Raw genomic sequence first — 57,671 nt, 5'->3', positions numbered from 1 at the left:
TAACCGACCGATACGGCCCAAGATTGGTCTACTCTTCGCTACTCGCGGTCTGTTCAATCCCTTGTTTTATGTTTGCTATGGCAGACTCTTTTATTCAAGCGGCGATTGCTCGTTTCCTATTAGGCTTCATCGGTGCAGGCTTCGTTGTCGGTATTCGTCTAGTGTCTGAGTGGTTCCCACACAATGAACTGGGTACGGCAGAAGGTATTTACGGCGGCTGGGGTAACTTCGGTTCAGCAGCGGCAGCATTCACGCTTCCAACTCTGGCTTTAGCGTTTGGTGGTGAAGACGGCTGGCGTTATGCGGTCGGTATTACTGGCGTAATGAGTTTAGCGTTCTCGTTTGTGTTCTACAAAAACGTAACGGATACACCAAAAGGTTCTACTTACTTCAAACCGGCTCAAGTAACGGCAATGGAAGTGACATCAAAGGGTGACTTTTTCTTCCTACTTATTATGAAGATCCCGATGTATGCCGCTTTAGCGCTACTGACATGGAAGCTATCACCAAGCAACATCAACATGTTATCTGACATGGCGGTTTACTCTGTGTATGCCGGTTTAGCTGCGCTTTACATGTACGAAGTGTCGCAAGTTTGGAAAGTAAACAAGAACGTATTTAAAGAAGAAGTACCAGAGATTCACCAGTACAAATTCAAGCAAGTGGCGGTACTTAACGTATTGTACTTCGCGACATTTGGTTCTGAACTGGCTGTTGTTTCTATGCTGCCACTGTTCTTCTCTGACACCTTTGAATTAACACCGGTTCTTGCAGGTATGGTTGCATCGGCTTATGCCTTTATGAACCTAATGTCTCGCCCAGGTGGTGGTTGGATTTCAGATAAATTCGGTCGTAAACCAACACTGCTTATTCTAACGATTGGTCTTGCTGTGGGTTACTTCGCAATGGGTCAAGTCGACAGCACATGGCCTGTATGGCTAGCGGTTGTTGCGGCGATGGCGTGTTCTTTCTTCGTGCAAGCGGGTGAAGGTGCGGTATTCGCAACGGTTCCTCTAATCAAGCGTCGTATGACAGGTCAAATTGCAGGTATGACGGGCGCTTACGGTAACGTGGGTGCAGTAGTTTACCTAACTGTGTTGTCATTCGTGAGCTACCAAACCTTCTTCTTAGTGATTGCTGCAACAGCGGTACTTGGCTTTGTGACTCTACTGTTCATGGAAGAGCCTAACGGTCAAATCGCCGAAGTAAACGACGATGGCAGTGTCACGCTGATTAATGTTTCAAGCTAGGTCTGTACTATGAAGCATTGATATTATTGAATCGGGAGAAGCACCTTAGCGGATACATCAATGCTAGGCGCTTCGTTCAAAGGCTCTAAGTTCACTAGGGCTTTTGTTCTTCCTAGGATGTTCTGTCAAGGAAGCGGGAAGAAGATCAGTTAAGAAGAAGAGCAGTTAAGAAGAAGACCAGTTATGACAATTTCATTCAGCCAAGGGCAAGTCATCACGCCAGAATCCAACAACCAGTTAACGCTTAAGTTTGGTGGTTATTCGAATCAAGGCGTACGAGATGAAAACCAAGATGCCATCATTGTAAAACACCCAAAAACTCGCGCAGAGCAAGAGTTGAAAGGCAGTGTTGCCTGCATAGCAGACGGCGCAAGTTGCAGTGAACACGGCCAGAAAGCCAGTCACACCAGCGTGATGCAGTTTATCGACGACTATTACGCAACTCCCCAAAGCTGGAGCATCCAACGTTCGGCGCAAAAGGTCTTAACGTCCCTCAATTCTTGGCTCTTCAACACGTCTGTTTCTAATATTCATCCCGCACAACAAGTGAACCACAATGCCCTCGTTTCGACGTTCAGCAGCGTGATTTTAAAATCAAACACCGCGCATATCTTCCACGTGGGCGACAGCCGTATCTACTTACTAAGAGATGGAGAATTACGCCAACTGACCCGCGACCACACGCGTAAAAATATGGGACAGAAGCATTATCTAACACGCGCCTTAGGCATGGACAACCAACTCAACGTTGACTATCAAACCCTACCTATAAAGAAAAACGACTGCTTTATCCTGACATCTGATGGCGTGCACGAGTTTGTCTCTCCCAACACCTTCAAGGAACACATCGACAAACCCGGAGCGGATTTCGAATACGCGGCACAAACCATCTGTAACATGGCTTTAAGCCACAATAGCTCGGACAACGTGAGCTGCTTGATTGTGCAAGTCAGCCATCTGCCTAAACCTTCGCTGATTGAGTTCCATGAGAAGCTGGCTAAACGTGCTATCCCACCCGCTTTAAAGCTCGGGCAAAGTATCGACAACTTCATGGTACTTGAGGTGTTGTATGCAGGGTCAAGAAGCCATGTGTATCGTGTAATACAGAAAGATACACAAACCGAGTTCGTGCTGAAAGTCCCTTCCGTTCAATATCACGATAGCCCTTCGCAACTTCGAGCTTTCTTTAATGAACAATGGGCGGGGATCTTGCTGAAAAATAAGAGAGTAATGAAGGTTTACCCGACGCCAGAGAACTCGCAATTCTTATATCAAATCTGCGAATGGGTAGAAGGCATCACCCTAAGACAATGGATGTACGACAATCCAAAGCCGTCACTCAATGAAGTGCGCGACATACTAGAAAAAATCACACAAGGCATTCGAGTATTACAACGTGCAGACATGGTGCACCGAGACTTAAAACCGGAAAACATCATGATTCAACGTGATGGTGAGGTAAAAATCATCGACCTTGGTGCGGTGTTAGTGAGAGGCCTTGAAGAGGGAGAGCTCACCGACAAAGACGACACACCATTAGGCGCGGTCAATTACATAGCGCCAGAGACCATCAAGCACAACAGCGCGACCACCAGCTCAGATCTGTTCTCTATCGCTGTGATCGGCTATGAGATGCTAACCGGTGCATTGCCCTACTCTGAAATGACTGCCCAATCGCTTAAACAATCTCGCCACCATCAATGGGAATACCAACCCATAACTCAGAAACGAGCGGACTTACCAAGTTGGGTGGATTTAGTGTTACAAAAAGCCTGCGCGGAATCACCAAGCGAACGTCATCAAGTGTTGGGGGATTTTGTAGCAGACCTTTACACACCAAACCAAAGCTTGGTGAAAAGCAAAGCCAAGCAACCTTTGATAAACCGAAACCCAATCCAGTTTTGGAAAGTGTTGGCTTTGTTGCTCGGCATTGTTGCCATTGTAGAAATGGGCTTATTACTCAGTGCTAGTTAAAACCAAGTTCGAGTTAATTACAGGTTCGAGTTAATTCCAAGCTCGAGCTAAACGCGAGGCTTCTAGCTAAGCGTAAAATTCGAGCTAGCCACGCTTTACTAAGCTTCTTGGTACTAACTCAATACCCGCTTGGTAACGTTTAGCAGACGCGTTCAAAGCAAGTGCAAAGGCGCTGTCTGCAATCACTTCGAATTGCTGTGGCAATGAATGGACTTTAAAAGGTAAGAAATCCAATAAACGGTTATCACCAAAGGTTGCCAGCTTTACTTGGCTGATCAGCTCTGGCTTTTCGACCATCACATCCAACACACCTTCTAGTAAGGTATAAGACATAGTGACAATCGCATCAGGTACTGTGCCTTTAGCAATCCACTCTTCAAAAATCTCACGCCCTGATTCTCGGTCAAAGTGCTCGCCATAACCGACAACCATCGGCTTGTTTTCGGTTAACCCTGTTTGTTGAGTATGTGCTTTATTCGCCGCTTCAAAACCCAACTGACGTTCACGTGAAATGTTCAGATCAGGCAGTGCACCAATCAAACCAACACTATGAATACTGTCATCAAGAATCGAATGCGTCAGTTCAAATGCAGCTTCGAAATCTTCACTGATCACACAGGCAAAGTGCTCATCATCTAAAGGACGGTCAATCGCAATAACGGGTGTGCCTGAGTTTTGCAACTTCAAGTAGAACTCATTGGCGTCTGGCATTGAGCTCGCCACCAGCAAGGCATCAATACGACGGCTTACCAAGGCTTCAGCGACCTTTCGCTCGGTTTCAGCGTCATCATCTGAGCAACCAATCAAAATCTGATAGCCCACTTTACGTGAGTTCTGCTCTATCAATTTTGCTAAACGCGCGTAACTGCTGTTTTCCAGATCAGGAATAATCAAACCAAATGAACGGCTATTACCAGCGCGCAGCGAGGAAGCAGCATGGTCTGGTCGGTAGTTATACTCTTCCACCACTGCCATCACTTTCTGCTGTGTCTTTTCACTGATTCTGTATTTCTGCGCCTTGCCATTGATCACATAACTGGCTGTCGTTTTCGATACACCGGCTAGTTTGGCAATCTCATCTAGTGTCATATGGGTGACCTGTATTTTGTGCGTAGGATCATATAACCAATCTTCTGATCCTTGGATTAGTTGAATTATATGCTGAATCGATTCAGTATAAAAGCTGAAAGGATTCAGCAAAATCTGAAAAGTGACTTCAATCATCCTTTTGAATGGATTGAGCGTCATTTGTCGTGATTCAGCTTCTTGTTGTTAACGAAACTGGAATTACGACACGCAGCAAAACTATTTTGAAAACCAAAATCGGCTTTGCTGAATTTTTTTACACTGAATGCTGAACCGATTCAGCAAGCATAAAGCAGCGGGCAAATATTGCTCTAGACTGAATCGTAGCGATACACAAATTCTCAAGCGATACGCTAAAGAGGCACCATGCTTAAATTATCAAAATCTGACATCACTCTAGGCCAAACTGCCGAAGACAAATTCAAAGCAATCCAAAACATTGCTGGCGACCTGACAGCTAAAGGTTTAGTTGACTCTGGTTACGTTGAAGGAATGCTGAACCGTGAAAACCAGAACTCTACGTTCCTAGGTAACGGCATCGCGATTCCTCACGGAACGACGGATACTCGTGGCCTAGTAAAAGAGACAGGCGTTGCGGTACACCACTTCCCTGAAGGTATTGATTGGGCAGACGGCAACCGTGTTTACGTAGCAATTGGTATTGCAGCGAAATCTGACGAGCACTTAGGCATTCTTAAGCAACTAACAAAGGTTCTAGCGGCAGACGGTGTTGAAGAGAAATTAAAGCAAGCTAAATCAGAAGACGAAATCATCGCCCTACTTAACGGCGAAGTTCAGCTAGAAGCCGACCTAGACGCTTCTTTAGTTCAGCTACTGTTCCCTGCAAGCGACATGATTCAAATGTCTGCAGTTGCGGGCGGTCTACTTAAGAACACAGGTTGCACAGACAACGCATTCGTTGCTGACCTAGTAACGAAAACACCAACTCACCTAGGCCAAGGCCTGTGGTTGTTGGGCAGCGACAAAGGTGTAACTCGCACTGGCGTATCTTTCGTTTCAACAGCGAACCATTGTGAATACGAAGGCACACCAGTTAAAGCATTGGTAGCATTCGCAGCTTGTAACAGCGCGCACCAATCTATTCTGGCAAACCTAAGCAAGATGGTTTTCGAAGGTAAACAGCAACAACTGTTAACAGCTGACGCAGCGCAAGTGATTGGCCTTCTGAAAGGTGAAGCGGTTTCTACAGCGTCTCAAGACGATGACAACTGCGCAGTATTCAAAATCAAAAACGCACACGGCCTGCACGCTCGTCCGGGCGCAATGCTAGTCGCTGAAGCGAAGAAGTTTGAATCAACAATCCGCGTGTCAAACCTAGATGGCGACGGAAAAGAAGTGAACGCGAAGAGCTTGATGAAAGTGATCGCTCTTGGCGTTAAACACGGCCACCAGCTTCAGTTTGTTGCTGAAGGTGAAGACGCAGCACAAGCACTTGAATCGATTGGCAAAGCTATCGCTTCAGGCCTTGGCGAAGGTTAAGGAGTCGATATGTCTGATAAACAAATCAAAGCCGTTACTGTAACGCTTAACCCTGCTCTAGACCTGACAGGCGCTATCGACGCACTAAATGTAGGTTCAGTTAGCCTAGTAAACAAAGGCTCTCTGCATGCAGCGGGCAAAGGCGTAAACGTCGCAAAAGTTCTTTCAGAGCTTGGCGCGAAAGTGACCGTAACAGGTTTCCTTGGTCGCAATAACGAAGAAGCGTTCTGCCAACTGTTTGAAGAGATGGGTGCAACTGACCGCTTCATCCGTGTTGATGGCGCAACTCGCATTAACGTGAAATTGGTAGAGAACTCAGGCCAAGTAAGCGACATCAACTTCCCAGGTGTTCCTGTTGATGCTGACGCGATTAAAGCGTTCGAAGAAACCCTATTAGAACTTGCTGAAACGCACGATTATTTCGTCATTGCAGGCAGCTTGCCACAAGGTATCTCTCCTGAGCTTTGCGCTTCTTGGGTTCAACGCTTACACGATTTAGGTAAGAAGGTGCTATTTGATAGCAGCCGTGACGCACTTAAAGCCGGTATCAATGCACAACCATGGTTGATCAAACCAAACGATGAAGAGCTGTCTCAGCTGTTCAATGCAGAGCTGACAACTCGTGACCAATGCCAACACGCAGGCCAAGCCCTAAGTGAAAAAGGCATCGATAACATCGTGGTATCACTTGGCGCTGAAGGCGTGATGTGGCTAAACCAAGGTGAATGGTTACATGCTCAACCACCGCGCATGCAAGTAGTAAGCACGGTAGGCGCAGGTGACACATTGGTTGCTGGTCTATGTTGGGGTCACATGCAACAGATGCCAAAACCAGAACTTATTAAATTCGCAACCGCCCTATCTGCTCTAGCAGTTTCACAGGTAGGCGTGGGCATCACCAGCCAACAAGAGCTGGATTCAGTACTACAAAATATCCAATTACAGTCGCTTAGTGCTCCAACTAGCCAGTTAGACACAAGCAAATAGGACAAAAGGTTTATTATGAATATTACCATTATCACAGCTTGCCCTAGTGGCGTAGCAAACAGCATCATCGCAGCAGGCTTGCTAGAGCAAGCGGCAAAAGCACTGGGTTGGAACGCCGCTATTGAATGTCAATCAAGCGTGTTACCTGATTCAACTGTATCGCGAGACGCTATCGACAGCAGCGACGTTGTAGTTATCGCAGCTAACAAAAATGTTGATAAAGCACGTTTTGTTGGTAAGAAAGTGTACCAAGCGGCTATCTCTGAATGCACTGCAGATGCAAAAGCGTTTCTAGAGAAAGCGGTAGCAGAAGCAACGGTATTAGACGCTTCTCAAGTTGAGACTACAGTGGAAGTTACTGGCACTTCTCCAGCGACAGGCAGCAAGAAGATCGTAGCGATTACCGCTTGTCCAACGGGTGTTGCACACACCTTTATGGCAGCTGAAGCGCTTGAAGCAGAAGGCAAACGCCTAGGTCACCAAATCAAAGTGGAAACTCGCGGCTCTGTAGGTGCGAAAAACCAACTGACAGACCAAGAAATCGCAGACGCTGATCTTGTTATCATCGCAGCTGACATCGACGTTCCTCTGGATCGTTTTAACGGCAAAGCGCTATACAAAACGACAACGGGTCCTGCGCTTAAGAAAACAAAGCAAGAGATGGAAAAAGCATTCGCAGAAGCTAAACCATACCAACACACTGCTTCTTCAAATTCAGCGCCTGCTGACGAGAAGAAAGGCGTGTACAAGCACCTAATGACAGGTGTTTCTCACATGCTTCCTGTGGTGGTTGCGGGTGGTTTGATCATTGCACTCTCTTTCGTATTCGGTATCGAAGCGTTTAAAGAAGAAGGCACGCTAGCAGCAGCACTGATGACTATCGGTGGTGGTTCTGCATTCGCACTGATGATTCCTGTTCTTGCTGGTTTCATTGCATTCTCAATTGCTGACCGTCCGGGTCTGGCTCCAGGTCTAATCGGCGGTATGTTGGCTAGCTCAACGGGCGCAGGTTTCCTAGGTGGTATCGCAGCAGGTTTCATTGCCGGTTACGCAGCGAAATTCATTGCCGACAAGGTTCAACTTCCACAATCCATGGAAGCCCTCAAGCCTATCCTGATCATTCCGTTTATCGCGAGTTTGTTCACTGGTCTTGTGATGGTTTACATCGTAGGTGGTCCTGTTTCTGGCGTGATGAGCGCGATGACAACTTTCCTAAACAACATGGGTACGTCTAATGCGATTCTTCTAGGTGTGATTCTAGGCGCAATGATGTGTTTCGACCTTGGTGGTCCGGTAAACAAAGCCGCTTACACATTCGGTGTTGGTCTACTGGCTTCGCAAACTTACGCACCAATGGCGGCTATCATGGCAGCAGGTATGGTTCCAGCTCTAGGTATGGGCCTTGCGACTTTCCTAGTGAAAGACAAGTTTGAAGCAGGCGAGCGTGAAGCAGGTAAAGCATCATTCGTTCTTGGCCTATGTTTCATCTCTGAAGGTGCAATCCCATTCGCAGCGAAAGATCCAATGCGTGTTATCCCAGCTTGTATGGCAGGTGGTGCACTAACAGGTGCTCTATCAATGATGTTTGGTGCGCAGCTAATGGCTCCACACGGCGGTCTATTCGTACTACTGATTCCTGGCGCTATCTCTCCAGTACTTATGTACCTAGTAGCGATTGCAGCAGGTACGCTAGTAACAGGCTTTGGCTACGCAGCACTTAAAAAGATGAGCGGCTCTAAAGTAACGGCAGAGGCTTAATCCCCCTACTCTGGTTAACGGTTCAGCCCGATAACCAGAGGCTCTTGATAACCGGTTTCTTGGTAAAACGGCTCCTTAAAACAAAGGCTCCTCATTTGAGGAGCCTTTTTATTGTTCATGTATTTTCCGGTCGGAATGAGTTAAGTGCAATATTGGTATATTTGATTAGCTAGTAAGCGTTTCTTCAAAGACACCCAATTCACGACCAAGCCAGATCGCTCGTACTGTGTGATCCAAAGTTTCTTCACCGCCAGTTACAGGGTGAATAAGCACCGACATATCACCGCGTTCTTGCTCAAGCCATTCAACAATGCCCGACTCTTTGTTCGCAAAGTGAATCTCAAACATTGGCATCTTATGTGGACCAACCAAACGCTGTATTAATGGGAAAACCTCTAATACATCTTTACGTTCCGCTAAAATTTTCTGACGCAGTGTTTCTGCTTGCTCTGCAAATCGCAGAGGGAAATAGATATGACCGTGGTACATGGCACCATCCTTTAGAATTATGATGCGAACAGTTTAACCTGCTTTCTCTAGCAAGGACAGTCAACCAATGGCAGCCGAAGTATTAAACATCATGTAGAAGACTGATCTAGCTGAAATTTCTAGAGCATTCCAACAAAAACGCCACACGTAGTTTCAGTGTGGCGTTTGTTTTTAAGCTATAAAATGCTTTAGCAATAATTAGCGTTAGTAAATTGAATCAACATTCAAAGGACTGTTGTTTGGTTTCTCTAGTTTTAATTGTTCAACCGCACTAAGACCTTTAGAGCTAATTCCGCCACTATAAGACTTCGTGCCATCAGCATTAGTCATGGACGTTTCGCCCACGTTCCAAACTTCAAAGAAGTCACTTAAGTCATAGTTTGAAACATAAGAAGCGCACACCATCATTAGGTCTCCACCAGAAAGCCCAGTCTCGCTAGCACTACAATAGTTCGTATTCGAGTCGCCTTCTCTATCACCTCGAGCTTTACGGTGCATAAGTTTGAACATGTTCCAGCCTTCATCTTCACCATACACATCAGATTGGCTTGCGCCGCGTGTATACCAATCATCAATTGCAAAGTTCGATTTTGCCCAGATTTTTAGCTGACCAAACATAACTAATCGTAAACCTGCATCACCATGTGACCACGCATGTTCATTATTAAGCTCTAGCCATTTAGGTGCTTTCTTAATATCCGATTTAATACGATCCATTTCAGGGTTTGCATTGCGCCCCTCTAACTCCTGCATATACAACGCAAGAAGGTTATTGGTCACTTCTGTACTACCAGCCGCAAGGAAAGGAGCTGATGCTAAGTTGTGACCAACTTCATGCCACAACAACCAATCGTTCACAGGGTTGGTTGGAATGTATGTCCGATTTGCGTTAAAGCTTGAATTCATCACTGGGTAGCCAGAGTGAGCAGCGCCAATCGAAATCTGCACGTCATTCACAAAACGATGGCGGAACGCATTCAGTTCTGGATAAGTGAACCTACGGTGTAAACCAGTGCTTTGTTTCTCATCACGCCCGTAGAAGTCACTTGCCGCTTCAGCGAATCGATTCATATCTGTTGCGAATTGGTTCAAATCAGCGGATTCTAGATTCCTGATTGGTGTAGTGTAAATAAATGAACCCGTATCGATTTCTGCAATTGGTGCGTCTGCCGATTGAATAGTGTTAATCCACTGTCCCTCTTTCCACCAAGCCGCTTTTAACGCGCCATCAATGCTAAACGAGACTTCACCAAGCTCTTTTACTTTCGGTTGAATGTAAATAAGGCCACCATATGGAACCTTGAAAGTTAAGCTCGAACCATTGTAGTCAAAGCTGGTTTGCATACGTGGAGGGCGTTTCAAACTCGTTTCGTGATTCGGCTTACCTGTAAGATCATCCGCGATCATCACAGTAATCGTAGCTGCCACGCCATCTTGAATGGTTACTTCTTGTAATTGAGGTGCCCACAGACCTGTCGATTGATTGTTTCCTGCCGAATACGTCACCGCTTTACCGTTGGTCTGAACCATTACCGTACTTGACGAAGATGCCCCCGAAGTTCGACCCGGATACATTGTGGTATCAACAACGATTTCATGATCCCAGAATGAGCGCCCCAACATAATACGAGTCAGAGGTTTCTCCATGTAATTTAATGGATAGCTAGGATTCAACTGCCCAGATAACTCACCTTCGCCATGAATCATTCCATTAGCGACTAACGACGCTTTTAGGTCAACAGGACACTGTGCATCCATTGTGTCTGTTTGATGTAAGTCTTCTGTATAACAGTTAAGGAACTGAACAGCCTGCTTGAACCCCAACTCATCTTGTATTTCTGTTTCAAAATGGTATGCGTTGTCATTCCACATCCAAACAGACAGGTTATCAAACGCTTGATTCAATTCGCTGTTAGACAGACGCTTACCTTGAGTACCTTTTGTTCTATAGTAAATTTCATGCTCATAAAGCGCCGTAAAGTTAGTGCCCAAGTTCGCCGCTTTAACCATGCTACCAACAACAGCTTCACTTACTTCATAGCGATCAAAGTCTGCGCGATGATAAGCACCACGAACAGTAACACCGTCTCCAGAACGAGTCTCAATACAGTTAAATTCATATTCATAATCGTTTGTACAAAGATCAGTTCCAACAAATGCAGATTGCAGTTCTTTGATCGCCGCTTCACGCTCTTCTGCCGATTCAACAAAGATACGTGCGGATTTTTTCTCCATTACTGTTACACCAGACGCATCAAGCACTGGCTTCCCTTCAGCGTCTAACTTAGTAACCTCATAAGTCGGGATCTCAAACTTAATCTTGGACTCATCTTTGATCCACTCAACCGTACCATCTTGATTTACCGTGAATGGAGGCTCTCCTTGGTTATCTTGAAAACGCTCAAGAACCACCATTTCCTTTTGACTCTTCACGTGAAGATTAGGATAAGGTGCTTGGCAGTAATAAGAGCTACCGCAGAAAGCTTGGTTTGTCGGGGTAACGTTTTCACCACCAAGAGATACACCTACGGCATCTGCCAAGCGTCCAACAGGTTCAGGATTAGTCGTTTGAATCGCATCCATAAACAAGATATTGCCACCGTCATTAACATAGTTAATAAGAGCCGTAATATCGTCTTGGTTTAAGTTCGGGTTATCCAAGTCAGCAACAAACTGGTTAGTCATGCCATCTTGAACCAACTTAGGTGGGTATGCCTGAAGGATCAAAATCGGCGTATTACTCGCATCCAAATCATCAAAGTCACCTGAACCACGCTTTTCTACTGACGCAAAACCATACTGAGGACTAACAAAAAACGTGTACTGCTTACCCATTGTGGAGTGGTGATAAGCCGAATAGGCTTGGTCAATATTGGTCACTGCATTCATCCCAGCAATAGGCAAACCATTATTGAACCACTCAAACAAGTTCGAGAAAAACAACCTCATGCTGCCTTGGTCATCATGTAGTAGGTTTTCAAACTTCGAAACAGTGCACTGTTGTTTGTTGCTGTCGATATGTAATGTGCGATTAGCCCAATAATTCTCTGGGCATGACAGAATACTTGGATATAAGCCATTGCCCATGAACACGACCTTACCTTTGCCTATCTCGCCTGCAGTAACGAATGGGAAACCATAAGTCGCGTTGTCTTCAGAGACTAAAGGAATCGGAGGCATCGAGATGCTTGGGTGTTGTGCGATGTAAGGCTTACCTTCACGAGTCCAAGCCTGTTGCTCACCAAAGTAAAGCTCACGGTTTTTATCAGTTCTTGGCATCACCACAGGGAATGCTCTGTTCGATATGTTCAGAGCTCGCATACCACGGGTATACCCCGTCGCACCGTAAAAGCTACCATTGTCATTGAAGACATGGAATTTGGTGACGTTGTGGAAGATTTGCTGCAGAGACTCTGTTACATACTGACCAGAATTCATAGATAAAACGGCAGGTTGACGAACATAATCCATAAACTGAGGCGTTTGGCGCAGCTGCTCATCAATGACTGCCGTTAACCCTTGGCTAAACTGACCAACAAACTCATTAGGAAGTTCGAAGTCTGTACCCTCTATCAGCCCCCCATTTGGCAGAGTTAGGTTGATCAACTCATTTATAACGTTAGGGTAATTTGAAAAGGTATCTTGGACTTCTTCAGATATCTCATAATAACTTACATGATCAACCGCATAGCGCTCTAGTAATGACTGGATATTCGCTTTCTCAACCACATTATTGGTCACATCAGACAATTTATAAGCAACCTGATTACCCGTAATGGAGCCAAACTCAAACGTATCAATACCAAAAACGATTCTGTCGCCCCACAGGTACTCAAAGACTCCCTCTTCATCCGTCACGCCCGTCGCGTTAGCCGAAAAGAAACTGATCCCAGAAATCGGCGTACCATTAGCGTCTGTAAGCTTACTGCGAGTTAACACCTTACCTTCAACACTTGGCTTATAAGCATAGGTAGACTCCGCGTCTGCAGAAACAAAACCAGCGTTAAGGTTATTGTCCGCATTAGGGTCAACCGCAGGAACAACAGTTGTGTCTACGTGTGAACTAGGAGCCTTACCTACTTCATCTGTAGACTCCTCTTCTTTCGATGAAAAGTACGCATCGACAGCATCTTGATCATCAAGCTGCGAGAACACATCCTCAATATCAAAAGCATCCAGCTCTTTTAGACAGATAGCACTTTCAGTCTCACAAACATCAATTGATTCGAGTACCTTGGTAACGTTGTCTCCATGTAATTCTGTCAACTCAAATGCCGCATGAAGCGCATCATTTGAAATCGTGCTTTCTGTGACTTCGGGGAAAGGAGCCGTGAAATCACCTAAAGTAAGGTGACCCAAGGTACAACTAAAACTCACGCCTTGTTTTACACTGAACGTTCCGTTTTCAAGATGAATGCCGTCACAGTACACATCTCCAGAAACAAACGCCCCGCTCGACAACAGTGAACCGATGTAAGTTGTTGGGGGAATAATATCTGTTGGTGGAATAATGTCAGTCGGCGGAAGAATATCCGTTGGTGGAACAATATCTGTCGGAGGAAGAATGTCCGTTGGTGGTACAATATCTGTTGGAGGAGCCGTATCAGGGCCACCACTATAGCTTAGTGAGTCGTGATTACACCCTAAAAGAGCCGTGGATATGATAGCCAACGCAATTAAGTTTTTTTTCATTGAGCGAAGTTAGTCGTAATTTAAAGTGGACCGTTATCTTATAGATTTACTCCACCTCGATGACTATTGTTTTTTGTCTTAACCACAAAGACCATTACTCATAAGCGATTGAATAAGAAAAACAAAATGATAATTGAGACTCTCATTCCAATTACAAAACCTCTCCCTACCTTAAAACGGAAAAACGCCATATCTCGATTGAGATATGGCGTTTCAATTAGCCATTAACATTAAGACCGATAGGGTATATCTGCCAAAAACACGTTCAAAAAAGAACTAAGGCTTAAGCTTTAAAACTCGGTCAATGTCTTCTGCAGAGTGGCGCTCTGGTACTTGCTCCCACTCTTCGCCAAATGAACGGTTAACCACACGGCCGCGTTGGAAGCCTTCGCGCGCTTCTAGTTGCTTCGCCCAGCGCACAACGTTGGTGTATGACTCAACTTGTAGAAACTCGGCCGCATCGTAAATTTTGCCTAGCACAAGGTTGCCATACCAAGGCCAAATCGCGATATCAGCGATGCTTAACTCGTCACCCGCCACAAATGTGTTATTTGCGAGCTGTTTGTCTAACACATCTAGTTGACGCTTAGCTTCCATTGCGAAGCGGTTAATTGGGTACTCTTGCTTTTCATCCGCGTAAGCGTAGAAGTGGCCGAAACCACCGCCTAGGAATGGTGCCGAGCCTTGTGCCCAGAACAACCAGTTAATGGTTTGCGTTCTTGCTGCCCCTTCTTTTGGTAAGAAGTGACCAAATTTTTCTGCTAGATGCATCAAGATAGATGCCGATTCGAATACATTCACGTCTTCGTCACCAGACTTGTCGACAAGTGCTGGTATTTTGGAGTTTGGATTCACGCCAACAAAGCCAGAAGAGAACTGATCAGCCTCACCGATGTTGATCAAGTACGCATCATATTCAGCTTCTTTAACACCCGCCGCTAACAACTCTTCCAGCAAGATAGTGACTTTTTGACCGTTAGGTGTGCCAAGAGAATACAATTGAAAAGCATGGTCACCAACAGGAAGCTCTTTATCAAAGCGAGCTCCAGATTCAGGACTATTGATGTTTGCCCACTTGTTACCACCAGCAGTATCGTTAACCCAAACTTTTGGCGGAGTGTATTGTTCTGACATGATATTTCCTTATTAATATAGGGTCTCACAAACTGATATTAGGTCACATGCCTGCGGTTAAAACCCCTGAATACGATTTATTTTCAAACTGTTAAGCATGGCTTATTCCAGAAAGACATAACCCGCTTAAGCGTTAGTGTGTAGAAGGTAAGTCTGTATTCAAACTTCAATCTAATATCGATAAGTCCACTGCATCATTTAGCAATGATTTTACGAACGACATACCGACAGCTTCAAGAAAGCTGTGATAAAATCGGGATATTACAATTGATAAGGATTTGGCAATGTCTTCTGATTTCACAGGTTCGAGTGCAGCGTATGCTCGCCAAGAGAAAGGCTACCGCGAAAAAGCACTAAAACTGTACCCTTGGGTTTGTGGTAAATGTGCGCGCGAATTTGTTTACTCAAACCTCCGAGAGCTTACCGTTCACCACGTGGATCACGACCATACAAACAACCCTGAAGATGGCAGCAACTGGGAGCTACTGTGCCTGTACTGTCACGATCATGAGCATTCAAAATACACTGACCATGAGCGTTATGGTGTGGATGCAAAAGCGAGTTTAGATGATCATCAGTCAGCGACACACAACCCGTTCGCCGATCTCGCTAAGATGATGAAGAAATAACACACCTTCAGAGTAGTCTTTGGTAGATGGTAACTGCTAGATAATAGATACATAACAAGTAACCCCAGTATGTCACCATACTGGGGTTTCTTTTATCTGCCGTCATAACCAAATAATAGAGTTCAGGTAGGCAGGATCAAAAAAGCCTTCCGAAGAAGGCTTTTTAAGAATCAAATCGAATTATGCTGCCGCTTGCTTGCGAGACTCTTCTACCTTCTTAGCGCGTTGTTTTAGCGTCAATTTATCGCGGTATGCAAACCAAACGTAAGACACAACCACTAAGAAGAACAGGTATGACAATGAGAAAATGAACGGCGATTGAATGATATCGTTCGAGATACCCCAAGAAACACCGATAACAGTCACTGCAATTTTCGCAAAAAAGCCACACATCAATAGCACTAATGCCAACTGTGGGAAACGCGTACTGCGGAATGCAAGCCAGTAGCAACTACCAACTGCTAGAGCCGCAACATAGAAGCCGAATAGGAAAGAGTGAATATGGTCAGCTGCCGCTACACCACCAGAAATTGACATCAATAAAATTAAAAACAGTTTCATAATACTCGCCTCACCATAAGTTGGAAACGCATCCTTTCAAATTTGGAATCTCAGTTTGCATACTATTTTCCCACTTTTTACGGACAACACAACCCCTCCAATCGAACAAAATGTAAGCAAAAGTACTAACAAAAATCACCTTTAACAATTGCTTAACATTCTGTTTTTAATAAAACTCCGTTACTCCTTGTCTCATATGAACAAAGCGCTGTTACGATTTATTTTGTTACACAAATTTAACCTTGGAAATTAATTAAAATTATTTGTAACTCTGTGATATCCGCACGCAATACGCGTCTATTCAAAAACCATCACCTCAAAATCCCTGAAATAATAAGAAGACAGAGCGAAAAAGAACAAAATAGAGAGGTGTTAAAAACATTTCAAAAACCAATGAAAAACAACTTATTAACAAATTGAATTTAATTTACCAAAAATGGAAAAAGAGATTCCAATCACATTTTAATTGGTTATAATCCGCGCTCTTTTGCGCTATCTGTTGATAAACGCAAACTAATTTTGAAGAAACAATCACAATAACCCGTCTTTAGTTAAGTGGCTCTCCACTAACCGATGACAAAACTGAGAATAAAAATGAGCAAGATTGATAAAGCAACACGTATCCTGCTAGCAGGCTTCTGTATCAACCTTTGTCTTGGCATCCTGTATGCTTGGAGTGTATTTAACAAAGCGCTAGTAACTGAAGCTGGTTGGAGTGCTGCTGAAGCATCTTCACCTTACGCTATTGCAACTATCACATTCTCTGTTTGTCTTCTTGTTGCGGGCATCCTACAAGACCGTATGGGTCCACGTAAGATCCTTATCCTAGGTACAGCGCTTACAGGCCTAGGTATGATTGCTTCTGGTTTCGCTACAACGCCTATGATGCTGAACATCACGTTCGGTATTATAACAGGTGCAGGTATCGGCTTCGGTTACGCATGTCTGTCTCCATCAGCAATGAAGTGGTTCCACTCTTCTAAGAAAGGTATGGTTAACGGTCTTATCGCAGCAGGCTTCGGTCTTGCGGCTATTTACCTAGCACCAGTAACTTCTGCGCTAATCGACAGCATGGGTATCCAAACTAGCTTTATGATTCTTGGTGTTGGTGTACTTGCAATCGCAGTACCTCTAGCAGCAACAATCAACAACCCACCAGCGGATTACACGCCAGCTGAGCCTAAAGTAAAAGCAGGCCAAGCTCCTAAAGCGGTTAAGAAGACTGAAGACCTAACTTGGAAAGTAATGCTGAAGACTCCTCAGTTCTACTCTCTATGGATCATGTACGCATTCGCTGCATCTGTTGGTCTAATGATCATCGGTAACATCACTACAATTGCTAGCGTTCAAGCTAACCTGCCAAACGCAGTTTACCTAGCGTCTATCCTTGCAGTATTCAACTCAGGCGGCCGTGTTGCTGCGGGTATGCTTGCAGATAAAATCGGTGGCGTACGTACTCTACTTCTAGCGTTCATCCTTCAAGGCGCGAACATGGCTCTATTCGCTACGTTCAACTCTGAATTCACGCTAATCATTGGTACGGCTATCGCAGCGGTTGGTTACGGTACGCTTCTAGCAGTATTCCCAACACTAACTGCTGAGTTCTACGGCCTGAAAAACTACGGTACTAACTACGGCGTGCTTTACACGGCATGGGGTATCGGCGGCGCTATCGGTGCAGCAGTTGTTGGCTTCTCAATGTCAAACGGCGAAGGTTACGGCCTAGCTTACACAATCTCTGCAGTTATGATGGCAGTGTGTATTGTTCTAGCAATCATCACTAAACCAATCTCTGAAGCTAAAGTTGCTGAACTAAAAGCATCACAAGCTTAATCAACAGAAAAGATTGAATTTGTTACTGAAGAGCTTAACCTTAGGGTTAGGCTCTTTTTGTATCAAGCGACTTCTCCATTGACGACCGAAACCACTCTTCAGCTCTCCCCCACTTATTATCTCGACAACTTCAATCGACTGGTTGAACACGCTCAAACGCTCTACCCCGATCTTCTGAGTGATGATGAATGTCGTTGGTTGTCCGCATACAAACGTCTTTCTGTTTCAAGCCAATGCCTAATGGTTCGTTTGCTTTCTCGTAAAGGCCGTTGGTTTCGCAGCGATAAACTCAACTATGTTGAGATCCCAGATCTAAAGACCGTACTGCAAGAGCTAAACAGCTCAGGCTTCATTGGGTTGAGTCATCCCGAAGAACAGCATGACCTCGCCATTAGTGAGGTCGAGCTCGGATTTCACTTGCTCACCAAACCAGAGCTGTTGAGTGTATTCCCCGCCCTTAAGAGCCATAGAAATGCCAAGAAAGACGAGCTGTTGTTACGGCTTGATCAGCAACCTTTTGACCAATTTCAAAACCTCTCTTTCGACTGTATTTACGTCATCGAATCTCAAGTGATTGATGTATTACTGTTGCTGTTCTTTGCCAACACCTATCAAGACTTAAGTCAGTTCGTGTTAAGCGACCTTGGGCTAAACACCTTTGAGAACTACCCATTAAGCAAGCAACACCGCTTCTTCACCTCTAGGGATCAGCTCAATCAATTAATCCAGATGCGCGATATTCAACGCTTGTATTCAGAAGGTGACCGCAAAGATGGCGAGTTTCTGGAACTGCTTTTAAATGCGATTCCTGAAGAATCAGAACACAGAAGTATTGCCAGAAAACGATCGCGTTTGATCAATGATATTGCTCGCGATCTTGAAAGGCTTAATCTAAACGACCAAGCTATCTTTTGGTTCAGACAATCTACACTTCCTCCGAGCAGAGAACGACTTGCACGCATCTATGATAAGCAAGGTACGCTAGACTTAATGTGTGACATTGTCACGCAAATGAAAGCTACTCCATCGGATGTGTCAGAGTTGGAAATCGCTATTAAGCTTGAAGACCGGCTGCTACGGAAACAGGGGCACAAAGTTTCACGAACCATAAAGCCGAGCTGCAAAGAGTTAAAACTGGAATTAGACCTCAGCCAAACTCGAGTCGAGCTTGCGGTAAAGCAGCATTTTGAGAACCAAGGTTGGGACGTCTACTTTTCAGAAAACAGTTTTCTGTGTGGCTTGTTTGGTTTGGCTTTCTGGGATGTCATTTTCGCAGACGTTGAAGGCGCCTTTATCAATCGTTACCAACATCGACCATTGGATCTGTACCATTCAGATTTCGTAGACAAGCGAGCCGAACAGATTGAAGCCGTGTTTCAGACGATATCCAAACATGGGCTGAACCATTTTCTTGATACTTACGATGAAAAGCAAGGTATCGCGAACCCCTTTGTTCATTGGAATTATTTTCCTAAGGCACTCATCGAACATGGCATGGCTTCAATTCCAAATGCCTTGGTTGTAGACCTCTTCAAAGTGATATTGAGTGACTTAAAGCTATTTAGAACTGGGATGCCGGATTTGATTGCGTTCAAGGGCGATGAGTTTCATTGGATTGAAGTCAAAGGCCCTGGCGATAAACTGCAAGACAACCAGTGGCGCTGGATCAAAGAGTTTGAGCGATTGTCTGTCCCCTTCTCTGTTTGTTACGTCAATCAATGAGTCTTAGCTCTTAACTCTTAACTCTTAACTCTTAACTGCTAGCTTTTAGCTCTTGGGACTTAAATCTAGCTAAGTCTAAACACCAATTTCTGAGCACTAGCGAGTAACGCGCATCGACAAGTCACTCGTCCCATCAAGATCTTGTCTACAAAATTGTTAGAACATGAGCATTTTCAATCATTTTCGATATAATTATAGAAAATGCCTAATATTTAAATACGTATGAATTTGAAAAAACTCTTCATTTTAGCTTTTGTTAGCGTCTTCTCAGGTTGTGCCGTCTACGCGGGTTTAAACTTCGACGAACTGTTTGGTGAACAACAAGTACGCGATCGCCAAGCACCTATTCTTTCAGCTCAAGCGCAGCACTTCATTGACGAAGTAAAGCCCATCATTGATAACCGATGCGTGGTTTGTCACGCTTGTTATGACGCCCCTTGCCAACTCAAAATGTCTTCAGTGGAAGGTATAGACCGAGGCGCGAGCAAGGCACTCGTTTATCAAGGCACCCGCTTAACGGCATCAGCCCCTACTCGCTTGTTTGAAGATGCGTTAACCACGCAAGAGTGGCGCGATGCGGATTTTCATCCAGTCCTCAATGAGCGTATGCAGAACTCAACGGCTAACCTCGATGCTGGTCTTGTTTCTCGTATGTTGATCCAGAAAGAGAATCACCCTCTGCCCGATCAAACCCAGCTTGAAGGTTTCGACTTTTCAATCGATCGCGACCAACAGTGCCCAACCATTGAAGAATACGCTCAATACGAGAGAGATTACCCAACTTGGGGAATGCCTTATGGGATGCCAAACTTAGACAAAACCGAATACGCGACTTTAATGAGTTGGTTGGAAAATGGCGCGTTAATGAACGACCACATTCCATTGACTGATGCAGAACAAGAGCTCGTTAATGTCTACGAAAGCTTTTTAAACAAGAGCGACAATAAGAGTCAACTTTCAGCACGTTATATCTACGAGCACCTGTTTTTATCTCATGTCTATTTTTCTGATTTAGCTCAACCAACGCGTTTCTTTACTGTTGTTCGCTCTGCAACACCACCAGGAGAAGCGGTACAACGCATCACGACTCGTCGCCCTTATGACGATCCAAAAGTAGACAGTGTTTACTACCGTCTGATTCCAGAACAAGGCACTATCGTCGACAAAACGCACATGCCTTTCGCACTTAATAAAGAGCGTCTACAAAAGTGGAACACCTGGTTTGTCGACGTAAATTACGAAGTAAAACAACTACCTAGTTACGACATCGATGTTTCAGCAAACCCAATGACATCATTTGAAGCGCTGCCAGTAAACTCGCGCTTCAACTTCATGTTAGATAACGCGCAAAACACCATCATGGCCTACATCAAAGGACCTGTGTGTCGTGGTCAACTTGCCTTGAACGTAATTAACGACCGTTTTTGGGTTTTCTTCATCGACCCAGAGAAAGCCGATGTTCCGGAAATCAACGCCTTCTACGCAAGTCAAAAGAAAAATTTAAAGCTACCTAGCGAACTAAAAAGTAACACCGTACCTGTGACCAACTGGGTAAGATACGCAAAGCAACAAGCGCAATACCTAAACGCGAAATCAGACTTCACTAACCAATGGTTCGAGAGTGGCGTCCACCTAGACACTGGCATCATTTGGGATGGCGATGGCATCAACCCGAATGCTGCTCTCACCGTCTTTAGGCACTTCGATAGCGCCTCTGTTGTACAAGGGTTAGTTGGCACGCAACCTAAGACTGCGTGGATTCTTGATTATGCTCTTCTAGAGCGTATTCATTATCTTCTCGTTGCAGGCTTCGATGTTTACGGCAACTTTGGCCACCAGCTGATTACACGCATGTTCATGGACTTCTTGCGTCTTGAAGGTGAGAGTAACTTCTTAAGCCTTCTTCCTAAAGACGTTCGTCACATTGAACACTCTAGTTGGTACCAGAACCAAAGCGCACAACTGAGTGACTATTTGCAGCGAAACATTGCACCTTTTGATCAGCCGACCAGCGTGGTTTACAAAACGGCGGATCCGAAACACGAACTGCTTGATATGCTCAAAGATAAGCTCGCACCTGTTCTCGATAATCGCTTTGAGATTGTTGAAACAGGTTTTGGTAGGAAGAATGAAGCACTGCTTAACCAAGTGAATTTGATAAAGGGCGAAGGCCTGCGTCATGTGCCTCAATTAGTGATGATCATGATTGAAGGTGAAAACGGCGAAGAGCAACTGTTCACCATGATTCACAATAACGCGCACAGCAACATTTCTAGCTTGTTTAATGAAGAAGGTAACCGTGATTACGCCAATGATGACCTTACCCTCGTACGAGGCGTTGTCGGTAGCTACCCTGCGGCTTACCTATCATTAACCGAGAGCGAGATTCCTACTCTGGTTAAAACGCTGCAAAACTTAAGCACTGAAGAAGACTACGTGGCGCTGCTGGATAAGTTTGCGGTACGACGCAGTTCTAGCGAGTTCTGGCCATTCAGTGATCGCGTGCATCGTTGGTATCAACAAGACCAACCGATCGAGTTCGGATTGTTGGATTACAACCGCTTCGAGAACCGTTAGTTTTCACTCATAAAGCATAAAAGCAAAAATCCTCTGTCTTGGTAGAGGATTTTTTGTATATGAGAAAGTATCTTAAGTGCTATTGAGAAGCGACGAGTTCTCTATATTGAATCCGATGCTTCCGGTTGGTGTAGCTCATCAAAAAACGCACGCGCGGCGGGGGAAAGGGAATCTACAGGTTGCTTCAACACCACATAAAACTGACTCTTAAGGCTCCACTTCTCGGGCTGAAGCGGAATCAAGGCTTGGTCATAATGGCCACGGTCGATTAAATGAGACGGTAAAAAACTCAGGTGTGTGCCCGCCAAGGTTAAAATTACACCCGACTCGACATGCCAGCCATCAAAAGGCTTTACGGAATCGTACTGCTCAATATTCAGTAATCGGAACATCTCATCTTTGGCATAGCCGCCCATGTTGATACGACAGCCATCCAATGAGAAATCCTTGTCCATGATCTTCTCAGCCAGATCCTTACGCGCATACAGATAACTGTGCTCTTCAAACAGTGGGTATTTATGTTGAAACGCTGATTTTTGATGTGACCCTAGAACCACTATCATCATATCAATCTGGCTCTTTGCTAACTTCTCATTCAACTGGGTGAAATCCCCGACATCAACACTCACCTCTACACTGTTACTGCGTTGGTAAAACGTCTCGATCGCTTTGGGAAGTGGGTTATAAGGCAAAGTGACGGTGTTATCCAAACATCCAATTCGCACATGCCCAGAGAGTTCCGTCTGTACACCTCGTAACTTATAAGCGAAGTCGGTTAAGGTCGATTTTAGTTGGTTCGCATATTTATACACTTGCTCACCTTCATGAGTCAGCTTAAAACCACGTCGACCACGTTGGCATAATGTTAATTCTAAGCTTTTTTCCAAGGCAATAAGCTGATTACTTAGCACTGGTTGACTAATCCCAGTGCTTGCGACCGCCTGATTGATGCCTCCTTGTTCAACAATTTCACAAAAAAGCTCTAATCTACGTAGGTCTCTTTTATCTAACTTATTGTTTGGATTCACTTTGCCACTCACATTTGTTTTTTGTTATGTTTACATCTGATTATATTCATTTATTAACAATAAATACATCAGTATGCTTTATTCACACTTATGGAATAACAATGCATGGATGGCACTATGGCGGCAGAAGCTTACGTGAATAAACCCGAAGCAACACACAGCCACAAAAAGATAGATGACTTCGAGTTGGAACCCGTTCCCGAGAAGGCCAAACGATCTTGGTGGGTCATCAGCCTTATTTGGTTGGCAATCGGCATCGACATTTCGGGACTGTTTCTCGGCTCGATTCTAAGCAGCGGTATTGGTTTTGAAGACGCACTGCTTGCCACGTTTATTGGTTCAGGCTTATTGGCGATCATCGCGATGCTGTGTGCCAACATTGGCTTTCAAGCTGGCGTGTCTACCCCGCTGGTGAGCAGCGCGGTATTTGGCCGTAACGGCGGTAAAATTCTTGGCTTCATCAACGGCATCTCATTAGTCGGCTGGTTCGCATTCCAGGCTGATTTCTTCGCTTTCATCATGGTCGATGCACTGGCGAAATACGACATCATAATTTCACACCTCACCGCTCTTATTGGCGGCAGTGTGTTAATGATGATGACGGCTATCTATGGCGTTCGTGCTTTAGGCAAACTCAGTACCTATTCTGTTCCATTGATGGTGACGTTGATTACCATCGGTTTGTTTATGGCTGCTGATTATCAAGGTGGCGCAGCGCCATCGATTGAAGATCCTTTGACGCTTGGCCAAGCCATCTCTTTTGTTATGTCTATCTGGATTCTAGCTGCGGTTGCTGCACCTGATATTGCTCGCTACGCCAAAACACGCCGTGATGCGATTTTAGGAGCGGGTATCGGTTTCCTCGTCGGCAACAGCGCCATCATTCTTATCGCATTGATCTTGACTAAAATGACCGGCACCGACGACCTAGTCGAAGTCTTCTTCACCCTAGGTTTAGGCATGGCGGCCATTATAGTACTGGTATTCGCACAATGGACCACCAACAGTAGCAACCTAACCTCTGGCGGCTTATGCATGTCGATGGTTCTACCTAAGATTCCGCGCCCTGTTCTGGTTGTGATCATGACCATCGTCGGCATTGGTATCGCTCAACTCGGCATGGTGAACAAGTTTACCGACTTCTTAATGCTACTCAGCGTAACCATTGCGCCTGCTGCGGGTGTCTACATCGTTCAATATTATGTTTTAGATTCGACAAAAATGAGCTTTGAGAACATCCAACAAGTTCCAGCTTGGATGTTTAAAGGCTTGGCTTCTTGGGCATTTGGTACTGCATTCAGCGCTTGTACTGCACCAGAGTTTTTCAACCTGTTTTCGTTCACCAGCATCTCGGCGTTAGACGGCATTCTTGCCGCTGGTGTGATTTACCTCGCCCTAATGAAGCTTTCTCCTTCAAGTGATAAGGAATAGTAGTTGTGATTATTACTGAACAAATGATTGATGATATCGCGCTGGGTGCGACGGTATTAGGTACTGGCGGCGGCGGTGACCCATACAGCGGTGCCTTGATGGCGAAAGTAGCCATTGCAACGGCAAAGCACCCTGTACGCATGATTCCTTTAGAAGACGTACAAGACGATTGGATGACAGTGCCCTCTTCAATGATTGGCGCACCAACCGTCGCAGTAGAGAAACTCAATTCGAAAGATCAAATGTTGATTGCTTTCGAAGCGATGGAAAAAGCGCTCGGCACTGAAGTGGCGGCAACGTTTCCTATCGAAGTAGGCGGCTTCAATTCATTGATTCCAATTCTCGTTGCAGCACAAAAGAGCATTCCTGTGATCGATTGTGATGCGATGGGACGTGCGTTCCCAGAAGCTCAGATGGTGACCTTCTTTCTTGATGGTCTCCCTTCGGCACCGAACACATTGGCCGATGAGCGTGGCAATATCGTCACGCTTTATCCGATTGACGGTATTTGGTCTGAAAAGTTTGCGAGGCCGATTACCGAACAGATGGGTGGCTCTGCAGCAATGTGCGATTACCCAATGAACGGTAAGAACCTAAAACGCAGTGCACTGCCTGCGACACTGACCCAAGCAATGAAGATTGGTGAAGCGATTAGACTGGCGAACGACAACAATAAAAGTGGCACACAGGCCGTATTAGACATTGTCGGCGGCCATACCATCATCAGTGGCAAGATTGTTGATATTCAACGTGAAACCGATGGTGGTTTTGCAACAGGTGGTGTCGTGATTGAAAAGCTGGCTCAGTTTGAAGATACCGGCGTCGATAACGTGTTTGTGCAGTTCCAAAACGAATTACTTCTCGCGCACAAAGGTACAAGCCGCGCAGACATGAGCCAAGATAACCTGCTGGCATCAACACCGGATCTTATTTCGATCTTGGATCATGAAACGGGTAAGCCAATCACAACCGAACAACTTCGTTACGGGCAGCGCATCGACCTTATCGCTTACCCTTGCGACCCCAAATGGCGCACTGACAAAGGTATTGAAGTCGCGGGCCCGGGTTACTTTGGCTACACCGTCGAGTATCAAACCATTGAACAACTAAAGTCTGCATTGAAGAGGTAGTCGCATGACAAACATTACGCTTGATTACTGCCGTTTGGGCATTGACGTAGGTGGCACCAATACCGACGGTGTGCTGCTCGACGCAGACTTAAATGTGATTGCCAAAGTAAAAACCGCAACCACACATGATGTTTCAACAGGGATCGACAACGCGATTTCTGCGCTATTAAACCAAGCAAACATTGATGGTCAGCAAGTGAAACACGCGATGCTTGGCACGACTCAATGCACCAACGCAATCGTTGAACGAAAAGGCTTAGACAGAGTCGGCATGATTCGCTTAGCGCTTCCCAGTGGTGATAGCGTCCCGCCCCTTTGTGGTTGGAGTGAAGCGTGGCAAAACCTGCTTGGTCAGCACTTCTACCAAGCACACGGCGGCTATGAATATGACGGCCAGTTGATTGCCGACATTCAAGAGTCTGAGATCCGCGAGCTTTGCCAGAAAATGAAAGGCCAAGTGGATTCCATTGCTATCTGCGGAGTGTTCTCTCCCGTCAACGGCGACCAGGAGCTTCAAGCAGCAGAATGGATTCAACAAGAACTTCCGGGCGTGAACCTATCGTTATCCCATAAAGTGGGCAGTTTAGGGCTTTTAGAGCGTGAGAACGCCACTATCCTCAATGCGGCTCTGCAAGGGACAGCAAAACGATTCGTTGACGGCTTTTGCAGTGCACTCATCAATCATGAAATCCACACCACGCCTTATTTCGGTCAGAACGACGGAACACTGATGTCACAGCAGTTCGCATTGATGTACCCGATTCTTACCGTGGCTTGTGGGCCAACAAACTCGATTCGTGGAGCGAGTCACTTAACTAAGTTAAAAGACGCGATTGTGGTCGATGTGGGCGGCACTACGTCTGATATCGGCGTACTGACTCACGGCTACCCAAGAGAATCGAGCTTAGCAGTAGAAATCGGTGAAGTGAGAACCAACTTCCGTATGCCTGATATTTTGGCGTTAGCCATTGGTGGTGGTACCAAGGTTCGCTTTGAACAGCAGCGTATAGAGCTAGGCCCAGAAAGTGTTGGCCATACCTTGACGCAAACGGCGCGTAGCTTTGGTGGTGATGAACTTACGCTCACCGATATTGCACTCAAAACAGGACAAATGCAGTGGCAGGCAGAACATCAACTGAGTGATGAGATTGGTGTTTCAGCCGAACAAGCAAGCAAGATTTATCAACAAATGGTCACGGATGTTGAAGAAGGCATCGATAAGATGAAGACCTCTGCGGCGAGTGTACCCGTAATCATGGTTGGTGGTGGTAGTGCCCTATTCCCAGATCATTTTGAAGGTGTGAGCCAAGTGGTTCGTCCTGAGCACTTTGAAGTGGCTAATGCGATTGGTGTTGCGTTGGGTGAAATATCAGGTCAATTCGATAAGATCGTACCGATTGACCCAGCATCACGTGAAGAGACCTTAAAGGGCTTGGAAGCGCAATCAAAGCAACTGGCGATTGAAGCTGGCGCATGCAGCGATAATGTCGCGATCATTGAACGCAGCGAGATTCCATTAAGCTACCTACAAGGCAATATGGTTCACGTTAAGATCAAAGCTGCTGGACATATCAAGATGGCTTAGAGCCGTTCCTTGAAAGCCTTACTTAGATTCTTATTCGACAATAAAAAAGCAGGTCACTTCTTCATATTAAAACGGAGAAATAGCCTGCTTTTTGTTTTCTGTTCTTATTTTGGGGCTTTCCGCCCAATAGCCACTCTATAGTTGCTCTCGGAGCGCTGCTAACGAGTCTTTCACCAATTCAGGTAATGAGTCTGCATTATCGCGATATTGAAGTAATGGATCCTCGCTCGCTTCAATGCTCTGGCATAAAGCAAACAGTGCAGATAATCCTAGGCTGCCGGCAGACCCTTTCAGTTTATGAGCTAAAGACTTAATTTCACGAGCGTTGTCAGCGGCACTTGCCACAATCAGTTCATCGAGAGTGACTTGGCTGCTTTGGTCAAACAACCCAACAATCTGCACTATTTTTTCTCGACCGAGAATGGCCAAGTCGTCTTTGATAATCTTAGGGTTAATCATCTGCACAATCGGTTCTCCTTGATTATGTTCCGCGTCTTGGTTTGCTCGTTGTGTCGAGCTTGCAAATGCCAATGCTGATAAGTCTAGCTCGGTTTCCTGAGGTTTAGAGTTTAGCTGACAGCAAACAGCATCTGACGGATCCGGCTGAGGCAGCAACAGCGTGTGACCGTCCAACTGCTCAACAATCAATTCCGATAATGCTTCCTTCTCTAACGGCTTAGGTAAGAATCCATCAAAGCCAGACGACAAATAGCTTTCCACTTCTTCGTTAAACACATGAGCCGATACTGCGATCATTGGGGGTACTTTTCGAATTACGTCTTCTTCACTTTTATGCTGAAGCGCATCGTCTTTGAGTTGTTGAATTAACTCGACGCCATCGCAGTCGGGTAAGTTAATGTCCACCAGCGCAATATCGAACTCTTGCTCACTGAATATGGCTCTCGCTTCTTGTCCGGTTGTCGCAATCACAACCTCGTGCCCCAAGTTATGCAAGAAGCCTTCAGCAACGATGCAGTTTACGGGGTTATCTTCAATCAGAAGTACTTTAGCTCGAATACACGCTTCAATGACCGGTACTTTCGTTTCTATCTTCTCACCGGCTTCAAGTGGCAGTGAGAACCAAAACTGGCTACCCTCGCCTTCTTCAGAATGAACGCCAATATCCCCGTTCATTGCCAACATGATGCTTTTACTGATCGCTAATCCAAGCCCTGTGCCGCCGGTTTTGTTGCGACCGCTATCGGTTTGGGTAAAGGCATCAAACAGACAAGCTTGTTCGCTAGCATCAATACCGACACCTGTATCTGACACTTCAAACATCACTCGATTTTCATCTTCGATATCTAAGCTGATAAAGATATCGACCGAGCCACTTTCCGTAAACTTAATCGCGTTACCGACCAAATTATTCAAGATTTGGCTGATTCGCGTTACGTCACCACGCCAATAGCGTTGCACATCACTTTCAATATGGAAATCAAAGTTCAGCTTCTTCTCAGCGGCACGCCCTTCCATCAATTGGTAGGTATCTTGAACCATCTGATGAAGATCAAACGAAGCAGTGCGGATTTCTAAATGCCCTGCTTCAATCTTTGAGTAATCCAACACGTCATTCAAAATCGCGAGTAGGTTCTTACCGCTGCGGTTAATGATGTCTGCATAGCCGGATTGCAGCGGGTCTAACCCGGTATCTTTGAGCAATCTTGCAGTACCTAATACACCGTTCATCGGCGTTCGTATTTCATGACTCATCGTCGCAAGGAAAGCGGATTTTGCGCGGCTTGCTTGTTCTGCGGCGTTACGAGCCTTAGCGTGGTTCCCTACCTCGATGTTCAGCTTCTCATTGGTCTTTTGCAGCTGGTAGGTTCGGTCTGTGACCAACTCTTCTAAGTGTTCTTTGTGCTCTTCAAGTTCGCGTTTCGCCTGTGCTTCACCCACCGCAACCACTTGTAGCGCCTGCGCGGTGTTTCTGGCAGTGATGATCGCCTCGCCCATATGAGCCAGCTCATCATTACCCTTTACCGAGATATCAATATTCAGGCGACCTTGTGCGATAGACATCAAGGCCGATGAGTATTCAGTAAGACGTTTAACAACCGAGATATACACCACTCGCCACACGATAAATGCAACGATAACCAAACCAATAACCGAAATCACAGACAGTGACCATTGAGCCAAATTCAACGTGCTGGTCAGCTCATCAACCGCTTTTTTGGTACTGCGGTTTGAATCATCAACCAGTTGGTTAACCGTTGTATTCAGCTGAGAGAACAGCTCCAACGTATTTTGCATCAGAAACTCTGACTTTTTGGTGTTCTCATATTGTTCTAATGAAATATCGAACACGACTTGGCGTTTTCTGAGCTCTTCTAGAAGCTGAGACATCTGCGCTGAACGAGTAGGATCTTCGACCGCTTTAACGCGGCGCGCCATGATTCTTAGGTTGGATTCAAATTCTGATTGGATTTGATGAATACGCTCTACGTTGGTAACGGTTTGCGTTTCTTCAATTTGGTTAAGCATTTTGAACGCCAGCAAATGCAATTCGTGTAGGCGCTCAGACAAATCAAGGTCAACCTCTACAAGCGCATCTAAGGCTTGGTAGGCTTTATCCGTTTCTTTGGTTTCTAGCAGGTCATAGATATGCGTGACGTTAGCAACCGCAATGGTAGCCGTGTTCAAAACTTGGGTTCGCGTCAACTGCTCTAGCTCTTCGGCCAATAGGCGCATCTCTTCGACACGAGACGACAACTCTTTGCTTAACCAAAGCTTACGCTCAACCGACACACCCAACTCAGCCAGTGTGTTAATAACGCTTTGAACATTGTTTTCGAGTTTATTGAGGAGCTGAGAATCGAAACTGTCGACACCAAGCTCTTTGATATGTTGAAGAAGCGACTCAAGTTGGTCAAACAGTACGGTGCCAGCCTCTTTTCTTTCAGCTTCGTTTCTCGCATTAGAAAGTGTTTGTACTGACGAAATAATACGGTTACTCAACTCAGAAACCTGACGAGCTTCGATCATGGCAGGAAGCGCCGAATCAACGACGTTTCTTTCCGTTTTGGCTACAAAGCTAAAACCAGAAACACCGATCAATGCAGACAATAGAACCAACAGTGCCATCACTAAGAATGAGGCCAGCAGCTTGCGTCCAATACTCGCTGAAGCTAACAACATAAACTCTAAACCTTAAAACGTTCTTCTTTACCCATGCAGAATACGCTATATTTTGCAGTGTTTCTTATCTAAAACCAACAAAACGGCAATTCATGCTATCTAGACCTTTCGCTTCAATAATTCTTCTCTCACTACTGGCCTCAGTGACTACTGTCGCAGGTGCTAGTGAGCCTTTGAGCCCAATAAAACCCGCCAATGCCACATCACAAAAAGAGAAAATCTGTGCCATTTATCCGCACCTCAAAGACTCTTATTGGTTGTCGGTAAACTATGGAATGATCTCTGAAGCAGAAAAGCAGCAAGTTGAGCTAAGAGTATTGGAAGCTGGCGGTTACCCCAACGTGGCCAAACAAGCCTCGCAACTGGTGCTTTGCACGCAATGGGGAGCCGATGCCATTATTTTAGGTACGGTTTCACCCGATGCGTATCATGACAATCTCAGCGATTGGGTTGGCTCGACGCCTGTGTTTGCTACGGTAAATGAGTTAACCGTCAATGAAGAACAACAGAAGGTATTAAAAGGTACGGTCGGTGTCGATTGGTACCAAATGGGATACCAAGTCGGAGATTTTTTGTCGAAACGACACCCGAAAGGATCAGGCGAAACACCTATCGCCCTGTTACTTGGCCCACAAGCGAGTGGCGGCACTAAGCCTGTAGCACTGGGGTTTTATGATGCGATCAAGTCGAGTGATATCAAAATTGCGATCAGCTATTGGGCAGATAACGATAAAGAACTTCAAAGAAATCTAGTACAGCAGGTGATAGAAGAACCTGATATCCAATATATAGTCGGAAGTGCCGTCGCGATTGAAGCAGCGATCAGTGAGCTACGAGCGGCCGATAAAACCGAAGATATTGGGTTAATCTCAAGTTACCTAAGTCACGGAACCTACCGTGGTTTACTCCGTAACAAGGTACTTTTTGCGCCAACAGATAAAATGGTTGAGCAAGGTCGCTTGTCGGTAAAACAAGCCACGAGTTACTTACGCGGTCAACCTTACGAGCAACACAGCGCACCGATTATCGAAGCGCTGACACCTGCAACTCTCAAAGATCAAATTATCGCCGACTCATTGTCACCTTCTGAGTTTCGTCCGGTATTCAGTGTGAATCCATAGTGCTATATTGGCTGAAGAACTCAAAACAATAAAAACGAAACAACAATTTAGGGAACATTCATGCAAAAAACAACGCGCACTATGCCAACACACAAGCATATCGCTTTGGTCGCTCATGACCACTTCAAACCTGAGCTACTAAGATGGGTCAAAGAGAACAAAGAAAAACTACAAAAGCACTTCCTTTACGCAACGGGCACGACTGGTTCTCTACTCAGTAAAGAGACAGGCTTAGCAATCAAGAGCATGATCAGCGGCCCAATGGGCGGCGACCAACAACTTGGCGCGCTTATCTCTGAAGGCAAAATCGATATGCTGATTTTCTTCTGGGATCCGCTTAATGCTGTACCACACGACCCAGACGTAAAAGCACTGCTTCGTATCGCAAGTGTTTGGAACATTCCTGTGGCAACTAACCGCGCTACCGCTAACTTCCTGTTTAACTCTTCATTGCTTGAAGAAGAAGTAATCATCGAAATCCCAGACTACGAAGCGTATCTAGCAGAGCGCACGTAATCGCACGTTAAATGTGATCTCTACTGAACAGACTAAAATGCCTGCATTTTATCGCAGGCTTTTTTATGTCTCGTTTTCAGACATTAAACAGTTCAATCATAAAACAGTGCGAGAGTCTCTCTATTTATCGCTCCACACTGCCATCTCGTTGCCACTTGGCTCTCTGAAATGGAAACGTCTGCCGCCGGGAAAGCTAAAGATCTCACGGTTTATCTGACCACCAGCATCAATTACATCGCGCTCGGTTTGCTCAAGATCTTGGCTATAAAAAACCATCAGCGCCGCGCCATTATCCGTATTCGACGCCAGATCCGCCAAATAGAAGCCGCCCATTAAGCCTTTGCCTTCAAACGCAGAATACTCAGGGCCATAGTCTTCAAAGCTCCAACCAAACACTTGACTGAAAAATGCCTTAGTTGCTGAGATGTCTTTCGCAGCAAATTCAATGTAGTTAATAGAGCCGTGTTCCATAGCAAATTCCTTATGCTTTATGCGTCTGCCTTGTGATATTAGGGCAGGGATTGAAGATCTAATCTTAGACAATCAAGTCAAGTAACATCACTTTTTACGAACAACTGGGTAATCAGAACCATGCAGCTCCTGCACAAAGCCAGAGCCGTCGCCACTGTGCGTGATCCATACTTTCTCTTTTGCCCGCGTCATTGCTACATAGAATAAACGACGCTCTTCCGCATAAGGGAACGCGTCTGATGATTCAGTCAATGCGCCATCAATATGCAGCTGTTTCTTCTTGGTCGGGAACTGTCCTTCGTCAACACAAAGAATAATGACAAAGTCCGCCTCTTTACCTTTACTGCCGTGGCAAGTCATGAATTTGATATCAATGGAAGTGAAGATCTTCTTCCAGTCTTCCAACAACTCTGGCTTGTGGTAATGATTACGTCCAAGTAGCAGCACCGATTTATTGGTTTTGCCTTTGGATTGACGGTTCAGTTGATCAAGAATCTTCTCAACTTCTTTACTTGGTGCACTGTACACCGCCTTCTGCTTCTGTTGCTTGAAGCTGTTCAGTTCTTTCGGAATCTGAATTGGGTTTTCTTGTACAAAGCGATTAGCCACCGCACCTAACTGATTGTTAAAGCGGTAAGTCGTATCTAGGTGATGAATGGTCGAGCTTTCAAAACGATCCTTAAAGCCCGTGGTCAAATCCACATCCGCACCTGCAAACTGGTAAATCGACTGCCAGTCATCGCCTACTGCAAAAATAGAGGCTTGATGCTCGGCTTTAGACTGATTACAAAGTGCTTCAACCAAGGCAAGACGATCAGGTGAGATGTCTTGGTACTCATCGATCATGATGAACTTCCAAGGTGAGATAAACTTGCCCTTCTCGACATACTGGGTCGCTCGACTGATCATGATTGAGAAGTCGATATGATTCTGTTCTTTCAGCTCCTTTTGCCACGCGGTTACACATGGCCAACACAGTGACAGTTCGCTGTTGAGGCGCGTATAGTCTCGATGATCAATCAGCTGTTGCTGTACTTCTTTTTTCGTTAAGCCCGACGCATTCAACTGTTCTAGCTGCTTTTCAAGCCAACCGATCAATTTGAGGTTTGAAACGTGGCTACCAAGCTCATCGTCACCGGTTAAATAAGCGATTGGCCATTTAGACAAATGCTTTTGCCAACGTTTAAAGTTGGTCGGTGTCATCCAGTGCTTCTTCAACCAATCAATGCACCATGCTTGGCGTTGGTTGTCATCGAGCGCTAAAGGAGAAATAACCACACGTTCGGGTTCAACTTGATTCAGTATCTTTAAACCCAACTGGTGGAAAGTGCTGACTTGCACCTTCTCTGCTGATAAACCAATTTTGCTGTCGAGACGTTGCTTCATCTCTTCTGCCGCTTCACGACCAAAAGCGAGCAATAGCAACTCTTCAGCTTGAGCTTGATGGCTTTGCAGTAAATACGCGACGCGAGCCGTTAGAACACTGGTTTTACCCGAGCCTGCACCCGCTAAAATAAGGTTGTGATCATCATTCATCAACACCGCATATTGCTGCGATAAGTTCAGTGGTGACGACTCACATTGCGCAAACAACACTTCCCAGTTTTTTCGCTCGGTCTCTAGCCATTGCTGGTTTCTTTCAGCTTGCTTGATTTCCGTTTCAGATAACCATGGCTGCATTCTTGCGATGCGGTTTGGCATGCGTTGTGCGGCCTCTTCTAGCGTCATTGTCATACTCTCTAAGCCTGAGTTGACCATATCAACCCAAGTGTTGACCTTAGAATGCGGTAGAAAGGCTGGTAATTGCTCAAGACGTGTTAATTCAGCTTCCCACTGAGGTACGTGTTCAGCCAATTGTTCACATTGAGTGTCGTGCCACTTCTGATAAGCACTAACTGACGCGCGTGCAAATTGACGGCATTGATCCCAAGGTAAGCCTTGTACTAACCAACTGCGCTGTGTTCCATCTTGTTGATTAGCAAAAAATTGTAGCGATCCCCAGAACAATCCGCGCTTTATCGCGATCTTGCCACTCCAAATAGTAAATGGGATACGCTCTTCACTGCCTACTGAAGATAACAGCAAGCGTGGACCATCAAGTTCAACCTGATGATATTCATTTTGAATAAAAAACTGTGCAGTCTTGTTAGCGCTTAGCTGCATTGGAGTGTGCTCTTAATTGGGAATATTGAATTTATATCATGATGCAATGAGAATTAATAATATCTCATATCTTATCGACGCTTTCATGACCACCTACGGGCAATTATGGATAAGTATCAAATTCTTGTGCTTGATTTCTGTTAGGATTATGGTTTTTAGTGTGTCAAGTGAGCGACTGTGGACTTTTCAGCCAAATTACGCCTCTATTGGGCGAATAAAACCATAAATTACAGCGTATTAATTCTCATCACTCTGCTCGGCGTGGTGGTGCCTGCTTGGTATTATGGACAAAACACACTGATCACGCCTTTGATCTTAGGCGTTATTGCTGCGGCTCTTGCGGAAAGTGATGACAGCTTTACCGGGCGCTTGAAAGCACTCACGCTGACCTTTATCTGTTTCGCCGTTGCGGCTTTCTCTATTGAGCTTCTCTTCGATACGCCTTGGCTGTTCGCGATCGGGCTTTTTGTTTCAACCTTCTCTTTTATCATTCTCGGGGCAATTGGCCCTAAATACGCGAGTATCGCGTTTGGTTCTCTCTTGGTTGCCATCTATACCATGCTTGGTGCACACGAGAGCACCAACCTTTGGTTTCAACCGCTTCTACTGTTAACTGGCGCCGCTTGGTACTACTTCATGTCGATGATTTGGCAGATAGTGTGGCCAATGCAACCCGTGCAGCAAAACTTAGCCACGGTATTCGATCAAATCGGTAACTACATCGATTCAAAAGCGGAACTCTTCTACCCCGTTTCTGACTTGATTCCCCAGCCACACCGAATCATTGAAGCCAAACTCAACGCGAGTACCGTTAACGCACTCAACATGTGTAAAGCGACGCTGCTTAATCGCTCTAAGCGCGGACACATTGACGGCCCTAGTGACCGATTTCTTAACACCTACTTCATCGCACAAGATATTCATGAACGCGTCAGCTCTAGCCACTATCGCTATCAAGAGCTAGCAAAACACTTTGAGCGCTCTGACGTGTTGTTTAGATTTAAGTATCTACTGGAAGCGCAGGCCACTGCGTGTAAAGAAGTGGCGAGCTCGTTGAAAGTTGGCGCTGAATACCAGCATGGTGACAAGTCTGTATTGGCACTCGATGAGCTGATGTCTTCGCTCAATCATCTGCACCAACAGAATAATCCTAAATGGAAATCACTGCTGAACCAGTTGGATTACTTATTCAATAACCTAGCAACCGTTGAAAAACAGCTCTCGAATATCAGCAACCCAGATGCAGAGAAGATTGAAGAAGGTGTATTGGACGATACCAACCCTCATACTTTGACGGCAATGTGGCACAAGATCAAAGCTAACTTGCACACCGATTCTATGCTATTCCGCCACGCGATTCGCATGGCGATCACTTTGACGCTGGGCTACGGGATTATCCAGGGTTTTGATATCGAACGAGGTTATTGGATTCTACTGACGACACTGTTTGTGTGTCAGCCAAACTACAGTGCAACCCGTCAAAAACTGACGGCGCGTGTCATTGGCACGGTCGCAGGCTTATTGATCGGAGTACCGTTACTGACTTTCTTCCCGTCGCAAGAGAGCCAATTAGTGTTCATTGTGATCAGTGGCGTGATGTTCTTTGCGTTTCGAATCAATAACTACGGGTTTGCGACCGGCTTTATCACACTGCTTGTGCTCTTCTGCTTTAACCAATTAGGTGAAGGCTACGCGGTAGTATTGCCAAGGTTAGCGGATACCTTTATTGGTTGTGCTCTCGCCGTGCTTGCTGTCATTTATGTGTTACCTGATTGGCAGTCGAAGCGACTGCACAAAGTGATGGCGAATGCGCTCGATTCCAATAAGAACTATCTCGCTCAGATCATCGGCCAATACCGTGTCGGTAAGAAAGATAGCCTAAACTATCGTATCGCTCGACGTAGTGCGCATAATAATGATGCAAACCTGACTGCCGCGATCAGTAGCATGTTGGTTGAACCGGGTAAGTACCGCACCTCTGAAGATGAGAGCTTCCGATTCTTAACACTCAATCATGCTCTACTTAGCTATATCTCGGCTCTGGGTGCTCACAGAACGCGTATTGATGATGAAGCGACACACAAACTGGTGCTAGATGCGCACAGAGTAATCCACCAGCATCTCGACGCTCTAAATGATCAGCTCTATTCTCATAAAGAGCATTGTGAAGTGAAAAACGCTTATGACCCGGAGCTGGATAAACGTTTGAGTGAATGGCGAGAAGAAGATGAGAATTCTGTCAAAATGGTTCTACAACAGCTCCATTTGATCTATCGCATGCTTCCAGAACTGCATACCTTAGCGACCAAGTTTGCAGTTAAGGTTAAGATCGACAAGTCGTTTGAAACAGAAGCTTCTTGAGCAACAAACAAAATACCGTAAAAACAAAAAGATAACGCCAATTGCTTATCTTTTGATCATCGCAAATATTTATACATTGCTTTACCCATACCCCTAATTGGGTAGAGAAATTACTTACCTACCCTTGTGCCACAAGGGTTGAAGGCGTTTTTACATTGTAGGAATTTTCTGACTTTGATTGACCAAGCCTTAACTTTTCCTAACATTTCTCGGACAAAAAACGACCACAGGAATTTATAGTTGTCTTAGTTTCAAGAAACTTCAAACATCATTTAAAATTCACTTAATCTTGTTTGATTTCCTGAATCAGTAGACTATGCTCTAAAGAGCATATTGATTTGAACAAAGGTCACACTATGAATACACAGCAATTTGAAGCATTTAAGCAGCAAATACAGCTTCTTAGCCCACAACAATTAAAAGCACTTCAGGGTGAGATCGACGGCAACCTTGAAACAGAGAAGCCTTCTTTGCTTACTGATGAAGAATTAAACGCGCTAAATGACCTGTTCAGTTAATAGACAGACATCACTATTTTAGCTTAAGTTCACATTTTCACCGTAAATTTCATCTGTTCACCATTGCGCTCAAAATATCGTCCGCCTAGACTCATTTCATACGTCAATAAAAGGTTCTGATATGTCGATATCTGGTATTCAATCTGGTTACGCCATTATTCAGCAATCCACCAACATGGCTGAAGAAGCCGCAATCGAGCTCAACCAAGCCTCCAAACACGCTCTAGAATCCGACGACACTTTCGAAGCTAGCGATCTCAGCTTTAATCAAATAGAGCCTGAACAAGCCATTTCCTTTAAAGACAAAGAACCTGAACCTGCTTCATCTTCAACCGATTCCTTGATTAAACTGACACAAAGCGCAAGTTATAACCGCGTTGGTGCAAGTGTGGTTGATCGTCAAAACGAAGCCATCGGTAGCCTTCTCGACATTCATATCTAAATTTCGCTCAAATACAGCCTATATTTCGCGAAACTTCGCTGCTTTTTGCTTCAACAACCACACAAACTGTAACTCATTATATCAGGCGCTTGTTTCTGGTTTATTACTCGGTAGAATCAGCGCAAACCAATTTGCTGCACAAACTTTACTTCATACTATTTATGCCAAAACTAAATCTGCATCGCCGTGACTATGTTTCTATTTTAGGAGGCGACATCTCCGCAGACGAATTAGAAAAAAAGCTTCAGCCTCATTTTGAAAAGCCAGTAAATAAGCTGACACCTAGCCCCTACCTGACAGAAAAGAATCTCACACGTCGCTGGACAGCGCTCGATAATGCAGATTCACAGCAAGAACTGCTCGACCCTCATACACAAAGTCAGTTCCAAGCTTATGAGAAAAACATTGAGCACTTTATTGGCACCGTTAAAGTCCCTGTGGGAATATCTGGCCCTTTAAGAGTCAATGGCCTATTTGCTACGGGCGATTACCTCGTACCACTCGCGACCACAGAAGCTGCGCTTGTCGCGTCTTATAACCGTGGTTCTAAGCTGATTACGGCTTGTGGTGGCGCAAGTGCTATGTTGCTCAATGAAGGCGTAACACGTACTCCTGGCTTTGCATTTCAAGGATTAGTTGAAGCCGGACAGTTTGTGGCTTGGGCTGTGACTCAGTATGACCAGTTCAAGATCTTGGCAGAATCAACAACATCACACGGCAAGCTGACCGACATTAATATCAACATCGAAGGTAACCATGTTTACTTGGTGTTCGAATTTCTAACCGGAGACGCTTCTGGTCAGAATATGGTGACCATCGCAACCAATGCCGTGTTTGAGTACATCATCGAAAATACGCCAGTTAAGCCTGACCACGCTTTCCTTGATGGCAACTTGTCAGGCGATAAGAAAGCCAATACCCAAACCTTGCGCAGCGTTCGTGGCAAAAAGGTAACTGCTGAGGTTAATATCCCTGCAGAGCTTGTCGCGAAGTACCTACACACGACACCAGAGAAGATGGTCCAGTTTGGCCAAATGACCACAGTCGGTGGCGCTTTGAGTGGTACTATCGGTATCAATGCCCATTATGCGAATGCGTTGGCGGCACTCTATATCGCTTGTGGCCAAGACGCGGCCTGTGTCGCTGAGTCAGCGATTGGTATGACGCGTATGGAACTCAACAAAGAAGGCGGTTTATACGCTAGCGCGACACTGCCTAACTTAATGGTTGGGACTGTCGGCGGTGGTACCGGCTTGCCAAGTCAAAAAGCCTGTTTAGATTTACTTGGGCTGCATGGTAACGGTAAATCACAAGCACTCGCTGAAGTTTGTGCTGTACTGTGTTTAGCGGGTGAACTATCGATTGTGGGCGCATTTTGCGCAGGCCACTTTTCAAGAGCGCACCATAAGCTAGCTCGTAAATAACCTTTATCCAATTTGGCTTGTTCGGTTTTGTCGTTCATGCAAAATCACAAGCCAACCTGAATGCGTGAGTCATAAATGGATTACTTACACTTATCTAGGGTGAGCCTTAAGCACCTCACTGCGCTGCATATTATGCTGAACACTCACAGCGTCACTCAGACCTCAGAGCAACTCTGTGTCAGCCCTTCGAGTGTAAGCAAAACCCTGTCTCAGTTGCGTGACATCCTGAATGATGAGCTTTTCTATCGAGATGGTACCAAGCTTATCCCGACTCCCTTTGCTCTGAAGATAGCGCCCACTGTTCACGCAATTCTTTCAAGCATGAATGGACTGCTTCATCAAAAGAGTTTTACCCCTCAAGAGTACCAAGGCAGTTTTTCACTTTCGATGCGTGAAAGTACTTTCGAAGTATTTGCCTCAAAGATCAGTAAAATTACCACTGAGCTCGCGCCAAGCGCGAAGCTCAACATCTATTCGAAACAACAGCTCGGCTTCGATGCTTTACTCAGTGGCAAGGTCAATTTGATCTTGTTGCCTCATGATATATCTCAGCCGCCGACCGATAACAAAGAGCTGGTTTGGGAAACAATTCTTCCAGATGAAATGGTTTGTTTGATGGGCGCACACCAGCCTCTCGCTCAGCAAGAACTGACGGTAGAAGGCTACTTAGATTACAAGCACATTGGGATTTTAGATAACGAACTGTCTCAGCCTTACTTTGAACAAAACTTGGTTCAATGCCACCAACCAAGAGAGATGGCAATATCGGTCGCGGACTTCGGCGCTGCGGCTGTGTTGTGTCACCACACACCTTTCCTGTTCACTTGCTCTAAACAGTGGGCTGAGCATGCTAAACAAGCTCAGGGCTTAGTGAGCAAGCCCTTGCCTTTTGATTACGGTAAGGTGGCGTACAGCTTGGTGTGGAATAAACCCAACATGAATGATCAAGCGATCAAATGGTTGTGTGACCTGTTTTTAGAAGCTTAATATTTTTAGAGACTTAATATCTTTAGAAAGTTAACGTTCTTAGAAGCCTGATTGACCGCCTAAGAAATCTAAAGACTAGGTATAAACCTCAGGAGTTTGCATCGGTCTTTGAACTATGGTGTAGAGCTTATCGTGAAAGCTCTGCATCTGTTTTTCGGTGCATTTCGGCCAATCTAACGCGTCGCCAATGACACCATGATGCTGAAACGCATTCAGCCGAATTCGAATATCACTTGGTAGAGTCTTCAAGTAACGCCCCACTTGTTCAATTTCGTCCTCAAGATCGCTTTTATTTGGGATATGTAGCAACCTAACTTCGTGCAGTTTTCCTTTATCTGCTAAGTAGTTAATGGTTTCAAACACCCTATGATTACCTCTACCCACTAACCATTGATGTGTTTCCGATTGCCATGATTTTAGGTCAATCATCGCGCCATCAAGATAAGGCAACACCTTGTCCCACCCTTGAAGTGACAGCGAACCATTACTATCAATAAAACACGTGAGATGCGCTAACTGTGAATCACGTTTAATCGCTTGAAACAGCTCTATGATAAACGGCAACTGCATGGTCGCTTCACCGCCAGAAACGGTAATGCCACTCAAGAAAAACTGATTATGCCTGACAAGCTCCAGAACCTCTGAGGCCGTCATTGTGGTAATTTTCGGGCTCGACTTATGATCGCAGACATCAATGCACTGATCGCAATTCGTACAGGCTGCTGGGTCCCACTTCACTTTGCCATCAATAAGACTCAGAGCACTGCTCGGACAGCCGCTAATGCAGTCACCACAATGGTTACAGTGATTAATTGTGTGTGGGTTGTGGCAAGTAATACAGTCAAAGTTGCAGCCCTGAAGAAACAGCACCAAGCGGTTTCCCGGGCCGTCAACACAAGAAAAGGTCAGCACACGGCTGACCTTCGCTTGTTTTTCTGTCTTATTATTTTTAACCCTAGCCATTTGAGTTGTTAGATCAGAAATTTTCATAATTCACATTGTTCGTATTCGAAACGCACCATACACATAACGCACGCACGTTAAAGCTATTCGTATGTCGGCGACATCTCTGAACTCACCACGCGTGGTTTACGCTCTAATATGCCCGTGTTCTTCGCAGCTTCGGCACCTAAAAAGGTGGTATTGGTGCGTGAGCCTTGCTCGTCATATTTGGCAATGTCAGATAGCTTAATCATGTAACCCGTGACACGAACCAAATCATTTGATGCAACGTTAGCCGTGAACTCTCGGTAACCCGCTTGAATCGCGCCTTTACACAGGTTAAACATCGCTTCAGGGTTAGATTTCACTGTTTCGTCGATGGTCAGAATGTCACTGATGCCCGAGGTGTAGAACTTATGGTGACCCGCGGTTGCACGAACGTAAGAGACAGGATCCGGTTCGGTACCATAAGGAATACGGACACCCGGCGTCACATCTTCATCTAAGCTAATACCGCCTTGAGCATGCAGCAGAGCTTTACCTTCTAACCCATACTTCACGTCAGAGCGTTCAACGATCTCAGCCAGTTTTTCGGAGATACGGTGACCAAGCTGATTTGCCTGTTCATCGTGACCATAGCGCCCTGCTTGGCCCTCTTTCTCCAACAAGATGTTGACTGCTTCCGCCATGCCATAAATACCAAACATTGGCGCAAAGCGATCTTCTTCGATAAGGCCTTCTTTGGTCAGGAAACCTTCGAAGAAGTTAGACTCTTCATGCAAGAAGCGGCTACGAGCGTTCATCAACTCAACCATGATGCCACTGTAGTTCGGCAGTACTTGTTGTAAGAAATCAGCACTGTCCTCAGACTTCAACGCCACTTGCTTTAGGTTCATACGCACCAAGGTATTTGAACCGCCCGCTAACGGCAGAGAGTTGTAGCAGCTCACAATACCAAAACGCTTATCGCCGTAAGCCTCGGCATGCGCTGGATAGTTTGCAATATGTGGTTTACTGCATTCACAGATGTTGCTCGCCGCATGACGAAGTAGATCATCAGGTGTCAAGGCTGGGTCGTACATAAAGGTTAAGTTTGGCGCGATCTGCTTCAATTCAGCGTCTACACGTAAAATCGTACGGCAGATAATGTTGTCTGTCGGGCCGATATTCACATGCATAAAGGCGTCTGGCAGTGTGCGATCCAACATGATCCAGAACAGCTTAATCTTTTGGTATACCTGCTCTTCTGTTAAGTCGCCCACGAAAGGCATCAACACATCATCCAACTGACCTAGGTAAACCGGAATTGAAGTGACAGACGGAACATGGTGGTAAAGGATGGTAAGCATGTTCAATGCTTCATCGAAGTTGGTTGCCGCGCTAAGCTCTAAATACTCTGAGCCTTGATGTAAGTATTTAGAATAATCTGGAAGTACATAGCGCGGCTTAAATGGGGCGTGCCCTTCAAACATGTCACACAGCACACCTTGTTGTAAGGCTTGCTCTACTTCTTTGCTTACCGGCATATACGGTAAGCTGGCTTCAGCTTCTAAGGCAAGATAGCTCGACTTCTGTTTTGGTGACAGGTTGGCATCTGAAATGATATTGCTAAAGCGTTGTTGTTGCTCTGAAAGTGGTGAAGAAGTAGATGACGCAGATTGGTGGCTCATGATTAAACCCTTAGTGTTGTTATGGGCTTATTTTATATCTCACCGTTATATTTCCACTAATGAAATGTATGCAAGACTACATTTCCAAAATGGAAATAAATAATTTGTAAATTAGCGGTGTTGAGTTTTCTATGAGCGAGATGAGAAATAGAGAAATAGAGAAATAGAGAAACCAGAGTTAGTAGTGAAGAAATGAGAAAGCGCTAATTCGTTCTGTTTAAAACGATAGCGCCAAAAAGAGAAAACCCACATAACTGACGTTAGAGTCGTTAATGTGGGTTTAGTAGTTTAAATGAGCATTCTGAATGCTAGCTCAAGGCATACACACGATTACAGATCTGGAAGCGCTTGTTTACGTCCAACACCCATTAATACCTTTAACTCTCCTTGTGGAGTGTCAATCGAGAACGGTGTAGAGACTTCAACTACTGCAAAGCCCGCTGCACTCAATACATTTTCTGAGCGCTGTTGGCTTACACCGTAGTCTTCACTGTCGCTTTCCAAGTACCAATCCCAGTGTACAAACGTACCGTCGTTTTCAAGCAGCGTGTAAATCAGACTGACTGTGTCTTGTAGGTTCGGGATAAAACCACACACCGAAGAGGCTACCACTAGGTCAAACTGGTTTCTGAATGCTGGATGCTGCGCTGCAAGTCCGCGCGATAAAATATCAACTACCGGTTCAACGTTAGGTAACTCTTTCTTATCTAACTCTTCAATCATCCCTTCAGAGATATCAAGTGCGATGATCTCTTTTGCTAAAGGAGATATTTTCTGGCTGAGTAGTCCTGTACCACAACCAAAATCAAGGACACGGGTTCCGTTTAAATCAACGAGCTGTGTTAACTGGTCAAATACGGATTGTGCGAATACTGCAGTTGCGGGATCTTTATCCCAATCAACGGCGTATTCGTCCCATTGTTTCGCCATCATGGCCTCCATCTTTACTTCTTGTAGGTTCGGAACTTCCCCAGAGTAAACCAAATTAGTCAATTCGTCATAGAGTTATCATGCAAAGATGGACTATTTCTAAGATAGTCAGCACAATATTCAGATAATATGCACCAACCCCCGCTCAATATGGAAATGAAATGAACCTTTCTCAAGTCCAAGCCTTTTGTTCCGTTGCTGATTTAGGATCAGTTTCTGAAGCTGCACGCCAGTTAGAATGCAACCGAACCAAACTCAGCATGTCGATTAAAGCCTTGGAAAAAGAGTTAGATGTCGAGCTGTTCGTCCGCAGCGGAAACCACGTTGAGCTTTCAGAAGCGGGTAAAGCGATTTACAAAGATTGCGAAGGCATGTTGGTGACAGCCGCGCGTATTAAACAAACCTGCTTGCATGTTTCGGGCGAATTCAACGCAGAAATTTGGATAGCACGAGATGACTCCCTACCCGATGAAATGTGGCAGGACTTATCTCACGCCTTAAATAACAAGTACCCTTCTACCTCATTCAACTTCGTTCTCGCATCGAGCGGTGACTTAGCTAACCTAGTTGAAACTCAGCAAGTCGACTTCGCATTTGGTGTCGATTACGAACGCGTCGATGACCCAAGAATTATCTACAACCCGCTTGGTAAGATTCGAATGATGTCTGTATGCAAGAAAGGACATGATTTGAGTGCGATGCGACGAGTGTCTGATGAAGTACTGAGAAATTCGATGCAAGCAACCATGGTTTATCTTAATGAAAAGGATAATCCTGAGCTTGAGCCCTTCTCGCGTCGTTACATTGGCTTCTCTAGCTTCGACTTTATGTTGGATACGATTCTACGTGAAGAAGCATGGGGCGTAATGCCTGAGCCATTGATTCGCCATTTACTGCGTGAACAAGAGCTTGCCGTGATCAAACACACCTACGGTTTAACACAAGAAGACTACTGTATGTTTACCGCGGCTGGCATGGCAGAGCACCCAGGAATGAATTGGTTGGCCGACCAGCTTAGTGATTATTTGTTTGATTTCTAGACGGACGACTTTTACTCCATACTTAAGTCTTGCTCTAGAAAACCATCACGTGATCCACTAAGTAGCGTCCGTCTTCTTCAACCAATACCATTTCGGCGACAAACTCGCCTTTGGCGATGGTGTAAGCTTGTTTCCACACAAAAGCGATGGAGTCTGAACGTCTAAACAGCGCGACTTGCTCTCGCTCAGCAAAAAAGCCATTACTGTGCTGATAATGGTGACACACCTTTTCTAAATATTCCGGCGTAACAATGTCTTTCATCCTTTGAGTAAAGTCTCGACAGTGCTGTTCATGATCGACCTTGGTTGAACCGTCCATCAGATTATCCATAATCGGGTTAGCAATCACCCACAACTCGTTATCACTGATATCGTCAAACTTCATATTGATTCTCTCCTTGTCCATTGCAGTCGCAGTCAAATCTAGAAGACCAATAAGACCTTAGCGACTAATGTGTTGTATTAATCATAAACGATCCTATTTCAGTTGCACATCATCCCCAAAAAACACTCAACGTCAACTTTATTGACACCAAACCCTAACCTTAAGTCACTGAATTTTATTGATTTATATGTTTTAATTAAATAAGACATATAAACGTCATCAGATAAAGTTTGTAAAGTTAGCTCGATATTAGAACAATGAAGTTATCAAAAACATCTGGAAAATATTATGTGTGACAGGAAAAGTCAAAACGAAAATCGAGTACTATTGTTCTCAGCCCTTTTAGCATCAGGCTTCGCAATTGGCGGATTGGTGTTGGGTCTTCTCGTTGGCTCTCTGGTCATAGTGTTTGACGGTGTCTATTCTCTTATCAGCTTACTGTTAACTTTATTGTCACTAGCTGCTTCAAAATACATTAACCGCCCTTCAGATAGAGAGTTCCCGTTCGGTCGAGCTATCATCGAGCCGATTGTGATTGCGATTAAAGCCGTTGTGATTCTGCTTGTGGTTGGTTATTCACTTTACTCTGCGATTGGTGCCCTAATGACGGGTGGTCGTGAAGTTGATGCTTCTATTGCAACTCTGTTTGGTATTTTCAACGTGTTGGGTTGTGGTTACGCTTGGTGGTACATCGCGAATAAGAGCAAACGTATTTCTTCAGGTCTGATTCAGGCTGAATCTAAGCAGTGGCAGATGGATACGCTACTGAGTGTAGCGGTAACAGCGGGTTTCGTAGCGGCTTGGTTAATTACTTTTTCTCCGCTTGCAGAATACGCAGTGTATGCCGACCCAATGATGATGTTGCTAATGTCTTTCTACTTCATCAAAGTTCCTTTCGACATGTTACGTGAGGCGATGCGCGAACTGCTTATGATGTCGGCAAACAAAGATATTTGTGATGCGGTAGATAAGAACGTTGTCGCGGTAGACAAAGAAGCGGAGCAAGATTTGGAGCTGATGGGTGTGACTAAGGTTGGTCCAGAATTACGAATCAATGTTGATATTCATACCAACGACCAACAAGCGATTGCGGTCGATGATATTGAACGTACGCGCCGCCAACTTAAGCGACGCCTATCGAAGATGCCATATGAGCTTCAATTGAATCTCAATATCGCGAGTTAAGAGTCGAGAGTTAAGAACCAAGAGCTAACCAATCAACCTCTCGCTGACTAAGACTCTGATTGAACCTTTTTAGAAGCCGACGCCGTAACCGTCGGCTTTTTGTCTCTGGTTACCCACCAGCAAGCTAAAGAGCCAATCGTTACCATACAAACGCCCTGCCAAAACGTCATGCTCAATGACAAACCCAAAATAATAGAAGACAGTAAGGTCGCAAAAATAGGCGTGAAATACGACATGGTCGCCAAGAAGACCATATTGCCGCCAAGTATCGCTGTATTCCAAAGCGCGTAACCTGCGCCCATACACACGCCTGCCAACACTAAGTCAATCGCAGCACTGGTTGTCATCACCATGCCGGTTTCGTTACTCAATGCGTATTTGATCCACAAGGTGATTGCCGTTGCGATAAAGAACAACACAATCGCATTCTGCCCTTTCGCCACTTTCTGAGTGTAATTACAGTAAACCGCCCAAATAATCGCGCCGAAAAACGCCATTGAATAAGTTTTTGGGTTAGTAGCAACATTGGCAGCGATTTGTTCAACAGAAAGCCCCTGATCGCCGCTGATGCTCCAAGCGACGCCAAAGAAGGCCAAGAAGATACTTGGGTAAACCAACCAGTTAATTTTCTTGTCGCTCAGCAGCACCGCAAATAACACCGTCAGTGCTGGCCATAAGTAGTTGATGACAGCCATTTCCAAGGCTTGATGTCTATTGTTTGCCATTCCTAAAGCCAGAGCCAAGAAGATCTCATAACAAACGAACAAGGTGCCGCCAATCAGCAAATAAGACTTAGAAAAGCGTGACAGCTTTGGTAGACCCATAACACAGATCAACAACAGCGCACTCACCGTGTAAAGGCTGGCCGCACCACCGATTGGGCCCAGTTGTTCAGATACGCTTCGAGACAGCGCGATTAAGCAGCTCCAAAGTAGAATGGCAGCAATGCCGTAGCAGCTATGGCGATGAGATTTAAACACACCTCTTCCTTTTCTTTATTGTCATTGGGTAATCAAAGCGAGCTTAAAGCAAAGATAGACTTAAGCACCACTATCGATAACTTACAGTAGGTAAAAATAAGTAGCCGAGCACATAACTGCACTCGGCTATCAATCATTCACTCAAAAATCTAAAAGCAATTATGCCAATAACAGAGCTTGCAGGTCAGCTAAAGACTTAACTTGATAATGAGGGTTAATACCTGCTGGTGCTGCTTTCTCTTGGCTGTTCAACCAACACGTCTCAATACCAAAATCCAAGCCGCCTAAAATATCTGAATGCGGGTTATCTCCGACCATCAATACGCGTTGTTTTGCTGGTAAGCCAACAAGCTTGTGTGCATGTTCAAAGATTTCAGCGTCTGGTTTCGCGACACCGACTTCTTCAGAGATGATCACATGGTCAAAGTAATCTGTCATGCCTGTGCGTTCTAAACGTATAGATTGCAGCTCGGTAAACCCATTCGTGATGATACCCATGTTCACTTTGCCTTTTAAAGACTCCATCAACTCTTTTGCACCTGGGAGCAGAGAACAGATATCCGCCATTGCGGTCAAAAATGCACTGTTTAGTTCTGCTGTTGTTGTCTCTAACTTTGTTGCCCAGCTTTCAAAACGCGCGTGCTTCAGTTGAGCTGCCGTAATGCGGCCATCTTGATAATCTACCCAAAGTGGTAAATTAACCTCTTGGTAAACCGAATAATCCTGTTCACTAAAGTCCACACCAAAACGGGAGAACATCAGCTTCATTCCTTGAAAAGCATCAAAGTGGAACAAGGTTTCATCCGCATCAAAGAATATCCAATCGTACTTCATTTTCTGTCCTGTTATTCGCGTTGTTGAGCAGTGCTGTGTTTGTTTTTATCGTAGTTTTGCTTAATTTTTCTCTTCGCCTTGTAGGCTGGCAATCACTTTACTCGTAAATCTGTGAGCCTGTATATAAATCTAATAATTTATATAAAACAAGTCGCAACTCATGATGTATCGCAAATTTTGCCACATATTAAACCAATACCATACAAGAAATACATTTAAGTACCGGGAGGTATTATGAAACACTTCTTACCGTCATCTGTCATGCTCACCCCATTTCTTGTCAAATACTATGACGAGGAGCCAGAAGACACGCTTGATTCTGAAGAGTCACAAGAACCTGAAATTGAATGCAGCGATGACTCAGATAAAACGTCGACACCAGCCTAACTAGAAGAGTTTTCAATGAAAAACCTTATTTTTCATTGTTATAGAGCACCATTCTGCTCTTGGTGGAGCCAATTTATCGCTAATCACTACTGACAAAGAACACAGCCAAAAACCATGAAAACGATTGCTATATGAGCCCTATCACAACGACTAGCCACAAAGTGGTAGTTCGGAATCAAAGTTATTCCAGATCAATGGTCGACCACTTGAATGCCGACAACATGTAGGAAATTAAAAATCATAATTAACGGAGTTTTCCAATGTCTACTGCATTTTACATCCCTACAATCAACTTCATGGGTACTGGCTGTCTGAAGGATGCTGCTGATAGCATTCAGTCTCAAGGCTTTAAAAAAGGTCTGATCGTTACTGATAAGATCCTGAATCAAATTGGCGTAGTTAAGCAGGTACAAGACCTTCTTAGCCAGCGTGGCGTAGACGCAGTTGTATTCGACGGCACTCAACCAAACCCAACCATCACTAACGTGAACGATGGTCTAGAATTGCTGACTGACAACGATTGTGATTTTGTTGTTTCTCTAGGTGGCGGTTCTCCACACGACTGTGCAAAAGGTATCGCTCTGGTTGCTTCTAACGGCGGCAAGATTGCAGATTACGAAGGTGTCGATCAATCTGAAAAACCGATGATGCCTCTTATCGCTATCAACACGACTGCGGGCACCGCTTCAGAAATGACACGTTTCTGCATCATCACTGATGAAGAGCGCCACATTAAGATGGCTATCGTTGATAAGCACACAACACCGCTTATTTCAGTAAACGATCCTGAACTAATGCTTGCTAAGCCTGCATCACTGACTGCTGCAACAGGTATGGATGCGCTAACACACGCAATCGAAGCTTACGTTTCTATCGCAGCGACACCAATTACAGACGCTGTAGCGATTAAAGCCATTGAACTTGTACAAGCACACCTAAGAACAGCGGTTACGCACGGCGAAGACATTGAAGCTCGTGAGCAAATGGCTTACGCACAGTTCATGGCGGGTATGGCGTTCAACAACGCGTCACTAGGTTATGTTCATGCGATGGCGCATCAGCTAGGCGGCTTCTACGATCTTCCACACGGTGTGTGTAATGCTATCTTGCTACCACACGTTCAACGCTACAACGCGCAAGTTTGTCCTGAGCGTCTACGTGATGTTGCAAAAGCAATGGGCGTTAACGTTGAAGGTATGTCACCAGAGCAAGGTGCAGAAGCTGCGATCGAAGCAATTGTTCAACTAGCAAATGACGTGAACATCCCAACAGGTATCGCGCAACTTGGTGCGAAGCTAGAAGATATCCCTACTCTGTCTGACAACGCACTGAAAGACGCATGTGGTTTTACTAATCCTAAACAAGCGACCCACGAAGAAATCTCTGCGATTTTCGAAGCGGCAATGTAATCTGCCATTAAGTCACTTATAAACTTATCGACAAACGGGCTCACCTACTGAGCCCGTTTTCTTTACCTGCCATATGTTATTCAAGTCTCTGTTTTGAATAGCCACTGATTAAGATAAATCTCTTTAAAAGTCGCATTGTCATAACTGCTTAGTTATAGTCAAACTATTGATACATAGAATGACAAACAGGTTCCATTGAGTCGTTGGATAGTTAACTCCTCATTATTAGCATCGCTCGTTTCCCACTCTGCCTTCGCGGAGGAACAGGATGAGTGTCACAGCCAACCGTTAGAAGACACGCGCGTCGAAAAAGCTTACCACTACCTAAACAGCAAGTTTTGTCAGCCCGCAATATGGTTCGATAACTTCTTTGTGGATGACCGTATTACCGAGGACGCCAGAGCCGGAACCTCTGTACGTTGGTATAATGATTTCATCTATTCTGAGGGCGGTGACGTGGATTATTCCACCAAGCTCAACGCACGCCTGCATTTACCCTTTGTCAGCAAAAGGCTTAAGCTAATCTACGAGTCTGTTGGCGATGAAGAATTCTTAGACTTCTTCCCACAAGATTCTGAAGAGTTAGAAAATGCACTTGGCCTTCGTTATGACGCCTATGCCAAGGGTTACAGTAGTTTCAATATCAAAGCGACATTACGCCCAAGAATAGAGGCTCGCTATCGTTTTACCTACCCGCTCACCACAGATGCAGTATTCCGGCTAACCCAACGTGTGTATCAAGAGAAGAAAGAGACGGGAGAGAGCACTGATATCGATTTTGACCTCTCTTTGAGTGACGATTTCTTAGCGCGTTGGTCTAACTTTGCTGGCTATAACGATGACCTCAAAGGCTGGGAGTATGGTACGGGCATTACCTTGTACCATTACCTTTCTCAAGACCAAGCTCTGTAATACAGCGCCACGATAACCGCGACCAGCGAACCGTATAACCACAACGAATATTCGCAAGTGTCGGTAACGTATAGAGAAAATGTATGGAAGGAATGGCTGTTTTACGAGGTCACCCCGCGTTACCAGTGGGAACGAGAGCCTTACGAGAAACACACGGAAGAAGCCAACATCACCCTTAGGCTTGAAGTCTTGTTCAACAATGTCTAGTGAGTGTTTGTGAGATTGGGGCATCGTTAGATAGAAAACGAGGCACAAAAAAGCACATCATGTGATGTGCTTTTTCAGTTCTATATAAGGCTTAAACTGTAGTCTTAACCTTTGTAATTTCTTACTCGCGCCGCTTCTGCTTCACGTTTATCGACAACCGTCTTACCGATTGGCGCCAGCGAGATAACCGCTAATTTAAGGTGCTGAATCGCGAACGGAATACCGATGATGGTAATGAAACACGCCACAGCTGACATGATGTGACCAATCGCTAGCCAGATACCCGCAAATAAGAACCAAATCACGTTACCAATCACGCCTAGCGGGCTCGTGCCGATGTCCATTTCATTGGTTAGCTCATCACGCGAAATCGCTTCCTGACCAAATGGGAAGAATGAGAAGTTACCCATAACGAAACACGCTCTACCCCATGGAATACCAACGATGGTTAGGAATGCGAGCAGTCCGAAGAACCACCAAGCTAGTCCCATAAATACGCCACCGAACAGAAACCAAATGATGTTTCCTATTGTTTTCATTCTGTATTCTCCAAATCTTTAAATGCTGTTTATTTGATATGCCGAGTAAGGCAATGCTTGTTGTAATAGGTTCATTATTGTTGAACCTTTATGAACCGTTTATGAATCACTTACATTTTATGTGATTGATATACACCACGGTTCTCTAAATCTACATAGGGCTAAACCCATTTATTTGATACCATACACTTAGATTTTTAGTACCAAAAAGCTAAACAGACTCAACAACGAATTTAAGGCCGAATTTATGAATAACACTGAGCAACCTAAAAAGAAAATGAAAAACTGGGTGCCAATCGTCTTCTTCGGACTTCTCAGTACGGTTCCAGTGTTCATGTTCTTAGTTGATGTGTACATCAACCAGTATATGTAACAGAGCCGGACATCCTAGCTATATAAATGGATATAAGAACCCTTTCCTGTATCCATTTCAGTTCCAATTAGATCAGTTCTTCTTCAGCCAGCTCTTCGTTAATCAAATCAGCTCTTCGCTAATAAAATCTAGAATGTCTATCAGCTCATGATCAGGCAAATTTAGTAGGTTATCCCCTACATACCATTCAATCTTACATTGGTTTGGCAACTCACTGATCGCTGGGTTTCCTATCCAAATCTTGTGTTTCTTCGCTATGTTATCTCTCACAATAATGCCGTCTTCATAGCTCACAGGTAAATATAGGTGAAGCATGTTGACCTGCGGTTGCTGCGGATTAACAGTGAACTGAGGATAGTCTAATAAGATTTGGTAGATCTGTTTTGTTCGCTCAAACAGTGATGGCATCAACTCTAATCGCTCATCAAACTGCATTGCTGCTGAAACCACATAAGGCGTTCGGTGATAAACATTGCCACCTTGGCGCTTCATCCACGCCGATGCTTTCGCGACAAAGGCTTTATCGCCCAACAATAACGAACCACCAAGGCCATTGAGACCTTTGTACAGCGAAACATAAGCACTATCGAAGCCCTGAGCAATCTCGCTGTATGGCTTTTGATAATACGCGCCGCATTCCCACAAACGTGCACCGTCCATATGAAGGTGAATCGATTGTTCTTTGCAGTATTGCTTGATCGCTTCAAGCTCATCCCATTCTGGTAATTGGCCGCCGATTTCACGCATGGGTAATTCATATAGAGCGGCTGCAATCTCATCAGGCCATGCCTTTAAGTCATCAACATTCCAAGTGCGAAATACATTGCCGACCGGAAGCACGTTGAAACGATTTTGGAGCTGATACCCTTGGCGTTCATGGCGAATGATATGACTCGACTCATGCATCGCTACTACCGGGTTTCTTTTCTCTTGGCAGGCAATTTCTAATGCTGTGGGTTGATTCATGGTGCCGGTAATAACAAACACGGCGGCTTCATAACCAAGCAGCTCTGCGACCTTATTTTCAAAGCTCTCGATAAACTCGCCATCACCGTAGCTATCATGGCTCACATTGTGTGTTTCACACCATTCAGCCATCTGAGCGAATGTTTGTGCTGGTGTCGGTTCTAGATGACCAGAAAGCAACAAATCACATTGTTGACGCAAGTCCATGCTCATAGTTTTTTCCTTTATTCATTATCGTTCTATGTAGGGTTATTGGATTATTTACGTTACCCACCAACGGTGACATAAAATGCCCACATTCGCTTTTACTATTCGTGAATAATTAGTTTTACTCAGTCATCGGCTACTTGTGCCTGAAAGACACAAAATGACTGGTGTCTTATATAATTAAACGCAGAAAGCACACGTATCTAAACAAAGAAGTATGGGCTAATTCGTTGTTGTTCAACCATTCTTCTATTATTGTATAACTATAATTCCAATAAATATTATTCGTTAATGGACAAAGAGGGCTATATGTCGAAAAATCGAGTCTTGGTGCTATTCGCCCACCCTTCTCAACATCGTTCTGAAGCAAACAAACCCTTATTTGAACAAGCCAAACGCGTTGACGGTGTTACCTGTGTCGATCTCTATGCCGAGTATCCGACATTTAAAATCAACATCGACCGTGAACAGAAACGCCTGTTAGACCATGACATCATCATTTTTCAGTTTCCTTTGTATTGGTACTCAACACCGGCAATTCTTAAAGAGTGGCAAGACCTTGTTCTTGAATACGGCTTCGCCTACGGCGCCGATGGCAATGAACTACAGGGTAAGAACTTATTATGTAGCATTACTGCAGGTGGTAAAAAAGATGCCTACCAAAGTGATGGTTACAACCATTTCACTATTCGAGAGCTGCTTCACCCAATCGAACAAACTGCTTCTCTGTGTGGGATGAACTATCTCGCGCCCTTTGCGTTATTTGGCTCGCGTACCGCGTTGGAAGAAAACCGCATTCAAGAGCATGTCGATAGCTATAAAGTGCTGTTAGAGGCGTTGGTTGCCGGCAAGATCAATATTAAGAAAGCCAGCAAAGCAGAAAAACTCAACCACTACGTAGAAGAACTAATGGCAGAGGTTAAATAATGACGGGATATTTTCTACAAGCGTTTATCTACTTAGTCGCAGCAGTTATTGCCGTGCCTATTGCCAAAAGACTTGGTCTTGGTTCTGTATTAGGTTACCTCATTGCTGGTGTTGTGATTGGCCCAATCATCGGCTTAGTGGGTGAAGAGACCACAACCATCCAACACTTTGCCGAGTTCGGCGTGGTTATGATGCTGTTCTTGGTCGGCCTTGAACTTGAGCCTAAGATGCTTTGGGCAATGAGAAACCGACTGATGGGGCTGGGTGGCCTGCAAGTTGGTGGCACTACCGCGATTGTAATGGGTATCGCCCTTTTCTTCGGACAACCTTGGACCATTGCGCTGACTATCGGTTTGATCTTCGCACTGTCATCTACCGCGATTGTACTCCAAACCTTTAACGAAAAAGGGCTATCCAAAACAGAAGGCGGCAAGAACGCTTTTTCAGTCCTACTGTTCCAAGATATTGCCGTCATCCCTATGTTGGCGTTCATTCCTCTATTAGCGTTGCCAGAATTAATTGAAGCTGCACAAAGCGCGGTCGCTTCGGCCTCTGATCATCATGAAGAGTTAAGTCTTGTTGCTGGCCTACCCGGTTGGGCTTATGGCCTTGTGATCACAGCATCTATTGCGATTGTTGTGGTCGGCGGACACTTCTTGAGTCGTCCACTGTTCCGCTTCGTGGCAAGCTCAGGCCTGCGTGAAATCTTTACTGCAACCGCACTGATGTTGGTGATTGGTATTGCTGCACTGATGAGCCTAGTCGGCCTATCACCGGCTTTGGGTACCTTCCTTGCGGGTGTGGTTTTAGCGAACAGTGAATTCCGCCACGAGCTTGAGTCTAATATTGACCCGTTTAAAGGGCTGCTACTTGGCTTGTTCTTCATTACCGTTGGTGCTGGCATCAACTTTGATGTTCTATTCAACGACTTTGGTTTGATCATTGGCCTCACTCTTGGCGTTATGCTTCTTAAAGCCTTGGTGCTATTTACGTTGGCATTGATCTTCAAAATCAAAAACAGTGACCGTTGGCTGTTTACACTGAGCTTGGCGCAAGCCGGTGAGTTTGGTTTTGTACTACTAAGCTTCTCAGCTCAAAACCACGTATTACCTGCTGACATCGTTCAAACATTGTCGCTGGTTGTGGCACTTTCAATGTTCCTAACACCAGGGCTGTTCATTCTATTTGATAAAGTGATTCTTCCTCGTTACGAACAAAAATCTAACGACCGCGAAGAAGATACCATCGAAGAGAAAGGTACCGTTATCATTGCGGGCATTGGTCGATTCGGTCAAATCGTTAACCGCTTGTTGGTGTCGAACGATGTCAATACGGTGGTTCTTGATCACCAAGCGAACCAAGTAGACTTACTACGCTCTATCAATATCAAATCTTACTTTGGTGATGCGACACGTCACGACTTATTGCATACCGCCGGAATCGAAGAAGCCGCGATGCTAGTAGTAGCAATCGATAATCAAGACTCAAGCGTTGAATTGGTCAAATACGTTAAACACACCTACCCTAAAGTGAAAATCTTAGCCCGCGCATTCGACCGTGGTCATAGTTATCGCTTACGAGAAGCAGGTGCAGACTTTGTGGAATCAGAGACCTACCATTCTGCTCTTGAAATGGGTGCAGAAGCCTTGCGCTCTTTGGGTCATCACCCATTCTTCGTTGAACAGCAAAAATCGACGTATCAACGCGTTGAAAGCCGTAAGTCTGAAAAGCTCTATCAAGCTTGGTCTGAAGCGGAAGAGAACCCACGCTACGACAACAACTACCGACAAATCTTCATTCACCTTGAAGAAGCAATGAAAGAAGATATGAAAAAAGACCGTTCAGACAAACACTCTCGCTCTGAACGTGGTTGGACACCACCACCAAAAGGCTATGCAGATGGCTTTGAGGAAGAAGAGTCTTAAACGGCATCTAGACTTCAGCTCTAGATAACCATGCAATTCAACCATCAAAAGCGGCTATTTAAGCCGCTTTTTCTTTCATTTACCCCCTACAAAACGTCAAATGAGCATAAGTAGCGGGTGCTGAAAATCGTAATCCGAGAGATTTGTGTGATCTAGCTAAAATTTTTAATTTCTGACCACATAGCAAAAGTGGATTCAATTTTTACATTATTGAAACATTCCACCCCTGCATAAACCACACCATAAACATGGCTATATATGCACTCATTCCTACCATTCAAGCACCCACCCAATTCATAGCGACCACTAACTAAGGCTTGAATTACATTGCATATATCGAAATGCGCCGCAAAAGCCCCAACAAACCCATTCATCAATCAAATAAATAACGCACAACATTCACAAATTCAAACTATCAAAATTAACATAAACATTTCAAAATATGTCTATCGTTACAATTTGTAACGAATGGCGGTTGTCGGTATAGTCCTGCAATTCAAAAAGTGAGACCTTTGCGCTCACCTTAAAGGAGATATAATAATGATTACTAATGATGCTGTAATAATGGGCATGTTAGCTGTTATTCTTGGCGGTGTTTTTATCACGGAAAGTAGCCAAAATAGCGCACTGAAAAAATTCTACTCGTTCGTTCCGGGTCTATTGCTCTGTTACTTTGTTCCTTCTCTATTGAACAGCCTAGGCATCATCGACGCATCAAACTCAAAGCTGTACTTTGTTGCAAGTCGTTACCTATTACCAAGCGCACTCGTTCTACTGATCATCTCAGCTGACCTACGCAAAATCTTCGGCCTTGGCTCAAAAGCCGTCATCATGTTCCTAACGGGTACTGTCGGCATCATCATTGGTGGCCCTTTGGCGATTTTAATTATCGATCAAGTTAACCCTGACCTCGTATCTGGCGATGTATGGCGTGGCCTTACAACTGTCGCTGGTTCTTGGATCGGCGGCGGTGCGAACCAAGCAGCAATGAAAGAAGTGTTCGAGGTTGATGATCAACTATTCTCTGCAATGATTACGGTTGATGTTATCTGTGCGAACATTTGGATGGCCGTGTTACTTATCATGGCAGGTCGCCAGAAGAAAATTGATGCATGGTTAAAAGCAGACACATCAGCTATCGAAGAGCTAAAAGAGACGGTATCTAAATACCAAGAAGAGAACGCTCGCCCAACAACAACAACCGATCTTATGAAGATCACGGCAATTGCTTTCGGTTTGACGGGTTTAGCTCACTTATTCAGTGACATGATTGCACCATGGATCTCAACCAACGCGCCGGAGCTTGCGAAATATAGCCTAACATCTGTATCCGCCCCATGAAC

43 protein-coding genes and 2 pseudogenes (1 of these 45 running past the window's edge) are annotated in these 57,671 nt (G+C 44.9%); 28 read left to right on the top strand and 17 right to left on the bottom strand.

Annotated features, from left to right (window positions below; translation table 11 throughout):
- Positions 1-1,250, top strand: partial view of a NarK family nitrate/nitrite MFS transporter gene (locus AB4493_RS13400; protein ID WP_372155169.1) — the 3' portion only. The gene continues 220 nt to the left of window position 1, outside the view; 1,250 of the gene's 1,470 nt are visible here — the last part of the coding sequence; the start codon falls outside the window, past its left edge; the stop codon is at positions 1,248-1,250.
- Positions 1,251-1,433: 183 nt separating this feature from the next.
- Positions 1,434-3,224, top strand: coding sequence for a protein kinase domain-containing protein (locus AB4493_RS13395; RefSeq protein WP_372155167.1), 1,791 nt, complete (start codon positions 1,434-1,436; stop codon positions 3,222-3,224).
- Between the two features lie 84 nt (positions 3,225-3,308).
- Here the strand turns inward: AB4493_RS13395 and cra are convergent, their stop codons facing one another.
- A complete protein-coding gene (gene cra, locus AB4493_RS13390; RefSeq protein WP_048608697.1) occupies positions 3,309-4,313 on the bottom strand; it encodes a catabolite repressor/activator in 1,005 nt (334 codons plus the stop codon).
- Positions 4,314-4,676: 363 nt separating this feature from the next.
- Between cra and fruB the strand changes: the two genes are divergently transcribed.
- From fruB to fruA, 3 genes are read left to right on the top strand one after another with little or no spacing between them, the layout of a single operon-like run.
- Positions 4,677-5,810, top strand: coding sequence for a fused PTS fructose transporter subunit IIA/HPr protein (fruB, locus tag AB4493_RS13385; protein WP_048608700.1), 1,134 nt, complete (start codon positions 4,677-4,679; stop codon positions 5,808-5,810).
- A 9-nt stretch (positions 5,811-5,819) separates the two neighbouring features.
- Positions 5,820-6,797 (top strand): 1-phosphofructokinase, encoded by a 978-nt coding sequence (gene pfkB / locus AB4493_RS13380; protein WP_372155165.1) that lies wholly within the window; start codon positions 5,820-5,822, stop codon positions 6,795-6,797.
- Between the two features lie 15 nt (positions 6,798-6,812).
- Positions 6,813-8,555, top strand: a complete 1,743-nt coding sequence (fruA, locus tag AB4493_RS13375; RefSeq protein ID WP_372155164.1) for a PTS fructose transporter subunit IIBC — start codon at positions 6,813-6,815, stop codon at positions 8,553-8,555.
- Positions 8,556-8,720: 165 nt separating this feature from the next.
- Here the strand turns inward: fruA and AB4493_RS13370 are convergent, their stop codons facing one another.
- The 3 genes from AB4493_RS13370 to yghU form a co-directional block, all read right to left on the bottom strand.
- Positions 8,721-9,044, bottom strand: a complete 324-nt coding sequence (locus AB4493_RS13370; protein WP_017060873.1) for a DOPA 4,5-dioxygenase family protein — start codon at positions 9,042-9,044, stop codon at positions 8,721-8,723.
- Between the two features lie 204 nt (positions 9,045-9,248).
- Positions 9,249-13,736, bottom strand: a complete 4,488-nt coding sequence (locus AB4493_RS13365; RefSeq protein WP_372155162.1) for an SslE/AcfD family lipoprotein zinc metalloprotease — start codon at positions 13,734-13,736, stop codon at positions 9,249-9,251.
- Between the two features lie 276 nt (positions 13,737-14,012).
- A complete protein-coding gene (gene yghU / locus AB4493_RS13360) occupies positions 14,013-14,870 on the bottom strand; it encodes a glutathione-dependent disulfide-bond oxidoreductase (RefSeq protein WP_017064768.1) in 858 nt (285 codons plus the stop codon).
- A 284-nt stretch (positions 14,871-15,154) separates the two neighbouring features.
- Here yghU and AB4493_RS13355 point away from each other — a divergent pair, with 284 nt between their 5' ends.
- The gene (locus AB4493_RS13355) at positions 15,155-15,499 is read left to right on the top strand and encodes a YajD family HNH nuclease (RefSeq protein WP_017060876.1); all 345 of its coding nucleotides are present in this window, start codon (positions 15,155-15,157) and stop codon (positions 15,497-15,499) included.
- Positions 15,500-15,679: 180 nt separating this feature from the next.
- On the opposite strand, the gene AB4493_RS13350 is transcribed toward AB4493_RS13355, so the two are convergent.
- Entirely contained in the window at positions 15,680-16,060 is a 381-nt protein-coding gene (locus AB4493_RS13350; protein WP_017064770.1) for a hypothetical protein, read from the bottom strand.
- A gap of 594 nt (positions 16,061-16,654) precedes the next feature.
- Here AB4493_RS13350 and AB4493_RS13345 point away from each other — a divergent pair.
- From AB4493_RS13345 to AB4493_RS13335, 3 genes are all read left to right on the top strand, one after another.
- Positions 16,655-17,893: an OFA family MFS transporter gene (locus AB4493_RS13345; RefSeq protein ID WP_017067032.1), complete on the top strand. Its 1,239-nt coding sequence runs from the start codon at positions 16,655-16,657 to the stop codon at positions 17,891-17,893.
- 57 nt (positions 17,894-17,950) lie between these two features.
- Positions 17,951-19,615: a VRR-NUC domain-containing protein gene (locus AB4493_RS13340; protein ID WP_136974410.1), complete on the top strand. Its 1,665-nt coding sequence runs from the start codon at positions 17,951-17,953 to the stop codon at positions 19,613-19,615.
- Between the two features lie 222 nt (positions 19,616-19,837).
- The gene (locus tag AB4493_RS13335; protein WP_372155160.1) at positions 19,838-22,192 is read left to right on the top strand and encodes a fatty acid cis/trans isomerase; all 2,355 of its coding nucleotides are present in this window, start codon (positions 19,838-19,840) and stop codon (positions 22,190-22,192) included.
- Between the two features lie 101 nt (positions 22,193-22,293).
- Here AB4493_RS13335 and AB4493_RS13330 read toward each other — a convergent pair whose 3' ends face one another.
- Positions 22,294-23,232 (bottom strand): LysR family transcriptional regulator, encoded by a 939-nt coding sequence (locus AB4493_RS13330; RefSeq protein ID WP_017069448.1) that lies wholly within the window; start codon positions 23,230-23,232, stop codon positions 22,294-22,296.
- A gap of 93 nt (positions 23,233-23,325) precedes the next feature.
- On the opposite strand from AB4493_RS13330, the gene AB4493_RS13325 reads away from it, so the two are divergent.
- From AB4493_RS13325 to AB4493_RS13315, 3 genes are read left to right on the top strand one after another with little or no spacing between them, the layout of a single operon-like run.
- Positions 23,326-24,651 (top strand): cytosine permease, encoded by a 1,326-nt coding sequence (locus AB4493_RS13325; RefSeq protein ID WP_017064775.1) that lies wholly within the window; start codon positions 23,326-23,328, stop codon positions 24,649-24,651.
- Positions 24,652-24,656: 5 nt separating this feature from the next.
- Positions 24,657-25,781 (top strand): DUF917 domain-containing protein, encoded by a 1,125-nt coding sequence (locus AB4493_RS13320; RefSeq protein ID WP_372155158.1) that lies wholly within the window; start codon positions 24,657-24,659, stop codon positions 25,779-25,781.
- Positions 25,782-25,785: 4 nt separating this feature from the next.
- Positions 25,786-27,366, top strand: coding sequence for a hydantoinase/oxoprolinase N-terminal domain-containing protein (locus AB4493_RS13315; RefSeq protein ID WP_017064777.1), 1,581 nt, complete (start codon positions 25,786-25,788; stop codon positions 27,364-27,366).
- A 135-nt stretch (positions 27,367-27,501) separates the two neighbouring features.
- Here the strand turns inward: AB4493_RS13315 and torS are convergent, their stop codons facing one another.
- On the bottom strand, positions 27,502-30,507 hold the full coding sequence (gene torS / locus AB4493_RS13310) for a TMAO reductase system sensor histidine kinase/response regulator TorS (RefSeq protein WP_372155156.1): 3,006 nt from the start codon (positions 30,505-30,507) through the stop codon (positions 27,502-27,504).
- Positions 30,508-30,599: 92 nt separating this feature from the next.
- Between torS and torT the strand changes: the two genes are divergently transcribed.
- Together torT and AB4493_RS13300 are read left to right on the top strand one after the other, a co-directional pair.
- Positions 30,600-31,628: a TMAO reductase system periplasmic protein TorT gene (gene torT / locus AB4493_RS13305; RefSeq protein ID WP_102332911.1), complete on the top strand. Its 1,029-nt coding sequence runs from the start codon at positions 30,600-30,602 to the stop codon at positions 31,626-31,628.
- A 60-nt stretch (positions 31,629-31,688) separates the two neighbouring features.
- Positions 31,689-32,144 carry a methylglyoxal synthase gene (locus AB4493_RS13300; RefSeq protein ID WP_017064778.1) on the top strand — a complete coding sequence of 152 codons (456 nt, stop codon included), beginning with the start codon at positions 31,689-31,691 and terminating at the stop codon, positions 32,142-32,144.
- Between the two features lie 120 nt (positions 32,145-32,264).
- Here the strand turns inward: AB4493_RS13300 and AB4493_RS13295 are convergent, their stop codons facing one another.
- Both AB4493_RS13295 and helD read right to left on the bottom strand, forming a co-directional pair.
- On the bottom strand, positions 32,265-32,615 hold the full coding sequence (locus AB4493_RS13295) for a VOC family protein (protein WP_017060889.1): 351 nt from the start codon (positions 32,613-32,615) through the stop codon (positions 32,265-32,267).
- An 87-nt stretch (positions 32,616-32,702) separates the two neighbouring features.
- Complete coding sequence (gene helD / locus AB4493_RS13290) at positions 32,703-34,778, bottom strand: DNA helicase IV (RefSeq protein ID WP_017064779.1); 2,076 nt, start codon at positions 34,776-34,778, stop codon at positions 32,703-32,705.
- 177 nt (positions 34,779-34,955) lie between these two features.
- Between helD and yccS the strand changes: the two genes are divergently transcribed.
- The 5 genes from yccS (at position 34,956) to AB4493_RS13265 (ending at position 40,510) form a co-directional block, all read left to right on the top strand.
- On the top strand, positions 34,956-37,139 hold the full coding sequence (gene yccS, locus AB4493_RS13285) for a YccS family putative transporter (RefSeq protein WP_017067021.1): 2,184 nt from the start codon (positions 34,956-34,958) through the stop codon (positions 37,137-37,139).
- Positions 37,140-37,471: 332 nt separating this feature from the next.
- Positions 37,472-37,657 carry a hypothetical protein gene (locus AB4493_RS13280; RefSeq protein WP_029235859.1) on the top strand — a complete coding sequence of 62 codons (186 nt, stop codon included), beginning with the start codon at positions 37,472-37,474 and terminating at the stop codon, positions 37,655-37,657.
- Between the two features lie 121 nt (positions 37,658-37,778).
- The gene (locus AB4493_RS13275) at positions 37,779-38,099 is read left to right on the top strand and encodes a hypothetical protein (RefSeq protein WP_017060893.1); all 321 of its coding nucleotides are present in this window, start codon (positions 37,779-37,781) and stop codon (positions 38,097-38,099) included.
- A gap of 161 nt (positions 38,100-38,260) precedes the next feature.
- Positions 38,261-39,523, top strand: coding sequence for a hydroxymethylglutaryl-CoA reductase (locus AB4493_RS13270; protein ID WP_372155154.1), 1,263 nt, complete (start codon positions 38,261-38,263; stop codon positions 39,521-39,523).
- Between the two features lie 75 nt (positions 39,524-39,598).
- Positions 39,599-40,510: a LysR family transcriptional regulator gene (locus tag AB4493_RS13265; RefSeq protein ID WP_372155152.1), complete on the top strand. Its 912-nt coding sequence runs from the start codon at positions 39,599-39,601 to the stop codon at positions 40,508-40,510.
- A 75-nt stretch (positions 40,511-40,585) separates the two neighbouring features.
- Here AB4493_RS13265 and AB4493_RS13260 read toward each other — a convergent pair whose 3' ends face one another.
- The 3 genes from AB4493_RS13260 to AB4493_RS13250 form a co-directional block, all read right to left on the bottom strand.
- The gene (locus AB4493_RS13260) at positions 40,586-41,500 is read right to left on the bottom strand and encodes a YjjW family glycine radical enzyme activase (protein ID WP_372111625.1); all 915 of its coding nucleotides are present in this window, start codon (positions 41,498-41,500) and stop codon (positions 40,586-40,588) included.
- A gap of 56 nt (positions 41,501-41,556) precedes the next feature.
- Positions 41,557-43,122, bottom strand: coding sequence for a YjjI family glycine radical enzyme (locus AB4493_RS13255; protein WP_372155150.1), 1,566 nt, complete (start codon positions 43,120-43,122; stop codon positions 41,557-41,559).
- A gap of 330 nt (positions 43,123-43,452) precedes the next feature.
- Positions 43,453-44,052 carry a class I SAM-dependent methyltransferase gene (locus tag AB4493_RS13250; RefSeq protein WP_017064785.1) on the bottom strand — a complete coding sequence of 200 codons (600 nt, stop codon included), beginning with the start codon at positions 44,050-44,052 and terminating at the stop codon, positions 43,453-43,455.
- A gap of 161 nt (positions 44,053-44,213) precedes the next feature.
- On the opposite strand from AB4493_RS13250, the gene AB4493_RS13245 reads away from it, so the two are divergent.
- Positions 44,214-45,092: a LysR family transcriptional regulator gene (locus AB4493_RS13245; protein WP_016797108.1), complete on the top strand. Its 879-nt coding sequence runs from the start codon at positions 44,214-44,216 to the stop codon at positions 45,090-45,092.
- A gap of 34 nt (positions 45,093-45,126) precedes the next feature.
- Here the strand turns inward: AB4493_RS13245 and AB4493_RS13240 are convergent, their stop codons facing one another.
- On the bottom strand, positions 45,127-45,477 hold the full coding sequence (locus AB4493_RS13240) for a hypothetical protein (RefSeq protein WP_052880051.1): 351 nt from the start codon (positions 45,475-45,477) through the stop codon (positions 45,127-45,129).
- Between the two features lie 288 nt (positions 45,478-45,765).
- Between AB4493_RS13240 and AB4493_RS13235 the strand changes: the two genes are divergently transcribed.
- Complete coding sequence (locus AB4493_RS13235) at positions 45,766-46,662, top strand: cation diffusion facilitator family transporter (RefSeq protein ID WP_017060900.1); 897 nt, start codon at positions 45,766-45,768, stop codon at positions 46,660-46,662.
- A gap of 47 nt (positions 46,663-46,709) precedes the next feature.
- Here AB4493_RS13235 and yddG read toward each other — a convergent pair whose 3' ends face one another.
- Both yddG and yjjG read right to left on the bottom strand, forming a co-directional pair.
- On the bottom strand, positions 46,710-47,642 hold the full coding sequence (gene yddG, locus AB4493_RS13230) for an aromatic amino acid DMT transporter YddG (RefSeq protein WP_371721354.1): 933 nt from the start codon (positions 47,640-47,642) through the stop codon (positions 46,710-46,712).
- Between the two features lie 159 nt (positions 47,643-47,801).
- Positions 47,802-48,476, bottom strand: coding sequence for a pyrimidine 5'-nucleotidase (gene yjjG, locus AB4493_RS13225; RefSeq protein ID WP_065584585.1), 675 nt, complete (start codon positions 48,474-48,476; stop codon positions 47,802-47,804).
- Positions 48,477-48,710: 234 nt separating this feature from the next.
- Here yjjG and AB4493_RS13220 point away from each other — a divergent pair, with 234 nt between their 5' ends.
- From AB4493_RS13220 to AB4493_RS13210, 3 genes and pseudogenes are all read left to right on the top strand, one after another.
- Positions 48,711-48,863 (top strand): hypothetical protein, encoded by a 153-nt coding sequence (locus AB4493_RS13220; protein WP_372155149.1) that lies wholly within the window; start codon positions 48,711-48,713, stop codon positions 48,861-48,863.
- A gap of 260 nt (positions 48,864-49,123) precedes the next feature.
- Complete coding sequence (yiaY, locus tag AB4493_RS13215; protein ID WP_102428336.1) at positions 49,124-50,272, top strand: L-threonine dehydrogenase; 1,149 nt, start codon at positions 49,124-49,126, stop codon at positions 50,270-50,272.
- A 195-nt stretch (positions 50,273-50,467) separates the two neighbouring features.
- Positions 50,468-51,391: pseudogene (locus tag AB4493_RS13210) on the top strand (hypothetical protein).
- Between the two features lie 104 nt (positions 51,392-51,495).
- On the opposite strand, the gene AB4493_RS13205 reads toward AB4493_RS13210, so the two are convergent.
- Positions 51,496-51,930 (bottom strand): YccF domain-containing protein, encoded by a 435-nt coding sequence (locus tag AB4493_RS13205; RefSeq protein WP_004730224.1) that lies wholly within the window; start codon positions 51,928-51,930, stop codon positions 51,496-51,498.
- A gap of 247 nt (positions 51,931-52,177) precedes the next feature.
- Here AB4493_RS13205 and AB4493_RS13200 point away from each other — a divergent pair, with 247 nt between their 5' ends.
- Positions 52,178-52,303, top strand: coding sequence for a hypothetical protein (locus AB4493_RS13200; RefSeq protein WP_017060906.1), 126 nt, complete (start codon positions 52,178-52,180; stop codon positions 52,301-52,303).
- A 102-nt stretch (positions 52,304-52,405) separates the two neighbouring features.
- Here AB4493_RS13200 and AB4493_RS13195 read toward each other — a convergent pair whose 3' ends face one another.
- On the bottom strand, positions 52,406-53,482 hold the full coding sequence (locus AB4493_RS13195) for a low specificity L-threonine aldolase (protein ID WP_372155147.1): 1,077 nt from the start codon (positions 53,480-53,482) through the stop codon (positions 52,406-52,408).
- A 303-nt stretch (positions 53,483-53,785) separates the two neighbouring features.
- Between AB4493_RS13195 and AB4493_RS13190 the strand changes: the two genes are divergently transcribed.
- The 3 genes and pseudogenes from AB4493_RS13190 to AB4493_RS13180 form a co-directional block, all read left to right on the top strand.
- On the top strand, positions 53,786-54,403 hold the full coding sequence (locus AB4493_RS13190; protein ID WP_046223961.1) for an NAD(P)H-dependent oxidoreductase: 618 nt from the start codon (positions 53,786-53,788) through the stop codon (positions 54,401-54,403).
- A complete protein-coding gene (locus AB4493_RS13185) occupies positions 54,403-56,328 on the top strand; it encodes a monovalent cation:proton antiporter-2 (CPA2) family protein (protein ID WP_048608770.1) in 1,926 nt (641 codons plus the stop codon). The genes AB4493_RS13190 and AB4493_RS13185 overlap by 1 nt, the downstream gene beginning before the upstream one ends.
- Before the next feature lie 540 nt (positions 56,329-56,868).
- Positions 56,869-57,654, top strand: a pseudogene (locus tag AB4493_RS13180) (DUF819 domain-containing protein); the annotation flags it as partial.
- Positions 57,655-57,671: the final 17 nt, after the last annotated feature.

Origin of the sequence: Vibrio sp. 10N.222.55.A1, assembly GCF_041473835.1 — a bacterium.
Lineage (GTDB): Bacteria > Pseudomonadota > Gammaproteobacteria > Enterobacterales > Vibrionaceae > Vibrio > Vibrio crassostreae_C.
Note: the sequence above shows the minus strand (reverse complement) of the source record. Positions and strands in the feature narration are given on the sequence as shown.

Excerpts from the sequence above, each read along its gene's own strand:
- AB4493_RS13395 (WP_372155167.1), top strand. The coding sequence starts at position 1,434 with ATGACAATTTCATTCAGCCAAGGGCAAGTCATCACGCCAGAATCCAAC.
- cra (WP_048608697.1), bottom strand. The coding sequence starts at position 4,313 with ATGACACTAGATGAGATTGCCAAACTAGCCGGTGTATCGAAAACGACA.
- fruB (WP_048608700.1), top strand. The coding sequence starts at position 4,677 with ATGCTTAAATTATCAAAATCTGACATCACTCTAGGCCAAACTGCCGAA.
- pfkB (WP_372155165.1), top strand. The coding sequence starts at position 5,820 with ATGTCTGATAAACAAATCAAAGCCGTTACTGTAACGCTTAACCCTGCT.
- fruA (WP_372155164.1), top strand. The coding sequence starts at position 6,813 with ATGAATATTACCATTATCACAGCTTGCCCTAGTGGCGTAGCAAACAGC.
- AB4493_RS13370 (WP_017060873.1), bottom strand. The coding sequence starts at position 9,044 with ATGTACCACGGTCATATCTATTTCCCTCTGCGATTTGCAGAGCAAGCA.
- AB4493_RS13365 (WP_372155162.1), bottom strand. The coding sequence starts at position 13,736 with ATGAAAAAAAACTTAATTGCGTTGGCTATCATATCCACGGCTCTTTTA.
- yghU (WP_017064768.1), bottom strand. The coding sequence starts at position 14,870 with ATGTCAGAACAATACACTCCGCCAAAAGTTTGGGTTAACGATACTGCT.
- AB4493_RS13355 (WP_017060876.1), top strand. The coding sequence starts at position 15,155 with ATGTCTTCTGATTTCACAGGTTCGAGTGCAGCGTATGCTCGCCAAGAG.
- AB4493_RS13350 (WP_017064770.1), bottom strand. The coding sequence starts at position 16,060 with ATGAAACTGTTTTTAATTTTATTGATGTCAATTTCTGGTGGTGTAGCG.
- AB4493_RS13345 (WP_017067032.1), top strand. The coding sequence starts at position 16,655 with ATGAGCAAGATTGATAAAGCAACACGTATCCTGCTAGCAGGCTTCTGT.
- AB4493_RS13335 (WP_372155160.1), top strand. The coding sequence starts at position 19,838 with ATGAATTTGAAAAAACTCTTCATTTTAGCTTTTGTTAGCGTCTTCTCA.
- AB4493_RS13325 (WP_017064775.1), top strand. The coding sequence starts at position 23,326 with ATGGATGGCACTATGGCGGCAGAAGCTTACGTGAATAAACCCGAAGCA.
- AB4493_RS13315 (WP_017064777.1), top strand. The coding sequence starts at position 25,786 with ATGACAAACATTACGCTTGATTACTGCCGTTTGGGCATTGACGTAGGT.
- torS (WP_372155156.1), bottom strand. The coding sequence starts at position 30,507 with ATGTTGTTAGCTTCAGCGAGTATTGGACGCAAGCTGCTGGCCTCATTC.
- torT (WP_102332911.1), top strand. The coding sequence starts at position 30,600 with ATGCTATCTAGACCTTTCGCTTCAATAATTCTTCTCTCACTACTGGCC.
- AB4493_RS13300 (WP_017064778.1), top strand. The coding sequence starts at position 31,689 with ATGCAAAAAACAACGCGCACTATGCCAACACACAAGCATATCGCTTTG.
- AB4493_RS13295 (WP_017060889.1), bottom strand. The coding sequence starts at position 32,615 with ATGGAACACGGCTCTATTAACTACATTGAATTTGCTGCGAAAGACATC.
- helD (WP_017064779.1), bottom strand. The coding sequence starts at position 34,778 with ATGCAGCTAAGCGCTAACAAGACTGCACAGTTTTTTATTCAAAATGAA.
- AB4493_RS13275 (WP_017060893.1), top strand. The coding sequence starts at position 37,779 with ATGTCGATATCTGGTATTCAATCTGGTTACGCCATTATTCAGCAATCC.
- AB4493_RS13270 (WP_372155154.1), top strand. The coding sequence starts at position 38,261 with ATGCCAAAACTAAATCTGCATCGCCGTGACTATGTTTCTATTTTAGGA.
- AB4493_RS13265 (WP_372155152.1), top strand. The coding sequence starts at position 39,599 with ATGGATTACTTACACTTATCTAGGGTGAGCCTTAAGCACCTCACTGCG.
- AB4493_RS13260 (WP_372111625.1), bottom strand. The coding sequence starts at position 41,500 with ATGAAAATTTCTGATCTAACAACTCAAATGGCTAGGGTTAAAAATAAT.
- AB4493_RS13255 (WP_372155150.1), bottom strand. The coding sequence starts at position 43,122 with ATGAGCCACCAATCTGCGTCATCTACTTCTTCACCACTTTCAGAGCAA.
- AB4493_RS13250 (WP_017064785.1), bottom strand. The coding sequence starts at position 44,052 with ATGGCGAAACAATGGGACGAATACGCCGTTGATTGGGATAAAGATCCC.
- AB4493_RS13245 (WP_016797108.1), top strand. The coding sequence starts at position 44,214 with ATGAACCTTTCTCAAGTCCAAGCCTTTTGTTCCGTTGCTGATTTAGGA.
- AB4493_RS13240 (WP_052880051.1), bottom strand. The coding sequence starts at position 45,477 with ATGAAGTTTGACGATATCAGTGATAACGAGTTGTGGGTGATTGCTAAC.
- AB4493_RS13235 (WP_017060900.1), top strand. The coding sequence starts at position 45,766 with ATGTGTGACAGGAAAAGTCAAAACGAAAATCGAGTACTATTGTTCTCA.
- yjjG (WP_065584585.1), bottom strand. The coding sequence starts at position 48,476 with ATGAAGTACGATTGGATATTCTTTGATGCGGATGAAACCTTGTTCCAC.
- AB4493_RS13220 (WP_372155149.1), top strand. The coding sequence starts at position 48,711 with ATGAAACACTTCTTACCGTCATCTGTCATGCTCACCCCATTTCTTGTC.
- yiaY (WP_102428336.1), top strand. The coding sequence starts at position 49,124 with ATGTCTACTGCATTTTACATCCCTACAATCAACTTCATGGGTACTGGC.
- AB4493_RS13205 (WP_004730224.1), bottom strand. The coding sequence starts at position 51,930 with ATGAAAACAATAGGAAACATCATTTGGTTTCTGTTCGGTGGCGTATTT.
- AB4493_RS13200 (WP_017060906.1), top strand. The coding sequence starts at position 52,178 with ATGAATAACACTGAGCAACCTAAAAAGAAAATGAAAAACTGGGTGCCA.
- AB4493_RS13195 (WP_372155147.1), bottom strand. The coding sequence starts at position 53,482 with ATGAGCATGGACTTGCGTCAACAATGTGATTTGTTGCTTTCTGGTCAT.
- AB4493_RS13190 (WP_046223961.1), top strand. The coding sequence starts at position 53,786 with ATGTCGAAAAATCGAGTCTTGGTGCTATTCGCCCACCCTTCTCAACAT.
- AB4493_RS13185 (WP_048608770.1), top strand. The coding sequence starts at position 54,403 with ATGACGGGATATTTTCTACAAGCGTTTATCTACTTAGTCGCAGCAGTT.